The organism is Streptomyces sp. NBC_01463 (assembly GCA_036227345.1).
Taxonomy (GTDB): domain Bacteria; phylum Actinomycetota; class Actinomycetes; order Streptomycetales; family Streptomycetaceae; genus Streptomyces.
Genome location: CP109468.1, coordinates 692058 through 749728, shown reverse-complemented (window position 1 = coordinate 749728; position 57671 = coordinate 692058). Strand labels below are relative to the sequence as shown.

50 protein-coding genes and 1 pseudogene (2 of these 51 cut by a window edge) are annotated in these 57671 nt (G+C 70.9%); 18 read left to right on the top strand and 33 right to left on the bottom strand.

Features of this window, described 5'->3' with window-relative positions; translation table 11 throughout:
* Both OG521_03245 and OG521_03240 read left to right on the top strand, forming a co-directional pair.
* Positions 1 to 228, top strand: partial view of an alkaline phosphatase family protein gene (locus OG521_03245; GenBank protein ID WUW19848.1) — the 3' end only. It extends 1305 nt beyond the left edge of the window; the window shows 228 of its 1533 coding nt (coding positions 1306–1533); its start codon lies beyond the left edge, outside the window; the stop codon is at positions 226 to 228.
* Between the two features lie 231 nt (positions 229 to 459).
* Positions 460 to 3132 (top strand): SpoIIE family protein phosphatase, encoded by a 2673-nt coding sequence (locus OG521_03240; GenBank protein ID WUW26560.1) that lies wholly within the window; start codon positions 460 to 462, stop codon positions 3130 to 3132.
* 35 nt (positions 3133 to 3167) lie between these two features.
* Here OG521_03240 and OG521_03235 read toward each other — a convergent pair whose 3' ends face one another.
* The 14 genes from OG521_03235 to OG521_03170 form a co-directional block, all read right to left on the bottom strand.
* On the bottom strand, positions 3168 to 4166 hold the full coding sequence (locus OG521_03235) for a DUF3533 domain-containing protein (protein WUW19847.1): 999 nt from the start codon (positions 4164 to 4166) through the stop codon (positions 3168 to 3170).
* Positions 4167 to 4352: 186 nt separating this feature from the next.
* Positions 4353 to 5075 (bottom strand): DUF6390 family protein, encoded by a 723-nt coding sequence (locus tag OG521_03230; protein WUW19846.1) that lies wholly within the window; start codon positions 5073 to 5075, stop codon positions 4353 to 4355.
* Complete coding sequence (gene hypE, locus OG521_03225; protein WUW26559.1) at positions 5076 to 6068, bottom strand: hydrogenase expression/formation protein HypE; 993 nt, start codon at positions 6066 to 6068, stop codon at positions 5076 to 5078.
* A 104-nt stretch (positions 6069 to 6172) separates the two neighbouring features.
* Positions 6173 to 7276 carry a hydrogenase formation protein HypD gene (gene hypD, locus OG521_03220; protein WUW19845.1) on the bottom strand — a complete coding sequence of 368 codons (1104 nt, stop codon included), beginning with the start codon at positions 7274 to 7276 and terminating at the stop codon, positions 6173 to 6175.
* A complete protein-coding gene (locus tag OG521_03215; protein ID WUW19844.1) occupies positions 7273 to 7569 on the bottom strand; it encodes a HypC/HybG/HupF family hydrogenase formation chaperone in 297 nt (98 codons plus the stop codon). The genes hypD and OG521_03215 overlap by 4 nt, the downstream gene beginning before the upstream one ends.
* Positions 7570 to 7617: 48 nt before the next feature.
* Positions 7618 to 10170 carry a carbamoyltransferase HypF gene (gene hypF, locus OG521_03210; protein WUW19843.1) on the bottom strand — a complete coding sequence of 851 codons (2553 nt, stop codon included), beginning with the start codon at positions 10168 to 10170 and terminating at the stop codon, positions 7618 to 7620.
* 2 nt (positions 10171 to 10172) lie between these two features.
* Complete coding sequence (locus OG521_03205; protein ID WUW19842.1) at positions 10173 to 10703, bottom strand: hydrogenase maturation protease; 531 nt, start codon at positions 10701 to 10703, stop codon at positions 10173 to 10175.
* A gap of 49 nt (positions 10704 to 10752) precedes the next feature.
* Entirely contained in the window at positions 10753 to 10962 is a 210-nt protein-coding gene (locus OG521_03200) for a hypothetical protein (protein ID WUW19841.1), read from the bottom strand.
* Between the two features lie 171 nt (positions 10963 to 11133).
* Positions 11134 to 12546, bottom strand: coding sequence for a hypothetical protein (locus tag OG521_03195; GenBank protein ID WUW19840.1), 1413 nt, complete (start codon positions 12544 to 12546; stop codon positions 11134 to 11136).
* A complete protein-coding gene (locus tag OG521_03190) occupies positions 12543 to 13184 on the bottom strand; it encodes a DUF6084 family protein (protein ID WUW19839.1) in 642 nt (213 codons plus the stop codon). Before OG521_03190 ends, OG521_03195 begins: the two co-directional genes overlap by 4 nt.
* A complete protein-coding gene (locus OG521_03185; GenBank protein WUW19838.1) occupies positions 13181 to 13834 on the bottom strand; it encodes a DUF5947 family protein in 654 nt (217 codons plus the stop codon). The genes OG521_03190 and OG521_03185 overlap by 4 nt, the downstream gene beginning before the upstream one ends.
* Complete coding sequence (locus OG521_03180) at positions 13831 to 14775, bottom strand: NifU family protein (protein ID WUW19837.1); 945 nt, start codon at positions 14773 to 14775, stop codon at positions 13831 to 13833. Before OG521_03180 ends, OG521_03185 begins: the two co-directional genes overlap by 4 nt.
* Positions 14775 to 16568, bottom strand: a complete 1794-nt coding sequence (locus OG521_03175; protein WUW19836.1) for a nickel-dependent hydrogenase large subunit — start codon at positions 16566 to 16568, stop codon at positions 14775 to 14777. The genes OG521_03180 and OG521_03175 overlap by 1 nt, the downstream gene beginning before the upstream one ends.
* 45 nt (positions 16569 to 16613) lie before the next feature.
* Positions 16614 to 17669 carry a hydrogenase expression protein HypE gene (locus OG521_03170; GenBank protein ID WUW19835.1) on the bottom strand — a complete coding sequence of 352 codons (1056 nt, stop codon included), beginning with the start codon at positions 17667 to 17669 and terminating at the stop codon, positions 16614 to 16616.
* Positions 17670 to 17927: 258 nt separating this feature from the next.
* On the opposite strand from OG521_03170, the gene OG521_03165 reads away from it, so the two are divergent.
* Together OG521_03165 and hypB are read left to right on the top strand one after the other, a co-directional pair.
* Positions 17928 to 18257 carry a hydrogenase maturation nickel metallochaperone HypA gene (locus OG521_03165; protein ID WUW19834.1) on the top strand — a complete coding sequence of 110 codons (330 nt, stop codon included), beginning with the start codon at positions 17928 to 17930 and terminating at the stop codon, positions 18255 to 18257.
* 3 nt (positions 18258 to 18260) lie between these two features.
* On the top strand, positions 18261 to 19046 hold the full coding sequence (gene hypB, locus OG521_03160) for a hydrogenase nickel incorporation protein HypB (GenBank protein WUW19833.1): 786 nt from the start codon (positions 18261 to 18263) through the stop codon (positions 19044 to 19046).
* A gap of 67 nt (positions 19047 to 19113) precedes the next feature.
* Here the strand turns inward: hypB and OG521_03155 are convergent, their stop codons facing one another.
* Positions 19114 to 20778: a hydrogenase maturation protein gene (locus OG521_03155; protein WUW19832.1), complete on the bottom strand. Its 1665-nt coding sequence runs from the start codon at positions 20776 to 20778 to the stop codon at positions 19114 to 19116.
* 211 nt (positions 20779 to 20989) lie between these two features.
* Here OG521_03155 and OG521_03150 point away from each other — a divergent pair, with 211 nt between their 5' ends.
* Both OG521_03150 and OG521_03145 read left to right on the top strand, forming a co-directional pair.
* Positions 20990 to 21406 (top strand): VOC family protein, encoded by a 417-nt coding sequence (locus OG521_03150; GenBank protein ID WUW19831.1) that lies wholly within the window; start codon positions 20990 to 20992, stop codon positions 21404 to 21406.
* 367 nt (positions 21407 to 21773) lie between these two features.
* A complete protein-coding gene (locus tag OG521_03145; GenBank protein ID WUW19830.1) occupies positions 21774 to 23327 on the top strand; it encodes an alpha/beta hydrolase in 1554 nt (517 codons plus the stop codon).
* A gap of 87 nt (positions 23328 to 23414) precedes the next feature.
* Here the strand turns inward: OG521_03145 and OG521_03140 are convergent.
* The 7 genes and pseudogenes from OG521_03140 to OG521_03110 form a co-directional block, all read right to left on the bottom strand.
* Positions 23415 to 23597, bottom strand: a pseudogene (locus OG521_03140) (3-oxoacyl-ACP reductase).
* Entirely contained in the window at positions 23594 to 24565 is a 972-nt protein-coding gene (locus OG521_03135; GenBank protein WUW19829.1) for a fumarylacetoacetate hydrolase family protein, read from the bottom strand. The pseudogene OG521_03140 and the gene OG521_03135 overlap by 4 nt, the downstream one beginning before the upstream one ends.
* A gap of 114 nt (positions 24566 to 24679) precedes the next feature.
* Entirely contained in the window at positions 24680 to 25612 is a 933-nt protein-coding gene (locus OG521_03130; protein WUW19828.1) for a VOC family protein, read from the bottom strand.
* Positions 25613 to 25615: 3 nt separating this feature from the next.
* Positions 25616 to 26614 carry an amidohydrolase gene (locus OG521_03125; GenBank protein ID WUW19827.1) on the bottom strand — a complete coding sequence of 333 codons (999 nt, stop codon included), beginning with the start codon at positions 26612 to 26614 and terminating at the stop codon, positions 25616 to 25618.
* Positions 26611 to 27741 (bottom strand): FAD-dependent oxidoreductase, encoded by a 1131-nt coding sequence (locus tag OG521_03120; protein ID WUW19826.1) that lies wholly within the window; start codon positions 27739 to 27741, stop codon positions 26611 to 26613. The genes OG521_03125 and OG521_03120 overlap by 4 nt, the downstream gene beginning before the upstream one ends.
* A gap of 24 nt (positions 27742 to 27765) precedes the next feature.
* Positions 27766 to 28728: a cyclase family protein gene (locus OG521_03115; GenBank protein WUW19825.1), complete on the bottom strand. Its 963-nt coding sequence runs from the start codon at positions 28726 to 28728 to the stop codon at positions 27766 to 27768.
* Entirely contained in the window at positions 28725 to 29726 is a 1002-nt protein-coding gene (locus OG521_03110) for a fumarylacetoacetate hydrolase family protein (GenBank protein ID WUW19824.1), read from the bottom strand. The genes OG521_03115 and OG521_03110 overlap by 4 nt, the downstream gene beginning before the upstream one ends.
* A 126-nt stretch (positions 29727 to 29852) precedes the next feature.
* Between OG521_03110 and OG521_03105 the strand changes: the two genes are divergently transcribed.
* Complete coding sequence (locus OG521_03105; protein ID WUW19823.1) at positions 29853 to 30782, top strand: LysR family transcriptional regulator; 930 nt, start codon at positions 29853 to 29855, stop codon at positions 30780 to 30782.
* A gap of 176 nt (positions 30783 to 30958) precedes the next feature.
* Positions 30959 to 32782 (top strand): MBL fold metallo-hydrolase, encoded by a 1824-nt coding sequence (locus tag OG521_03100; protein WUW19822.1) that lies wholly within the window; start codon positions 30959 to 30961, stop codon positions 32780 to 32782.
* Positions 32783 to 32817: 35 nt separating this feature from the next.
* Here the strand turns inward: OG521_03100 and OG521_03095 are convergent, their stop codons facing one another.
* On the bottom strand, positions 32818 to 34506 hold the full coding sequence (locus OG521_03095; GenBank protein ID WUW19821.1) for an acyl--CoA ligase: 1689 nt from the start codon (positions 34504 to 34506) through the stop codon (positions 32818 to 32820).
* 150 nt (positions 34507 to 34656) lie between these two features.
* Entirely contained in the window at positions 34657 to 35589 is a 933-nt protein-coding gene (locus tag OG521_03090; GenBank protein ID WUW19820.1) for a thioesterase family protein, read from the bottom strand.
* 212 nt (positions 35590 to 35801) lie between these two features.
* Between OG521_03090 and OG521_03085 the strand changes: the two genes are divergently transcribed.
* Entirely contained in the window at positions 35802 to 36557 is a 756-nt protein-coding gene (locus OG521_03085; GenBank protein WUW19819.1) for a 3-hydroxyacyl-CoA dehydrogenase, read from the top strand.
* A 59-nt stretch (positions 36558 to 36616) separates the two neighbouring features.
* Here the strand turns inward: OG521_03085 and OG521_03080 are convergent, their stop codons facing one another.
* Positions 36617 to 37801, bottom strand: coding sequence for a CoA transferase (locus tag OG521_03080; GenBank protein WUW19818.1), 1185 nt, complete (start codon positions 37799 to 37801; stop codon positions 36617 to 36619).
* A gap of 369 nt (positions 37802 to 38170) precedes the next feature.
* Between OG521_03080 and OG521_03075 the strand changes: the two genes are divergently transcribed.
* From OG521_03075 to OG521_03055, 5 genes are all read left to right on the top strand, one after another.
* Positions 38171 to 38782 (top strand): TetR/AcrR family transcriptional regulator, encoded by a 612-nt coding sequence (locus OG521_03075; protein ID WUW19817.1) that lies wholly within the window; start codon positions 38171 to 38173, stop codon positions 38780 to 38782.
* 239 nt (positions 38783 to 39021) lie between these two features.
* Positions 39022 to 40473, top strand: a complete 1452-nt coding sequence (locus OG521_03070) for an aldehyde dehydrogenase (protein ID WUW19816.1) — start codon at positions 39022 to 39024, stop codon at positions 40471 to 40473.
* A gap of 121 nt (positions 40474 to 40594) precedes the next feature.
* Positions 40595 to 41233, top strand: a complete 639-nt coding sequence (locus OG521_03065) for a TetR/AcrR family transcriptional regulator (GenBank protein WUW19815.1) — start codon at positions 40595 to 40597, stop codon at positions 41231 to 41233.
* Positions 41234 to 41649: 416 nt separating this feature from the next.
* Positions 41650 to 42474, top strand: coding sequence for an FAD binding domain-containing protein (locus OG521_03060; GenBank protein WUW19814.1), 825 nt, complete (start codon positions 41650 to 41652; stop codon positions 42472 to 42474).
* Complete coding sequence (locus OG521_03055) at positions 42471 to 45263, top strand: molybdopterin-dependent oxidoreductase (protein WUW19813.1); 2793 nt, start codon at positions 42471 to 42473, stop codon at positions 45261 to 45263. The genes OG521_03060 and OG521_03055 overlap by 4 nt, the downstream gene beginning before the upstream one ends.
* On the opposite strand, the gene OG521_03050 is transcribed toward OG521_03055, so the two are convergent.
* The 8 genes from OG521_03050 to OG521_03015 form a co-directional block, all read right to left on the bottom strand.
* A complete protein-coding gene (locus OG521_03050; protein WUW19812.1) occupies positions 45196 to 46389 on the bottom strand; it encodes an MFS transporter in 1194 nt (397 codons plus the stop codon). The two genes, OG521_03055 and OG521_03050, sit on opposite strands and share 68 nt — an antisense overlap.
* A 510-nt stretch (positions 46390 to 46899) precedes the next feature.
* On the bottom strand, positions 46900 to 47976 hold the full coding sequence (locus tag OG521_03045; protein WUW19811.1) for an NlpC/P60 family protein: 1077 nt from the start codon (positions 47974 to 47976) through the stop codon (positions 46900 to 46902).
* Between the two features lie 293 nt (positions 47977 to 48269).
* Entirely contained in the window at positions 48270 to 49979 is a 1710-nt protein-coding gene (locus OG521_03040; GenBank protein ID WUW19810.1) for an ABC transporter ATP-binding protein, read from the bottom strand.
* Entirely contained in the window at positions 49976 to 50899 is a 924-nt protein-coding gene (locus tag OG521_03035; GenBank protein ID WUW19809.1) for an ABC transporter permease, read from the bottom strand. The genes OG521_03040 and OG521_03035 overlap by 4 nt, the downstream gene beginning before the upstream one ends.
* Entirely contained in the window at positions 50896 to 51846 is a 951-nt protein-coding gene (locus OG521_03030) for an ABC transporter permease (protein ID WUW19808.1), read from the bottom strand. Before OG521_03030 ends, OG521_03035 begins: the two co-directional genes overlap by 4 nt.
* Positions 51843 to 53459: an ABC transporter substrate-binding protein gene (locus tag OG521_03025; protein ID WUW19807.1), complete on the bottom strand. Its 1617-nt coding sequence runs from the start codon at positions 53457 to 53459 to the stop codon at positions 51843 to 51845. The genes OG521_03030 and OG521_03025 overlap by 4 nt, the downstream gene beginning before the upstream one ends.
* Positions 53460 to 53578: 119 nt before the next feature.
* Entirely contained in the window at positions 53579 to 53761 is a 183-nt protein-coding gene (locus tag OG521_03020) for a hypothetical protein (protein WUW19806.1), read from the bottom strand.
* A 190-nt stretch (positions 53762 to 53951) separates the two neighbouring features.
* Positions 53952 to 54767, bottom strand: a complete 816-nt coding sequence (locus tag OG521_03015) for a TauD/TfdA family dioxygenase (GenBank protein ID WUW19805.1) — start codon at positions 54765 to 54767, stop codon at positions 53952 to 53954.
* A gap of 493 nt (positions 54768 to 55260) precedes the next feature.
* Here OG521_03015 and OG521_03010 point away from each other — a divergent pair, with 493 nt between their 5' ends.
* The 4 genes from OG521_03010 to OG521_02995 all read left to right on the top strand — a co-directional run.
* The gene (locus tag OG521_03010; protein ID WUW19804.1) at positions 55261 to 55500 is read left to right on the top strand and encodes a phosphopantetheine-binding protein; all 240 of its coding nucleotides are present in this window, start codon (positions 55261 to 55263) and stop codon (positions 55498 to 55500) included.
* On the top strand, positions 55497 to 56348 hold the full coding sequence (locus OG521_03005) for a siderophore-interacting protein (protein WUW19803.1): 852 nt from the start codon (positions 55497 to 55499) through the stop codon (positions 56346 to 56348). Before OG521_03010 ends, OG521_03005 begins: the two co-directional genes overlap by 4 nt.
* A gap of 103 nt (positions 56349 to 56451) precedes the next feature.
* Positions 56452 to 57450 carry an ABC transporter substrate-binding protein gene (locus OG521_03000; GenBank protein WUW19802.1) on the top strand — a complete coding sequence of 333 codons (999 nt, stop codon included), beginning with the start codon at positions 56452 to 56454 and terminating at the stop codon, positions 57448 to 57450.
* A protein-coding gene (locus OG521_02995) for an iron chelate uptake ABC transporter family permease subunit (protein ID WUW19801.1) crosses the window boundary here: on the top strand, positions 57447 to 57671 show its beginning. It continues 798 nt past the right edge of the window; the window shows 225 of its 1023 coding nt (coding positions 1–225); it begins with the start codon at positions 57447 to 57449; its stop codon lies beyond the right edge, outside the window. Before OG521_03000 ends, OG521_02995 begins: the two co-directional genes overlap by 4 nt.

Genomic DNA, 57671 nt, shown 5'->3' with positions numbered 1-57671 from the left:
GTCACGCACTACCGGCAGGTGGAGCAGCAGACGGCCAGGGTCCTCGTCTCCTTCAACGCCGGCACACCCGTCGAGGTCCGGAGCTACACCACGGATGTCACGTCGCAGGAGCAGTCCATCGAGGTCCCGATCCCACCCGGCGTCACGTCGGCGCACGTTCGCTTCCACTACACCGGCGACAACGATTTCTACTGGGTGATCGACAGGTTCCGGCTCCACGCCAGGTGACGCCACCGGCCGCACGCGTACGGGCCTGCTCCCGCGGGATGGCCCGCGGGAGCAGGAGCACAGCACGGCTCTCACCTGTACCTGGGATGTGACCCCGTCGTGTGAGGCAGTGCCATGCACCGGCCCGGTCAGCCGCTCCGCGGAGCTGTCCTCGGTGATGCTGAGCCAATGGTTGAGCAAGGGGCTCCGTCGCGGTTCCGAGGCCGGCGTCGTGGCGGGCTGTCCAACCCGATGCCGCGGAGCGTCGCAGGACAGGTGTTCCTGCTGCAGGTGGTCGTCGCGGTCCTGCTCATCGCCGCCACCCTCGTGGTCCTCGTCGTCCAGTCGCAGCACAACGCCACGGACGAGGCGCGGGACAGGTCGCTCGCCGTGGCCGTGGCGTTCCGGGACGCACCGGGCACCGCCGCGGCGATGCGGTCGCCGAACCCGACCCGGGTGCTCCAGCCCAGTTCGGAGAAGATGCGCAGGGACGCCGACGTCGGCTATGTGGTGGCCTTCGACCCGAGGGGCATCCGCTGGTCCCACCCCGATCCCGGCCGCATTGGCGGCCATGTCACCGGCGGCTTCGGACCCGCGCTCACGGGGAAGCCCTTCCAGGAGACGTTCGACAGCGCCCTGGGGCGAGCCGTCGACACGACCGTCGCCGTCTTCGATGCCGAGGGCCGGGTCGTCGGACTGATCTCGGTCGGGATCTACGTCAAGAGCGTCAACGAGATGGTCGCGCACCAGCTGCCGGCGATCCTCGCGGTCGCGGGCGGGGCACTCCTGCTGGCCGCGGCCGGGGCGGCGGCCGTGAGCAGACGCCTGCGCCACCAGACCCACGGCCTGGGGCCCGCCGAGATGACACGGATGTACGAGCACCATGACGCCGTCCTGCACTCGGTGCGGGAAGGCGTGCTCATCATCGACGACCGCGGTGTGCTCACGCTGGTCAATGACGAGGCGCGACGACTGCTCGACCTGCCGCGCAACGCCGAGCAACGCGAGGTGGCCGACCTCGGTCTGACACCGGACACGACGCAACTCCTGGTCTCGGGACGGACTGCCAGCGACGAGGTGCACTCCAACGGGGACCGGCTCCTGGCCGTCAACCTCCGTACCGTCGAGGGTTCAGGAGGCCCTCGGGGCAGTGTGGTCACTCTGCGCGACACCACCGAGCTGCGTGAACTGGCCGGCCGGGCCGAAGTGGCGCGGTCCCGGCTGCAACTGCTCTACGAGGCCGGCACGCACATCGGCACCACCCTCGACGTGGTGCGCACCGCCGAGGAACTGGCGGCCGTTGCGGTGCCCCGGTTCGCCGACTTCGTCACCGTGGAGTTGCTGGACCCCGTGCTGCGCGGTGAGGAACCCACAGGAGCCGACTCCGACATGCGCCGCACCGCGATCGCCGGAATCCGGGGCGATCACCCCCTGTACCCGGTGGGGGAGATGGTGCACTTCCCCGACGGCAGTACCGCGGCGCTCGGTGTGGCCGGCGGCCGGGCCGTGCTCGCCGCCGACCTCTCGGCCTCCGAGGTCTGGATCGCCCTGGACCGGCCGCGGGTGCGCGCAGTCCTGGACTACGGCATCCACTCCCTGATCTCCGCCCCGCTGCAGGCGCGCGGTGTGGTGCTGGGGAGCGTCGACTTCTGGCGCAAGGACAAGAGCCCCTTCGAGCCCGAGGACCTGTCCGTTGCCGAGGAACTGGCCGCCCGGGCGGGTGTGGCCATCGACAACGCGCGCCGTTTCACCCGCGAGCACACCATGGCCGTCACACTCCAGCGCAGCCTGCTGCCCCGCTCGCTGCCCACGCACTCCGCCCTTGAGGTGGCCCATCGCTACCTCCCGGCTCAGCCGGGCGTGGGCGGGGACTGGTACGACATCATCCCGCTGCCCGGAGCACGGGTCGCGCTGGTGGTCGGTGATGTCGTCGGCCATGGCCTCCACGCCGCCGCCACCATGGGGCGACTGCGCACCGCGGTGCACAACTTCTCGGCCCTGGACCTGCCCCCCGACGAACTCCTCGCCCACCTCGACGCCCTCGTCGGCCGGCTCGACGCCGAGGGGGACAGCGACGTCGAGATCTCCGGTGCCACCTGCCTCTACGCCATCTACGACCCGGCCACCGGGCACTGCACCCTGTCCAGGGCCGGCCACCCGGGCCCGGCCCTGGTGCTCCCGGACGGCACCGTCACCTACCCGGAGATCCCCGGGTCGCCGCCGCTCGGCATCAACGAGGGCCTGCCGGTGGAGACCACCGATCTCGTACTGCCCGCAGGAAGCCGACTGGTCCTGTTCACCGACGGGCTGGTCGAGCGGCGGGGCCGCGACATCGACGCCGGGCTCGAGGTCCTGCGTGCCACTCTGGCCCGCCCCGGTGACCTCGGCCCCGAGGCCACCTGCCAAGCGGTCATCGACGCCCTGCTGACCGACCGGCCCACGGACGACGTGGCCCTGCTCGTCGCCCGCACCCATCTCATGGACCCCGGCAGTGTCGCCGACTGGGACGTACCCGACGACCCGACCGTGGTCGCCGGCATCCGTGCGGAAGCGTCCCGCGCGGTGAACGGGTGGGGACTGGCGGACGCCACGTACGCGACGGAACTCATCGTCAGTGAGCTGGTCACCAACGCGATCCGCTACGGCTCCCCACCGATCAGGCTCCGCTTGCTGCACGACGACGACACCCTGATCTGCGAGGTCGCGGACGGCAGCAGCACCGCCCCGCACGTGCGTCAGGCCGCCACCACCGACGAGGGCGGGCGCGGCCTGTTCATCATCGCCCGGCTCGCGCACCGCTGGGGTACGCGCTACACCGCACGCGGCAAGGTCATCTGGGCCGAGCAGTCCCTCGGCACCGAGGTACCTCACAGCAGCCTCAACGGCGAAGCCCTGCTCGACCAGTGGGCGGACGAGGACTGGTGACGCCGGGATCGTGACGCCGTGGTGGTGCCTCGGCGTCAGGGAGAGCGCGTGATCCGCCCGGCGGGAGCGTGAGACCGGGGCGCGCGGACTCCGCCCAGCAGGACCACGGCCGCGCCGCCACCGGCCCAGGCCAGAAGCGTCCACAACGGACCGCCGGCACCCGCGCCCCGGAAATAGGCGACCGAGGTCAGGGCATCCAGGCCCGCACCGGGCGGCAGGGACGGACCGGCCGTGCGCCAGAACGCGGGCAGCAGCTCGGTGGGATACACCCCACCCGAGCCGGGCACACCGAGAACGACCACGAGCACGAGCGCCAGACCGATTCCCGGCACTCCGGCCAGTTCGTGCAGGGCAAGTGTGAGGGCTCCCGCCGCCAGAACCAGCAAGGACCCCACGGCCCACATTGCCCAGAAGTCTCCCGGCACCGCGTTCAGAAGAGTCCTGGCGACCAGGACACCGAGCAGTCCGGCGAGTACCGAGTACATGAGCAGCACGCCCGTCTTGACGGATGCGCGTACTACCCCCGGACGGCGCCCGGCAACGAGTGCCTGCACCGAGGCGCACAGGATGCCGCCCGCACACCAGCCCACAACGAGCGAGAAGGAGGAGAGGAGACGCCTGTCACCCGGCGCGATCGGCGCCACGTCCCGGACGCGGACAGCGCGGCCCTGCTGTCTTTCGGCCGCACCGACGTGCGTAGCGAGTTCCCTGGCCAGCGACGGGCCCGCACCACTGGCGACCAGCAACAGGTCGTCGGTGCCGGAGCGGGAGACGATGAGCGCACCCTTCACCTGACGACCGTGGATCCGGTCCAGGGCCGCAGCCTCGTCGGCCACCCGGAACGGGTCCACCGGCTCACCGGGGAGCAACGCGAGCTGATAGAAGGTGTCGTCGGCGATCCGGGTCGTGGGAGCCGTGATGGCCAGGGGAACGCGGTGCGGGGCGGGATCGCGGAACGCGCCGATGCACGAGAGGACGAATGCCGTCTGCAGCACCAGCACCCCGAGGACCAGGCGCATCGATGTCCCGCTCATGCCTTCTCCGATGCCGCGGAAGCCTGCGGACGACCGACCGCCGGGGACGCCATCCGCGCTCTGTGCCGGCATACGTCCAACCTCGGCGCAAACCTGAGCCGCCGCAGCCCGGACGGGTCCGAACGGCTCACTCCGTACGGCGCCCGGTTCTGCGAGCGGGCGACCGCCGGGGTGGGCAGGCGACGGTCAGCGCACCGGGTCGCGCAGAATCGGTCCCGTGCGCTGCCGTTCCTCGATGTCCTCGATGCGTCGGGCCTGTTCGTCGGTGATCACATCGCAGACCCAGTCCCAGTGCAGAGCCACCCGGTCGCCCGGGGAGAGGCCGTCGATCAGCGTCCTCCCGCCGGCCGAGTGGCGAGCGGTCTCCTCCTGCCAGTCACCGGTGACCAGTTCCGTGCCGTTCCAGCTGAGCGGGCGGCACCGTACCGTCGCCAGATGCCGGTCGGCGCGGAGGACCACCCCTGTACGGATGCGGCACTGGTCGAGCACGGACAGGGCGGTGGGATTCCCGCCCGTCCGCAGCATCGGCGCCCATGGGTACACCTCGAACACCTGGAAACTGTGGTGCGCGAGCGCCCGCTGCGCGGCTTCGCGCCAGGTGCCGCCGAGCTGGCCCCGGAACCGGTCCGTCATGCGCTCCACCAGACCGGCGGGATCGACCAGGTCCAGCAGCTCGTTGCCGATCCAGTACGCCTCCACCACCCGCGCGTCGAGCGGGTCCGGGATCCCGGCCACCTCCGCCAGGTACTCGAGATAGCACCAGGCTCCCTCGAACTGCCTGGCCCGCAGCTCGATGTCGGCGGTCGCTTCACGACGCAGGAGGGCCGCTGCGTCGGCGGGGCCGCAGTAGCCGAGTTCGTTGGGCGGGTAGGCGTATCGCGCGAACAGCAGTGCGCCCTCGGCGCTCATCTAACAGATCCTCGGGAGCTGTTCGCCGATCGGTAGCCCGATCACCCGGCTCCCGCCCAGTCCCGTCCTGGCGACCACCATCCCGGCGTGATCCGGCACGCAGCTGCCGATCCTGCATGCGTCCCGGGCCAGGGGGTGGGCCCGCATGGCCGCCAGTACCCGGTCCGCGTCCTCGGCCGGAACGATCGCGATCAGTTTGCCCTCGTTGGCGACCTGGAGCGGGTCGAGTCCGAGCAGACTGCACGCGTCCCGCACCGTGGGCGGCACCGGAAGCGACCGCTCGACCAGTTCGATGCCCACGTCCGAGGCGCGGGCGATCTCGTTCAGCGATGCCGCGACACCGCCGCGCGTGGGATCCCGGAGCACATGGACGTCGGCGCCGGTGGCGATCATGTCGGCGACCAGCCCGTGCAGCGGAGCGGTGTCGCTCTCGACCGTCGTCCCGAACTCCAGGCCCTCCCGGCAGCTCATCACGGCCACTCCGTGCACCCCGATGTCGCCGCTGACCAGCACGGCATCGCCGGGACGGGCCCGTCGTGCGTGGATGTCGACGCCGGAGGGGACCACTCCGATGCCCGAGGTGTTGATGTAGACGCCGTCACCGCTGGAGCGCTCCACGACCTTCGTGTCCCCGGTGACCAGGCGTACGCCGGCGTTCTCCGCCGCCCGGCCCACGGCCTGGGCGATCCGGCCGAGGTCGTTCAGTGCGGTGCCCTCCGCGAGGATGAAGGCGGTCGACAGGAACATCGGCGTCGCGCCCGACATGGCCAGGTCGTTGACCGTCCCGTTCACCGCCAGGTCACCGATCGATCCGCCGGGGAAGAACATCGGCTTCACCACGAACGAGTCAGTGGAGAAGGCGAGGCGGGTGCCGGAACCGACCGTCAGGACGGCTGAGTCGCCGAGATCGGAGGCCGCCGCGGCACCGTAGGCGGGCAGGAACAGATGCTCGATCAGTTCGCCGGACATCGCGCCGCCACCGCCGTGGCCCATCACGACCGAGGGGATGTCCCGCAGCGGTACGGGGCAGGTCCATCCCTCGAAGTCGAGGCCGGCGGCGTCCGGCCGCGCGCCGGCCACTTCTTGAATCGCGTCAGTCACTTGGCATCGACCAGTTCCAGTCGGCGGTGGGTGTAGTACGCGGCGCAGGCACCCTCCGAGGACACCATGGTCGCGCCCAGCGGATTCCGCGGTGTGCATTCCCTGCCGAACGCCTCGCACGCGTGCGGCTTGATCAGGCCCTGGAGGACTTCGCCCGACCGGCAGAGAGACGACTCCGCGGTGTGGATGTCCGTCACGTCGAACCGTTCCTCGGTGTCGAACTCCCGGTATCTCGCGGAGAGCCGCCAGCCGCTGCGGGGGATGGCCCCGATGCCGCGCCAGGTCCGGTCCGTCACCTCGAAGACGTCTGCGAGCATCTCCATGGCCGGTGCGTTGCCCTCGTCGCGAACCGCCCGGGGGTAGGCGTTCTCCACCTCGTGCCGGCCCGCCTCCAGCTGGAGGACGGTGCGGCGCACGCCTTCGAGGATGTCCAGGGGCTCGAAGCCGGTGACCACGATCGGCACCTTGTACTTCCGGGCCAGCGGCGGGTACTCCGCCGTCCCCATCACGCTGCACACGTGACCCGCGGCGAGGAACGCCTGTACCCGGCAGGTCGGGGACTCCATGATCGCGGCGATGGCGGGCGGCACCAGCACGTGTGACACCAGCAGGCTGAAGTTGCGTACGCCGAGCCGCTTGGCCTGGTAGACCGTCATCGCGTTCGCGGGCGCGGTGGTCTCGAACCCGATCCCGAAGAACACGACCTCGCGGTCCGGGTTCTCACGGGCCAGCTTCAGCGCGTCGAGGGGGGAGTACACCACACGTACGTCACCGCCGGCGCTCCGGACGGAGAACAGGTCCTGGCTGCTCCCCGGCACGCGCAGCATGTCGCCGAACGAGCAGAAGATGACGCCGGGGCGGGCGGCGATCGCCAGCGCCCGGTCGATGATCTCCAACGGCGTGACGCAGACGGGGCATCCCGGGCCGTGGATCATCTCCACCCCGCCCGGCAGCAGTTGGTCGATGCCGTGCCGGATGATCGAATGGGTCTGGCCCCCGCAGACCTCCATCATGGCCCACTTCCGCGTGGTGGCCGCATGGATCTGGTCCAGCAGCTTCTTCGCGAGATCGGGGTCGCTGAACTCGTCGAGGTACTTCACCGGCCGGCTCCTTCGGTGGATTCGCCCTGCTGGGCTGCGAGTTCGAGGCCGTCGCCGAACTCCTCGGCGAGGATGCCGAGCCGCTCGAAGTTGGCGAGGGTGTCCTGGGCCGACCGTTCGTCGAGGCGCTGGATGGCGAACCCGACGTGCACGATGACGTACTCACCGACCGTCACGTCGGGGATGTACTGGAGGCACACCTCCTTGCGCACCCCGCCGAAGTCCACCTCGGCCATCACGGTGCCGTCGACTTCGGCGGTGCTGAGGACTCGCCCCGGAACAGCCAGACACATGGTCCCTCTTCTCTGTGGATCCCTTGGGGTACGGGGGAGGCGGGGCGGTCAGCCCGATGCGGCGATCAGGAGCTGGCCGAGGGCGATCCCGCCGTCGTTCGGCGGCAGCAACCGCGGCCGCAGGACGGTGAAGCCCCGTTCCGTCAGGCCGTGTTGTGCCGCTTCGAGCAGTACGGCGTTCTGGAAGACGCCGCCACCCAGGGCCACGGTGCCGAGCCCGGTGCTCGTGCGGCAGATGTCCGCGAGGTCGGCGACAAGCGCCGCGACGCACAGGTGGAAGCGCGCGGCGATCAGTTCGGCGGGAACGCCGGAACGTACGTCGCGGGCCACGGCCCGGACGACCGGGCCCGGATCCGCGACGGCGGGTTCGTCTCCCGCCCCGGGCCGGATCCCGAAGCCGTAGCGGGTCTCCGGCACGCGGGGGTCGGCCTGCCCGCTCCGTGCCAGCCCCTCCAGCTCCACGGCTGCCTCCGCCTCGTAGTCCACCGCGTGCCGGACACCGGCCAGCGAGGCGACCGCGTCGAAGAGCCGGCCCATGCTCGATGTGGGCACGCATCCGAAGCCGGTGGTGAACTGACGGGCCAGCACGTCGCGTTCGGCGTCCGGGCACGCCTGGACCGCAGGGGAGTCGTCGTCCCAGGGGACACCGGCCGCGTGCAGGTGCGCGAGCGCCATCCGGTAGGGCCGCAGCACACTCGCGTCGCCCCCGGCCAGCGGCACGTAGCCCAGGTGGGCCGCCCTGCGGAACGCCTTGTAGCCGGCCACCAGGACCTCACCGCCCCAGGCAGCGCCGTCGTCGCCGTGGCCGGTGCCGTCGAAGGCGATGCCGATGACGCTCTCGTCCGCGCCCAGACCGTGCTCCGCCATCACGGACGCGATGTGCGCGTGGTGGTGCTGCACCGTGCGGACCGGCCGGCCGGCGGCGTGGGCGCGGGCCCACTCGCCGGAGTGGTAGCCGGGGTGCCGGTCGGCCACCAGACGGGCCGGCCGCACACCGGTGAGACCCTCCAGGTGCTGCTCGGCCCGGGTCAGGGCGCGAACGGTGGACAGGTCGTCCATGTCGCCCATGTGCTGGCTGAGCCAGGCGTAGCGGCCCTCGGCCAGGGCGAAGGTGTTCTTCAGGTCGGCGCCCACGGCGAGCGTCGCCGGGACGTCGAACGGCAGCGCGAGCGGCAGCGGTGCGTACCCGCGCGACCTGCGGAGCGGGAGCTCGGCGCCGGCCACGAACCGGCTGACGGAGTCGTCGCACGGCACGTGGATCCGGCGGTCGTGCCGCAGCCACGCGTCGACCAGCGGCTCCAGTACGGTCAGCGCCGCCTCGTCGTCGGTGACGATCGGCTCGCCCGACAGATTCGCTGAGGTCATCACCAGCGCGTCCGGGCCCGGCCGGTCGTCCCCGGTCCCCAGGAGCAGGACGTGCAACGGGGTGTAGGGAAGCAGCAGTCCGAGATTCGGATTTCCGGGTGCCACGGCCTGCGACACCCCCGCTCCCGGCCGGTCCGGACGCCGGGGCAGGAGCACGATCGGACGGCGGCCGCCGGTCAGGAGCTCCTCCTCGTCGCCGGTCATGGTCACCAGCTCCCGCGCGGCATCGAGCCCCGGGACCATCACCGCGAAGGGTTTGCCGCCGCGCTGCTTGCGGCGGCGCAGTTCGGCCACGGCCCGGTCGTTGCGCGCGTCGCAGACCAGGTGGTACCCGCCGAGTCCCTTGACCGCGATGATCCCGCCGGCGGCCACCAGCTCTCGCGCGGCCCGCAGCGCGTCCTCACCGCAGGGCCGGTCAACGGTGTCCTTGCGGACCAGTTCGAGCCGCGGCCCGCAGTCGCGGCAGGCGATCGGCTGGGCGTGGAAGCGGCGGTCGTGCGGATCCTCGTACTCCGCCCGGCAGACCCCGCACATGTCGAAGGCCGCCATCGTGGTGGCGGCCCGGTCGTACGGCAGGCCGGTCACGATCGTGAACCGCGGGCCGCAGTGCGTACAGGTGATGAAGGGGTGGCGGTAGCGCCGGTTCGACGGGTCGCCCATCTCGTCGAGACAGTCCGGGCAGGTCGCGATGTCCGGCGAGACGAGCGTCCGGGCCCCCTCGCGCGTGCTCGACTTCTCGATGGTGAAGCCCGTACCGCCACGCGTCGGCTGTTCGCTCGTACGGACATCCTCGACGACCGCGAGGGGCGGGGCGTCGTCGCGCAGCCGGCGGCCGAACTCCTCGACGGCGTCGGACGGCCCCTCGACCTCGGCGAGCACACCGTCGCCGGTGTTCGTCACCGTGCCGGTGAGCATCAGCTCGGAGGCGGTGACGTAGACGAACGGCCGGAAGCCCACGCCCTGCACGACGCCGCGCACCTCGAACCTGCGCCGGATCCGCTGGACCCGGCCCCTGCCCATCATCTCCAGGCCCGACAGGGCGTCCCGGGCCTTCGCCCGGTCGATGAGTTCGACGGCGAAGCCCATGTGGAGAAGGACCCAGTCGTCGCAAACGGGCGGCGCGTCGAGCATGCCGATGTTGACGCGTCGCCGCGCGCCCTCCACGTCCACGAGAGCCAGCTGCCCCGCATACCCGTCCACGATCTCCACGACGCGACCAGGAATGCCAAGGCACATGATCAGGATCTCCGGGGTTCGGCGCTCTTCACGGACGTGGTCGGTACGGCTGGTACGAGCTGCCGGACCAGGGTGTGCACTGCCTGGATCGCCTTGGGCACCGCGTGGGCGACGGCTTCACTGAGCCCGATGCCCTCCTCGACGCCGGTGGGGGTGCAGCCCACGAGGTAGGTGAGCGGAAGAGTACCGCCCAATTGATCCAGATTTGCAAGGACAGCAACCGGATTCATCCCATGGGCATCGAATTCACCCGTACCGAGGTCTTCCACGCCGATTCGGAGCACCGTCAGCTCCCCGGGCGGACCGCCACCCGGGTAGGCGTCGACCAGCACCAGCGCGTCGTACCCGTCGAGCAGGTCGTACGCGAGGTGCATGCCGCGGATGCCGTAGTCGACCAAGCGGACCCGGGAGGGCAGCCCGCCGGAGTGGCTCAGCTGCCGCACGACCTCCGGGCCGAAGCCGTCGTCACCGAGGAACAGATTGCCGATGCCCGCCACGAGCACCTGTCCGGATGTGCCCGGTTCCTGCGTCATCCTCGGCTCCTGCTTCGTGAAGGGTCGTGGGCGAGAGCACCGGGCCGCCTCAGCCGCCGGACTGCAGGTGGGGGGAGTCGGGGTCCTCGGGCTTCTTCGGCTGCACGGAGGTGCCGGAGCGTTCGTCCGAGGTACCCGACGGCCGGTCCGCCGGGCCGCCCTCCGGCTTGTCCGAGCCGGTGTCCCGCGAACCCTTGGGGCCGCGTACCTCCTGCGGCTCCTCCTCGACGGCACTGTCCTTCTTCGGCGTATCCGCCATGGGTGCACTCCTCACTCACATCGGGACTCACACATCAGGGTTCACACATCGGAATTCACATCGAACGGATTCTCAGGTAGCGGCGGATGTCGGGGATCGACCTGATCCCGACGCCCACGGCGACCAGCGCCACGGCCGCCGCCACACCGGCGGTGATCATGCCCAGGCTCTTCACGATCGGTTCTCCTCTCGGTACTGCGCCGCCTCCTCGGCGGACAGGGGTGTCAGCTCGTCGGGTGCGAAGTAGAAGTAGCGGCCGTACCAGTCGTGCAGGTCGGCCGCCGGGTCGTCGACGAGGACCAGGGCGACGTGCGTACCGCCGTCCACATCCGTGAGAACCGCGGTCACCCGGGCCACCTGACCGGCGAAGAACAGGTCCTGCGCGTCGGCGCGCCGTGACGGATGGACGCGGACCAGACCCCCCTTGGCCACGCGCTCCCCGCCGATCGTCACCGCGTCGCTCTCCGGCCGCACCGACGCGTCGGCCGCCGGATCCCACCAGGGCGCGCCCGCGGTGTCGAAGGGGCTGTGCTCGGCGTCCGGGCCGCCGGCCGCCGGGTCCACGAGTGCCGCGGCGGAGGCCGCCGCCGGCGGATGCGGATCGCGCAGCAGACCGTGCAACTGCTGCAGGTCCGCAGGCGACATCCCGTCGCACCGGTCGATGATCTCCCGGGCCCGGGGATCGGTGGCCCGCGCCTCCGCCTTCTCCGCCTCCGTCATGGTCATCACCCGGAGGGTCAGGATCTCGTCGATCTCCGTCGAGTCGAACAGGGCGCCGGCGCTCTGCTCGGCCACCTCCGGGTAGTCGTACAGGATGATGGGCGCGCCGAGCACCGTGTCCGTCGCGCCCTTCGGACCGGCCAGCACGGGCCAGCACCTGCGCTGCCGGCAACGGCCGGCGGCGCCCGTCGCCGCGGCGGGGGGTTCGAGCAGCGAGACGAACGCGGCGTCGTGCGCCCGGAGCAGCAGATGGGCGCCGATCAGTGAGGAGCGGACAGCGGCGTCCTTGGTCGTGACCGTGTCCGGGTGTTCGTTGCGCACCGCCACCGACAGCCGGACGAAGCCGTCATCGGCCTCGCTCGCGGTCCTGATCCTGACGGCCAGCGGCAGCCGGCGCCGGACGATCCGCCCCACGACCGCGCCGCTCGCATCGCTGAGCGGCTCCGACTCCTCGCCGCCCGGGACCTGGTGGACGTCGTCCATCGACTCCGCCAACGGCTTTGCGGCGAGCACGATTTCCTTCTCGACCGCCTCGTCCCAGGTCATCACGGAGACCCCGTCGACGGTGAGCTTCTCGACCGGCACATGGCTGCCGTCCGCTTCCCTGCGCTGCACCTCGCGGACCTGCAGTTGAAGGAAGCGCAGATGGACGGTGACCGCCGCGGGCCCCTCGCCCGGAGCGAGGAGGCACTGTGCCTCCATGCCCGGTTCCTCGCCGAAGCTCGCCGCCGTCGCGTGCGGCGGGCCGAGGACTCCGAACTGCCAGCGCGACCTGTTCTTGTGCGAACTCGCACGGTACGGGTACAGGAGGTACCCCTCGTACAGGACCGCGTCCGCGACCGTGCGCACCTGGTCAAGACTCACAGGACCACCTCGTCGCTCTCGGCCAGGAGGGCCTGCACCGTCTCGTCCCAGCTGATCAGCCCGCGCCGGGCCCGGAAGTCCGCGAACCGTGCCAGCACCTCGTGGTCCAGCCTGATCCAGCCGGTGTTCGGGAAGTGCGACGCCACCATGTGCCGCCACACCTCGACCGGCATCTGATACCGGGCCTCGCAGTCCCACGGCACCTGCTCGACCCCGAAGCCCTTGCTGCCGCGGGTGAACACCGTGCCGGAGAACATCAGGGCCAGGGGGACCGAACCCTCACCGAGAGCGTGCAGATAGCGGGAACCGACCACGTCGAAGTCGTAAGTGCACGGCAGGGCGAGGTCGGCCTCGGTCGAGCCGCTGAACCCCTGAACCGTCGTGTCGCAGCTCATCCACTGGAACGGCTTCAGAGTGTCCGTCCAGCGCTCCCGGGTACCGAAAAGTGCCTGCAGGCCGCTCTGTTCGGCGTCGTCGTAGTGCCGGCGCTGAGGCTCGATGCGGACCTGGCAGTGCAGGGCGACGGCGTGGACATGCTGGCCCGTCAGCTCCTCGATCCGCAGCCGTGCCGTCAGCTGAGGCACCGCCGCGTACGGTTCGGCGAACACATCCAGCACGGAGAAGGCGAAGTTGCTCACGGTGCCCCGATCTCCGGAGCGGGCCGGCTGCGGTCCGCCACCTGTGCGAAGAAGACGTCCATCGCGGTGCGCGCCTCGGAGCCGCCGTCGAACCCGCGCCACAGCGTGCGCAGCTGACCCACCAGTTCGTAGCAGGCATCGATCGGCACCAGATGGCACGAGCCGCCGCTCTCCGCGGTGCGGCGGATCAGCAGCGCCTCGACGTCGGGACGCAGCACGGCGAGCTCCGGGCTCGACTCGACGACTGTCTCCCATGCCTCCAGGGGCAGTTCCGACTCCGTCGCCCCGGCAGGACCCGGGTAGAACGCGACCATGCGGTCCTGCACGGAGTTGCGGAACAGGAAGGCGAGCCCGACGGGAATCTGCAGCTCGTCCCAGGCACGCCCGTCCACGGTCAGACCCGCGAAGTGCAGATAGCGCTCGGGAACCGCCCGGTAGCGCAACTGCGCCCCCTCGTCGGTGAACAGCAGGTAGCAGGCCCGGCAGCCGCACATCAGGGCGCGGCTGTCGAGGTTCACCACATGGGGGTGGCTCTCGCCGATCGGCTCCGCGCACATCTCGCAGCGTTCACCGGCGGCCGCGACCGGCCGGTCACGGGTGAGGCGCAGGAGGGTGGACGCAGGGGAAGCGGACCGGCCGGCCGGGATCACGGTGCCACCGCCGCGGGCACCGAGACGGAGACGGATCCAGCGTCCGAGAGGAGCGGGAGCGGCGCCAGGTGCACACCGTCCCCGTCGAGGCAGACCCCGGCCCGCTTGACGTCGTAGTGCGCCCTGCATCCGGCGCACCGCAGGACCGCGTCCCCGGACCCGCCGCCCAGCCTTCGCGCCAGCGTGGCACCCTCGAACGGCCGCTCGCAGCGGGCGCACCGGTCCTCGAAGGCGAACAGCTCCGAGCCCACCCGGCAGGCCACCACCGGCACCCTGCCGACCTCGACCCGGGCCACGTCGCCGGTCTGCAGCTCCGCCAGCTCCGGGACGGGCTCCCAGGACGCGCCGTCGTCGCCGGCCGTCCCGGTCTCCGTGTGCAGCCGCGCGAACAGCGAGTCCACCGGCACCAGCGGACCCGACGCCCCGGCCTCCTCGTCGGCCGCCGTCTCGACCTCGATCGAGGTGATCTCCGGAGCCGCCGCCTCCACCGCACCCTGCACGGCCAGCTTGAGCGTGACCGAGGACGACGGACAGCCGTCACAACTGCCCAGCAGCCGCAGCCGGACGGCACCCTCGTCGGTGACGGCGAGCAGCTCCACGTCACCGCCGTGCGACCCCAGATAGGGCCGCACACTCTCCAGCGCCTGCTCGACCCGGGTCTCCACACCGTACGGGTGCAGCCCGTGCACCAGCAGGACACTGGCCACCAGGTCGTCACCGGCCAGCGCGGCCAGGACCTCGTCGTCCAGCCGCCCCTGCTCGTGCATGAGGTCGAGCAGACGTTCCAGCCCGGCACCGTAGAAGTCGGCGACGAGCCGGACCAGTTCCTCGCTGCGCTCGCGCGCGACCGCGCCGCCGGAACCGCTGGCGGCGATCAGGGTGTCGATGCGGTCACCGGTCGTCCGCCAGTCGGGCGCCGCCGGGGATTCCTCCTGCGCCATCACTCACTGCCCGCTGACTGGGTGGGGGAGTGCAGGAGTTCCAGCTTCTTGCCCTCGCCGAGGTACATGTGCACGCCGCAGGGCAGACAGGGGTCGAAGCTGCGCACCGTGCGCATGATGTCGATGCCCTTGAAGTTCTCCCGGTCGTTCTCCTCGAAGATCGGCTGACCCTGCACGGCGTCCTCGTAGGGGCCAGGCGTGCCGTAGGTGTCGCGCGGGCTCGCGTTCCACGGAGTCGGCGGGTACGGGTGGTAGTTGGCGATCTTCCCGTCCCGGATCACCATGTGGTGCGAGAGGACACCTCGGACCGCCTCGGTGAAGCCGCAGCCGACACCCTCCTCGGGCACCTCGAACTTCTCCCAGGTCTTGGTGTTCCCCGACCTGATCTCCGCGAGCGCCTTCTCCGCGAAGTGCAGCGCGCAGGCGGCGGCGTACGCCTGGAAGTAGCTGCGCGCCCGGTTGCGCTCGATGGTGTTGCTCCACTTCGGGACGTGCCACTCCAGCTCCACCGGGCCCTTGAGCGCGGTCTTGGGGAGGTTGATCTTGACGCTGTGGCCGGTCGCCTGGATGTAGCCGATGTCGACCAGACCGGCCAGCGCGGTGGTCCACAGCCGGGCGAGCGGCCCGCCGCCGGTGTCCAGCGCCAGGTAGTCCTTGCCGTCGAACCACCGCGGCGACATGACCCAGCTGTACTTGTCGTCGAGGTCCCGCTTCTGCGGCTGCGGGTTGGTGTGCTGGTTCCACGGGTGGCGCCGGTCGACCGGATTGCCGAGCGGGTCGTGGGAGACGAAGGTCTCCTGCTCGTCCCAGTCGTTGTAGTACGACGAACCGAGCAGGATCCGGATGCCGAGGTTGATCTTCACCAGGTCGGTGGTGACCAGCTTCCCGTCGACGACGACACCGGGGGTGACGTACATCTTCCGGCCCCAGTCGGTCATGTCCTTGTACTCGAAGTTGCAGTGCTCCGGGTCCTGGAAGGAGCCCCAGCAGCCCAGCAGGATGCGCCGGTTGCCGACCTGCTCGTACCCGGGCAGGGCCTCGTAGAAGAAGTCGAAGAGGTCGTCGTGCATCGGCACGACCTTCTTCATGAACTCGACGTACCGCTGGAGCCGGGTGATGTAGTCCGTCATCAGCTGGATGGTCGCCACGGTTCCGACGCCGCCCGGATAGAGCGTGGAGGGGTGGACGTGCCGCCCCTCCATCAGGCAGAACATCTCCCGGGTCATCCGGCTGACCTGGAGCGCCTCGCGGTAGAACTCGCCGGTGAACGGGTTCAGCGACCGCATGATGTCGCCGATGGTCTTGTACCCGTGCGCGTCGGCGTGCGGGGAGGGGGTGCGGTTGGCCTGCTCCAGCACCCCGGGGTTGGTCTCCGCGACCATCTTCTCGCAGTAGTCGACCCCGACCAGGTTCTCCTGGAAGATGTTGTGGTCGAACATGTACTCCGCGGCCTCGCCGAGGTTCACGATCCATTCGCCGAGGTGAGGCGGCTTCACCCCGTACGCCATGTTCTGCGCGTAACAGGAACACGTGGCGTGGTTGTCACCGCAGATTCCGCAGATGCGGCTCGTGATGAAGTGCGCGTCCCGCGGGTCCTTGCCCTTCATGAAGACCGAATAGCCGCGGAAGATGGAGCTGGTGCTGTGGCACTCCGCGACCACTTTCTGCTTGAAGTCGATCTTCGTGTAGATGCCCAGGCTGCCGACGATCCGGGTGATGGGATCCCACGCCATTTCGACCAGGTCGTTCTTGCCCCGGCCCCCTCCGGCACCCTTGTGCTGCGTCGCGGTCATTGCGCCGCCTCATCTTTCTGTCCGTTGCGGTGAATACGCGGTCGGTTACCAGGTGCGTGTGGCGCCGGTCCTGAGTTCCTTGCCGGGCTTACGCCACTTCGGTTCGCGGTCCAGGGTGTGGGTGGTGATGTGGCGCAGGCGCCGCATCGTCGACCCGTACAGCCCGACCGCGTTGGTCGAGAGCTTCCCGCCGGGAGGTTCGTCCATGAACGGCATGAACTTGTCCGGGAACCCCGGCATGGTGCAGCCGATGCAGATGCCGCCGACGTTGGGGCAGCCGCCGATGCCGTTCATCCAGCCCCGCTTGGGCACGTTGCACTTGACCGTGGGACCCCAGCAGCCCAGCTTGACGATGCACTTCGGCGACCCGTACTCCGTCGCGAAGTCGGCCTGCTCGTAGTACCCGGCCCGGTCGCAGCCCTCGTGGACGGTCGACCCGAACAACCAGGTCGGCCGCAGCGCGTCGTCGAGCGGGATCATCGGCGCCTGGTCGGTGGCCATGTACAGCAGGTAGGTGAGGGTCTCCGACAGGTTGTCCGGCTGGATCGGGCATCCCGGCACGCACACGATCGGAATGCCGGCCTTGGACTTCCAGTCCCAGCCCAGATAGTCGGGGACCCCCATCGCGCCGGTCGGGTTGCCCGCCATGGCGTGGATGCCGCCGTAGGTCGCACAGGTGCCGACCGCGACGATCGCCGTGGCCTTCGGGGCCAGCCGGTCGAGCCACTCACTCGTGGTGATCGGCTGTCCGGTGGCCGGATCGCTGCCGAATCCGCTCCAGTACCCCTCGTCGTGCAACTGCTCGTTGGGAATGGATCCCTCGACCACCAGGACGAACGGTTCCAGCTCTCCGCGGTCGGCCTTGAAGAACCATTCGAGGAAGTCGTCGGCGCCGCCGGTGGGTCCGCACTCGAAATCGATGAGCGGCCAGTGGACGGCTACCTGCGGAAGGCCGGGAAGGGCACCGAGTGCGATCTCCTCGATGCTTGGCTGAGTGGCGGCGGTCAGGGAGACGGAATCGCCGTCACAGCTCAGTCCCGCGTTGATCCACAGCACGTGGATCAGTGTGTCCTCCGCCTTTACCGCTTCCTCTGTCGGCATGGCAGTGCCGCCTTTCAGGATGACGGCCAACCGGCCATCGGCCCCCACGGATGGGTATGCGCACATTGCTACCATCACGCCCCGATTCGAGTGCTTCGGCAACACGGCGAACTCGCCGCTCCGGCTCACGTACGGGAGCCGAATGACGGCACGTGGTGGTCCGCTCGGGTGATCCGGCCTGGGCCGGTCCGGTCGGACGGCCTCACAGCCCCGTCGTGGCCCTACGGTCGGAGCCACCCGCGGAAGGACGAGGCACCGGTGCACGAGCTGGCCATCACGCAGAGCGTCGTCGACGCGGTGTGCGAACGCGCCGAGGGGCGTCCGGTCCTCTCGGTCCGGGTCCGTGTCGGAGCGCTCACCGCCGTGGTGCCGGACTCGATGCGGTTCTGCTTCGGCCTGATCACGGAGGGGACGGCGGCCGAGGGGGCGGAGTTGGAGATCGACCGGAAAGCCGGCGCCGGCCGCTGCCGCACCTGTGCCGGCGAATTCGCCCTGACCGACTCAATTCTGCTGTGTCCCTGCGGCAGCGCGGATGTGGAGATCACATCGGGACAGGAACTGCAGATCGTTTCCATGAAGGTGGGCTGACCCATGTGCGGTACCTGCGGCTGTTCCGAGGAGTCCGGCGGGACCAGGATCGTGATGCTGCGCGAGGATGATGCACCTGATCACGGGCATCCGCATCCCCACGAACACCCTCATCCGCCCGAGCGCCGGCACCCGAACGGCAGCGGTGAGACGATCACCGTCGAGCAGAAGGTCCTCGCCAAGAACGACCTCGTCGCCGAGCGTAACCGCGCCCTGATGACCAGCCGCGGCATCGTGGCCGTGAACATGATGAGCTCGCCCGGAGCCGGCAAGACCACCCTGCTGGAGCGCACCCTCACCGACCTCGCCGGCCGGCGGCCGGTGGCCGTCATCGAGGGCGACCAGGAGACCGGACTCGACGCCGAACGCATCAGGCGCACCGGCTGTCCCGTCGTCCAGGTGAACACCGGTGCCGGGTGCCACCTCGACGCGGAGATGATGCGGGACGCGCTCACGGCGCTCTCCCCGGCCGAGGGCGCACTTCTCATGGTCGAGAACGTCGGGAACCTGGTGTGCCCGGCGATGTTCGACCTGGGGGAGAGCGCCAAGGTCGTGATCATCTCGGTCACCGAGGGCACGGACAAACCGCTGAAGTACCCGTACATGTTCGCCGCCGCCGATCTGATCCTGATCAACAAGGCCGATCTGCTGCCGTACGTCGACTTCGACGTCGAACAGTGCACCAGGCACGCGCGCTCGGTGAACCCGGACGTACGGGTGCTGACGCTCTCCGCGACCACCGGCGAGGGCCTGGCCCAGTGGTACGACTGGCTGGCGGAAGCGCGCTAGCTGCCCGCCGCCGGCCTCCAGGCCGCTACGCCCCCCGAGAACGCGGGGAACGCGGGGAACGTGGGGACTACCGAACAGCGGTGCCGGGCGCCAGGCGTTCCTTGAGTACGAAGGCCCGGCGCAGCCGGTGATACTCATGGTCCGGGTCCATGAAGATGCGGTGCATGCGCACGAGTTCGGCCTCGCGGTACGGAGCCGGATCGACCCGGTCCCGCTCCGCCTTCTTCGCGTTGATACGGGACTGCGTCGCGGGCAGCGCGGCCAGGTGCGAGGCTAGGGCCCCGACCTCGGAGTCGAACGACTGAGGGTCGCACGCGATCACCCTGTCGATCAGCCCGAGCCGGCAGGCCGCCGCGGAGCTGACCGGCAGAGCCTCCCGCATGAGCCGGTCGGCTGCCGCCGCCCCCACGCGCCGCGGCAGCGAGTACGTCCAGTACTCCGACCCGTACAGCCCCATGAGCCGGTAGTGCGGATTGAGTACCGCGCCCGCCCTGCACCACACCTCGTCGGCGGCCAGCGCCAGCATCACGCCGCCCGCCGCGGCATTTCCGGACAGGGCGGAGACGACGAGCCGGTCCGTGGTGGTCAGAACGGCCTCCACCAGGTCGTCCATGGCGTTGATGTTGGCCCAGGACTCGGCTCCGGGATCGGACGACGCCTCGATCACGTTGAGGTGGATGCCGTTGGAGAAGAAGTCCCGGCCACCGCCGACGACCAGCACCGAGGTGGGCCGGGAGCAGGCGAACCGGTAGGCGCGCAGCAGGCGTCGGCACTGCTCCGTGCTCATCGCGCCCCCGCGGAACGAGAACGACAGGAAGCCGGTCCCGGCCTCCTCCCGGTAGCCGATCTCGGACCAGACGTCCTCGTGCCCCGTCCTGTGCAGCGGAGCCGGCAGCTCCGGCACGCCGGACAGCCGCCCGGCCAGCGCAGAAGTCGCGGGGAGCTTGAAGGTGACAGGACCGCCCGGCGCACGCCGGGCCCGCAGCTCGGGGATCCACACCGCGCCGTCGGTGGTCGCCCGGCAGACCGCGCCGTCCCGGGTGGCCAGCAGTTCCCCCGGCTGTCCGCTCAGCCGCGGCTCGGGATGCCCGCCGTGCAGGAACCACTCGCCGCCGAGCAGTTCGTCGAGGACGCCCGGCTGGGAGTCCGCCGCCCTGAGCTTGCGGACCACCGTCGCGGTGGAGTCCGACCGCCAGTCGATGCGGCGCGAGGCCTGGCGCATCAGGGGGCGGCAGCCCTCGCCGGGGCCGGAGGGCTGTGGAGCCGGGGCGTACGTTCCGGACGCGAAGCGCCCGACCGCCAGGAGCACCGCCTCCACGGCGGCGTCCGAGACCTCGTTGCGGTACAGGTCGCTCTTGCCCACCGGGGGCAGCGAGCAGGAAACGGTCGCCCAGACGTCGCCCGCATCCATCTCCGCATTGGCCTGCAGGACGGTCACGCCCCAATTGCTCTCGCCGTCGGTGACGGCCCAGTCGAGGGAGGAGGGCCCCCGGTCGCCGACCGGCCCGGGATGGACGATGAGACAGGTGTGAGCCGACCACACGTCCCTCGGCAGCGCCGTCTTGAGGTACGGGGCCACGACAAGGGCCGGGCACTCCCGGCGCACGGCCTCCCGGACAGCGTCGTCCCCGTGCGCGAGCTGCACGGCGACGGAGTGCCCGTGGTCCCTCAGCTCGGCCTGAACACGTTGGGTGAGACTGTTGAATCCGCTCGCGACAAGCAGAATGTGCACGGCGATCTCCCGGAGGCTGCGGTCGTCCCGATCGAGCGTGAACGCAAATTGTTGCTCGCCGGGACGGAATCGGCCGGAACACGCTGGGACTTCACTCGAAAGCGCACGCAGCGGATGGCGGAGGCGGACCGCCGGCACCTGATCCGCGACGGGCGCGGACACGGGGCGGCGGGTACGGAGCCCCGGGCAGGCCAGGGTGCAGGATGAGGGCATGACGATCCAGCCCCGCGGCTACGCTCATGTGCGACTTACGGTGACGGACATCGACCGCTCCCGTGCCTTCTACGACGCGGTCCTGGGTCTCCCGGTGGCCTTCGACCTTCCGCCCGACGCGGACGAGGAGACCCGCGAACAGCTCTCCTTCCTCTTCGGGGGAGTGATCTACCGGCTCGGGGACTCGCTCTTCGGCCTGCGACCGGTCGCCACGGACCGCTTCGACGAGGACCGGGTGGGCCTCGACCACGTCAGTTTCGGCGTGGACGGCCGAGCCGACCTGGAGGCCGCGGTACGTCGGCTCGACGAGCTCGGGGTCCCGCACGAGGAGATCAAGGACATCGGGGCCGGGTACATCCTGGAGTTCCGGGACCCCGATGACATCGCCCTGGAGCTGTTCGCACCCGCCGGCTGACTGCCCGCGGGACCTGTTCCTGTGAGCCGGAGTGAACGGCCGGTGCGGGCTTCGGCGGAGGACGTGGGCAGACCGATTCCGGGCTGCCCCGGTGCCCGGCCAGATCTTGAGCGGTTGCCCGGGGTGGGGGCGAACATTAGCTGGAGCGTTACTTACCGCACCATGATCCGTCTCACTCGGGCTCGCTCGGACACCGTGTAGCGCCGGGGGCGAGAACCGGCGTCCTGCCCGGGAAGCCGGGGCGGGCGGGGCCGGCTTGTACTCTGCACTCATTCGACGATCGGACGATCACGAGTACGACGTGAAGTACGAGTACGGGTACGCCGGCACGGGCCAGGCGTCCAGGGGCGGGAGCGCGGGGAATTCGATGAGTGACGCACATCCGATACGAAGCCGCAGACCGGGCCTCTCGGGAGGTGCCATCATCATCGCCGGGGTCCTCCTCGCCGCGGCAGGGGCGGTCGGTGCCTGGCTCCAGCACGACGCTCCCGGCCGGAGTGCGGAGCCGCGCACGGAGTTCACCGCGAACAACCCGCCCGGCGGTCTGCCCGCCGCGCTCACCACCGGCCAGCACCTCCGCTGGTCCCGCTGCACCTCGCCGTCCACGGCGCGCACGGGTTACGACTGCGCCGTCATGAAGGCCCCGCTCGACTACCGGAAACCGGACGGCAGGACGATCGACGTCGCCCTGATCCGCCGCAAGGCCACCGGTCCGAACTCCCGGCGCATCGGCTCGCTCGTCCTCAACTTCGGCGGCCCCGGCGTGTCCGGCGTGAGCGGACTGCCCCAGTTCCTCAACCAGTACAAGCCGCTCCTCGACCGCTACGACCTGGTCTCCTTCGACCCGCGCGGCGTCGGCGCGACCATCCCCGTGCGCTGCGGGAAGACCGCGGAGGACACCGGCTACGACGGGGCCGACGCCTGCGCCCGGCACTCCGGGGCGCTCCTCCCGTACATCGGCACCTCGCACACCGCGCGCGACCTCGACCTGATGCGCTACCTCCTCGGCGACAAGCGGCTGAACTACTTCGGTGTCTCGTACGGAACGTCGCTCGGCGCGGTCTACGCCCACCTGTACCCGTCGCACGTCGGGCGGCTCGTCCTCGAAGCGTCCGTCGATCCGACCGAGAACCTCGACGAGGAGCGGGTGTCGCAGGTCAAGGCGGTCCAGGCGGCGTTCGACCGGTTCGCCGCGCACTGCGCGTCCCGTATCCGCAACTGCCCGACCGGCGACGGGCCCGAGGAGGCCGCGCGGCGCATGGCGAGCCTGGCCGACCGCCTGGAGAAGAAGCCCGCCCCGGCCGGCGGCGGCAGGAAGCTCGACGCCGACGGACTCGCGTACGCCGTCAGCGGCCATCTCGACCTCGGCACAGACGGCTGGCCACCGCTCGCCAAGGCGCTCACGGCGCTGATCGACCACAACGACGGCCGTCCCCTGAGTGAGGGCGCGGAGGACATCGGCTCCGCCGACCGGGCAGAGGCTCCGGGCGACAACAGCCGCGCCGCCCGGACCGCGATCACCTGCGCGGACTCCAGCCTGCGCCCCGGTTTCGAAGACATCGACAGGGACGTGGCCCGCATCGAAGCCGCCTCACCCGTCTTCGGCGCGGCCTGGTCCACCGGCGTCTACCTCTGTTACAACTGGCCGTTCGACGGCGAGCGCGCCACGCCCCAGGTGAAGGCCGACGGTGCGGCCCCCGTCCTGGTGGTCGGCGGCACCGGCGATCCGACGACCCCCTACCCCGGCGCCCGCCACATGGTCCGCGCCCTGGGGGACGGCGTCGGCGTGCTCCTGACCGCCGAGGAGGAGGGCCACGGTACGTACCCGCAGAACCGCTGCGTCACCGAGACGGTCGACCGCTACCTCCGGACAGGCCGCACGCCGGCCCCGGGGACGGTGTGCCGGGGCAGCATGTCCTGAGGCCTGCACGGATACCGCGGGGGCCGAGCTCAGCGTGCGGCCTTCGAGAGGCCTCGCAGTGCCCACTTGCTCGTCGTGTACGCGACCGGCCCAGTTCTTCTCGCTGGTGACGTCCAGATCGCGGCAGCTCTCCCCGGGGTCGACAGCCGTGGCGATGACGTGGCCGCCCTCGCGGGCCAGGGCTGCGGCCTCGGCGGCGCCCTGACCACGGGCAGCGCCGGTGACGACGATCACCTTGCCGAGCAGTCCCGTCGGGGGACGGGTGGTCACGGACGCTCCCGGTTGCGGCGCCGGCCGGCGGGCAGCGGGAGGCGTTCCGCACCGGGGACCACGGTGTTGGTGAGCGTGCCGATGCCCTCGACGGTCAGGCTCACGGTGTCACCGGGCCGCAACGGGGGTGGGGTCTGCTCGCCGCGCAGGCCCCAGAGTTCGGCGAGGCAGCCGCCGTTGCCGCAGGTGCCCGAGCCGAGGACGTCGCCCGGTACGACGCGGGTGCCGCGGGAGGCGTAGGCGGTCATCTCCTCGAAGGTCCAGCTCATGTTGGAGAGCAGGTCCTCGCCGACGGTCTCCCCGTTGACCTTGGCGGTGAGGGCGAGCCGCAGGAAGCCTTCGGCGTCGCGGTGGGGCTCCAGTTCGTCGGCCGTCACGAGGTAGGGGCCGAGGGTGGTGGCGGTGTCCTTGCCCTTGCACGGGCCGAGGCCGACCTTCATCTCGGCGGACTGGAGATCGCGTGCGGACCAGTCGTTGAAGACGGTGTAGCCCACGATGTGGTCGCGGGCCCGTTCCGGTGTGAGGTCGCGGCCTTCGCGGCCGATGACGGCTCCCACTTCGAGTTCGAAGTCGAGAACTGCGGAGCCGGGCGGCACCGGGATCCCGTCCCGGGGTCCGTAGATCGCGTGCGGATTGGTGAAGTAGAAGGTCGGTGCCGCATACCACTCGTCGGGCACCCCGGTGACGCCATCGATCGATCGGCGCACGCCTTCGACGTGCTCCTCGAAGGTGACGAAGTCGCGTACCGAGGTGGGCTGGAGAGGGGACAGCGGCCGTACCTGGGACACATGGGGCCCGGCAGGCACATCGAGTACCGCCGCGCCTGCGGCGAGCAGGCCGGGCAGCCCGTCGGTCTCCGCGAGCAGCGCGGTCAGAGACATGACGCCGGGCAGGGGGAAGAGTGTGCCGTCCTCTTCCACGACGGCCACCCGGTGGCCGTGCGGACTGTCGTAAGCGGCGAAGCGCATGGTGCGGCTCCAGCGAAGTGGGGTCAGGGGAGAGGGGACGGGGGAGGGGTGTTCCCGGGGCACGGCGGGGTGCGTTGGGCAGGGGCTGTGCCGCCGTGCCCCGGGTTCGGCCGATCAGACGGGCGGGGCGACGAACACGCCGCGGTCGGGGTCGTTGAACGACTCCTTGGCGACGATCTCGTTCATCGCGTTGGCGGTGCCCCACTGGTCGGTGACTTCGGGCTTGGAGAAGTCGTAGACGTGCGGGTGCCAGGTGTCCTCGTCGAGGTTCTCCAGCTCGGTGGTGTATTCGACGGTGTTGCCGTGCGGGTCGAGGAAGTACGTGAACGTGTTGTCGCCCGCCATGTGGCGGCCGGGGCCCCAGATCTTCTTGAAGCCGGCTCGCATGACCCGGCCGGAGCCCCGCATGTACTCGTCGATGCCGCGCATCTCGAAGGAGACGTGGTGCAGGGCGGTGTGCGGGCCCTGGGCGATGGCCATCGAGTGGTGCTGGTTGCTGATCCGCATGAAGTGCATGACCTCGCCCATGTGCGGTGAGCTGAGGGTGTCGGAGAGGGCGAAGCCGAGGTGGCGCTCGTACCACTCGCGCGTGCGGTTGAGATCGGGGGAGTTGACGACGACGTGGGACAGCTTGACCGGGATCGCCTCCTTCTCCTCGATCCGGCGGTGCTGTCGTACCTCGACGTCGGCGGAGACCTCGATGGTGCGTCCGTCGACGTCGAAGAAGCGGAAGCCGTACCCGCCGCCCGGGGTGTCCACCTTCCCGGGCCGGGTGATGAGTTCCACGCCCCCGGCCAGCAGCCGCTCGGCGAGGGTGTCCACGTCGGCCGGGTTCGCGGCACCGTACGAGACGAGGTCGAGACGCTTCTCCTCGGCCCTGCGCAGCCGTACGACGTAACTCTCGGGTGAGCCCTCGGCGGCGAGGAACGAGATCCCGGAGTCCTCGGCGACCTTGGTCAGTCCCCACACTCCGGCGTAGAAGTCGAGCTGCTTGTCGTAGTCGGGTACGGCCAGGTCCACATGGCGCAGATGAGTGAGCAGGCGCATGGGTCAGTCCTTCCGGAGGAGGGCGGCGGCGTTGCCGCCCCGGACGGCGTGGAAATCGGAATCGGTGAGCCGTGCGGCGCGCAGTGCGCCGACCGGGTCCTCGCTGCCCATGTCGAAGGGGAAGTCCGAGCCGAGGAGCACCCGGCCGGCCCCGGCGACGCGGACCAGTTCGCGCAGGACGTGCGGGTCGTGGACGAGCGAGTCGAAGTACAGCTGCTTGAGATAGCTGCTGGGCAGGCGGGCGCAGCCGGCCCCGGCGTCGGGGCGGGTGGACCAGGCGTGGTCGGAGCGTCCGGTGTGGGTGGGCAGATAGCCGCCGCCGTGCGCGGCGATCACCTTCAGTCCCGGGTGGCGGTCGAGCACCCCCGAGAAGATGAGGTGGGAGAGCGCGACCGCGTTCTCCGTGGGCTGGCCGACGGTGTTGGACAGGTACCACCGGTCCAGGCGCTCGTCGAGCGTGCACCCGAAGGGGTGCAGGAACACCACCGCGCCGCTCTCCTCCGCCCGTGCCCACAAGGGTTCGTACGCCGGATCGGACAGCTCGCGCCCCGGTGCGTGACTGGAGATCTCGATCCCGAGGAGCCCGCGTCCCAGGGCGTCGTCGAGGGCTTCGACGGCCAGGTGCGGGTGCTGGAGCGGTACGAGTCCCAGGCCGCGCAGCCGGTCCGGGGCTGCCGCGCAGTGTGCCGCGGTTGCCTCGTTGGCCAGCCGGCAGACCTTCCCGGCCGTCTCCTCGTCCGCCCAGTAGTGGTAGTGCGACGGGGACGGGCTGACCAGCTGCACGTCGACGCCCTGACGGTCCATCGCCGCAAGGCGCACGGCGGCGTCCGTCAGTGCCGGGATCCGTTCACGCACCATGGGACCGCTCACGGCGAGCGCCTGGGCGCCGTTGCGCCGGGCGTCGAGTTCCCTGGCTCCGGACAGGCCGGGCAGACCGGCCACCAGCGCCTCGACCTCCGGGAGGAGGACGTGCGCGTGCACATCGACGGTGGGCGCGGTCACGGCAGCTCCCGGAGCATCATCATGGTGCGGCCCATCAGGCCGGGTACGTCCGCGTCGCGTACTCCGTCGAGCTGCCACTGCCCGATCCGCACGGACGCCTCGACCACCGGGCGGACCCGGGTGATCCGTCGCTCGTAGTACGTCCGGAACAGCGCGTCGTCCCACGTCTTGGACCCGGTCAGCAACTGTGCGAGGACCCACGCGTCCTCCAGCGACAGGGCGGCACCCTGGGCGAGCGTGGGCGGGCAGCAGTGCGCCGCGTCACCGATCAGCACGACGCGCCCGCGATGCCAGGACCCCTCCACCAGCATCCGGTCGAACCAGGTGTAGTTGACCTCGGCCGGGTCGGTGATGTGCTCGGTGATCTCCGGCCAGAAGCCGCCGTAGGCGGAGGCCAGCCGGCGCATCTCGTCGGCGTACGACTCCGGCGGGATCGAGGCACGGTCGCGGTTGGCCTCGACGACGTAGGCGTACAGGGTGCTGTCGCCGGTGGGGCAGTAGCCGGCGATGTAGGCCGGACCGCCGTAGGCGAGGTCCGTACGGGACACTCCGGCCGGGCGCGGGGCGGCGATCCGCCAGATGGCCATGCCGGTCGGTTCGGGCCTTGCCGTGATGCCGATGGACGCACGGGTGGCGGAGCCGAGACCGTCGGCGGCGATCACCAGGCCGTAGCGGCCCTCCGAGCCGTCACTGAAGCGGACGCGGACACCGTCTGCGTCCTGGTCCAGGATCTCGGCGGTGATGCCCAGCCGGACGGAGGCGCCACTGGCGCGCACGGCGTCGATCAGGATGCGCTGGAGCCGCGGCCGCTGCATGCCGACGGTGGCGGGGAGGTCGTCGCCGCCGCTGCGGATGTCGTCCTGCACGTGCAGCACGGTTCCGTCGGGGGTGGTGATGCCGACCGAGCCGAAGCAGTGGCCGGACGCCTTCACCTGCTCCCACACACCCAGTTCGCGCAGCACCCGCAGGGCGTTGCCCTGCAGCGTGATGCCGGAGCCGGCGGTGGCGTTCCAGTCGTCCTTGGCCTCGATCAGGTCCACGTCGATTCCGGCACGCCGCAAGAGGAGCGTCACGGCGTTTCCGGCCGCGCCGCCACCGATCACCAGGACCGTTGGGGCTTCAATCATGGTGGAACTCCCTTGTTCCTGTGTCTACTTGACGGCGATCGGGTTGACGGGGGAGCCGACCGCGCCGGTGATGGGGAGGGGCGCGGCGGTGAGCAGGAACTCGTACGCGCCGTCGGCCGCGCAGTCCTCGGCGAGTGCCTCCAGGTCCCACATCTCACCTATCAGAAGGCCGATGTTGGGGATGGCGACCTGGTGCAGCGGCTGGAACGCGACGTCGAACTCGTTGGGCCGGACCTCGAAACCCCAGGTATCGGTGGCGATCGCGGCGATCTCGGTGCCGTGCAGCCAGCCCGCCGTAGTGAAGGACAGGCCGGGAGCCGGGCCGCCTGCGTAGTCGCCCCAGCCGTCGCGGCGGGCGCGGGCGAGCTGTCCGGTACGAATCAGCACGATGTCGCCGCGGCCGACAGCCACACCCTGCGCCTCCGCGGTTCCTGTCAGATGTTCCCCGGTGATGGCGAAGCCGTCGGGGAGTTCACCGTCCTCACCGGTCGTGCGGCCGACATCCAGGAGCACGCCGCGTCCGGCCACGTGCGGGGCCATGTGCTCGATGCCGGTGACCAGGTCACCTTCGGAGGTGACGGTCCTCGCCGCGTCCCGGCCGTTCCACGCCTTGCCGTGGTCGAAGATATGGCCGAGCCCGTCCCATTGGGTCGAGCACTGCAACGGCATCGCTATGACGTCGTCGGCACCGCCGAGACCGTGCGGGAAGCCCTGCAGCCCGAGGGCCGCGTCGGTGCCGGTGTCGAGCATGGTGTGCACCGGATTCGTGCGCCGCCGCCAGCCCTTCTGCGGGCCGTGCATGTCGAAGCTCTGGGCGAGAGAGAAGCTGACGCCCCGGCGGACGAGCGTGGCCGCTTCGCGCCGCTTCGCCTCGTCCAGGAAGTTGAGCGTGCCGAGCACGTCGTCGTCGCCCCAGCGGCCCCAGTTGGAGTACGCGCGGGCGGCTCGCGCGATCGACCCTTCGGGGTCGTGGCGGTCGGGAGTCACGACGACACCTCGGTGACACAGCGGGTGCGCTGAACACCGAGACCCGTCACGGAACCGTCCATGACGTCGCCGTCGCGCAGCAGCCGGCCCCAGTGCATGCCGTTGCCGGCCGGGGAGCCTGTCAGGACCAGGTCCCCGGGCAGCAGTTGGGCCGTCTGCGAGGCGTAGGACACCACGCGCGCCACGTCGAAGATCATGTCCTTGGTCGACTCGTCCTGCATGGTCTCGCCGTTCAGCTTCAGCACGAGACGCAGGTCGCCGGGGTCCGCGATCGACGCGGTGGGCACGATCCAGGGGCCGAGCGGGGTGAAACCCGGCGCGTTCTTGCTGCGCAGCCAGTCCGTCCCGATCTGCGGCATGTCACGGCGGAAGACCGTGGCCCGGTCGGTCAGGTCGTTGGCGATGGTGTAGCCGGCGATGTGGTCGAGGGCCTCTTCCGCGGACACCCGGTGGGCCGGCCGGCCGATGACCGCGACGAGCTCCAGCTCCCAGTCGGGCTTCTCGGCCCAGGCTGGAAGCACGACGTCGTCGTACGGACCGGTGATCGCACTCGGCAGACCGGTGAAGACGTAGGGCAGGTCCTCGGCCGCCCGACGGTCCATGATCTCCGCGGCCTCGGCGCGCCGCTCCTCCTCGGAGCGCTCGTCGGCCGGGTCCCGGTGCGCGACATGCAGATCGATGACGTGCTGCCGGTAGTTGGCGCCGGACTGGAACACCTGGCGCGGCTCGACCGGAGCATGCACCCGGAAATCCGCCAGCGGCATGCGCTCCGGCCCGCTGTCTTCGGCCAGGGCCGCCACGCGCGCCGCGGCCGTGTCCCAGATCTCCAGGAGGCCGCGGATGGACAGGCCGTCGTCGCCGAAGACCGCCCGCAGGTCGAGCACCTGGGCGTCCGCCGTGACGAGTGCGGGGAAGGGCGGTCCGTCCGGTGCCGAGAGCGTGGCCAGCGCGAACGGGCCTGAGAAGAGCGCGGACGCGGATGCAGAATTCACGAACATGTCCTCCTGGTTGCGATGCGACTAATCTGGACCCGGCACCCGCAATCAGGGAAATCGATTCCGTGGATGGCCTTCATCCATCGCATCTATTCCTTGCGGTCAGCGCCTTACAGCAAGGGAAGTCCCGTGAATCTGGCCCGCCTCGACCTGAACCTCGTCGTCGCCCTGCGCGCCCTGCTGGAGGAACGCAACGTCACCAGGGCCGGGCAGCGCGTCGGTCTCAGCCAGCCCGCGATGAGCGCTTCGCTGGCCCGGCTGCGCCGCCACTTCGACGACGAACTCCTTGCCCGTGTCGGCGGCCACTACGAACTGACCGCTCTCGGGCAGGTCCTCCTGCAACGGACTTCCGCCGCCTACGAAGTGGTGGAACGCCTTTTCGCGAGCCAGGCCGAATTCGATCCGGGCAGCGAGAAGCGCGAGTTCAAGCTGGTCGCATCCGACTACGCGGTCGCCGTGTTCGGTGCGGAGCTCGCCCGGGTGGTCCACGAGGAGGCGCCCGGAATCCGGCTGCGCTTCGTCCAGACCCCGCCCACCGTGGTCGACGACACGGCCACGCTGCTGAGCACCACCGACGGACTGCTCATGCCGCACGGCGTGATCAGCGGCTTCCCCTCCACCGACCTCTACGACGACACATGGGTCTTCCTCGTCGCGGACGGCCATCCGAGCGTCGACGACCGGCTCACCCGGGACGATCTGGGCCGGCTGCCGTGGGTCACCTACCAGAGGACCTACGACGCCCCGGCCGTGCGCCAGCTCGGCATGCTCGGCATCGAGCCGCGCGTGGAAGTGTCCGTCGACAGTTTCCAGCTGCTGCCGCTGATGGTGGCGGGCACCCGGCGCATCGCCCTGATCCAGGCACGTCTCGCCCGGCTCCTCGCACCGCTCGCCGCCGTGCGCGTCGTGGAGCCCCCTTACGAGGCGGTGCCGCTGCGCGAGGCGATGTGGTGGCATCCGGTGCACACACACGACGCGGCGCACATCTGGCTGCGTGAAACGACGGCCCGCGTGGGCAGGCGCATGGCTGAAACGTACGAGGCACCGGCCGCTGACTGACACGCGGTGAAGCGGTCGCTGCCGCGGCCCCGAAGCCGCCGGCAGCGAACGGCCGGGACCCGCGACCGGCCAGGCGTGTGCGTCACCCGGACGGGCTACTCGTCCGAGCGGCGGCACCGGCTGTGTAGGTGAATGAGGCGCAGTACGTGATTCTGGCGACGAGCCCGGGAGACCGCATGCGTGTCACTGACCTGCCCTTCGAGGACACCACGGCCGCGACGAACGCCGATCGCGGGTTCATCGCGGCGCTGCCCGACCCGGTGGTGAAGGACGAGTCGGGCAAGGTGGTGTTCGACACGGCGGCGTACGCCTTCATGGATGCCGAGTGTCCGGACACCGCCAACCCCAGTCTGTGGCGTCAGGGTGGTCTGTGTGCGCGCAGCGGCCTGTACGAGGTGACCGAGGGCATCTACCAGATCCGCGGTGTGGACCTGTCGAACATGACGCTGGTCGAGGGCGACAGCGGTGTCGTCGTGGTCGACCCGCTGATGTCCGTGGAGACCGCCGCGGCCGGTCTGGCGCTGTACCGCGCCCACCGCGGCGAGCGCGCGGTGAAGGCGATGATCTACACCCACTCCCACGGCGACCACTTCGGCGGTTCCCGCGCCATCGTCCCCCACGGCGTCACGGACATCCCCGTCATCGCGCCGTCCGGGTTCATGGAGCACGCCGTCTCGGAGAACGTGTACGCGGGCAACGCCATGAGCCGCCGCGGGGTGTACATGTACGGCATGGGGCTGCCCAAGAGCCCCGAGGGGCAGATCGGCTGCGGTCTGGGCAGCGCCACCGCGCTCGGGACGATCAGTCTCGTACCGCCGACCGTGGACATCGCCGAGACCGGCCAGGAACTCACCCTGGACGGGGTACGGATCGTCTTCCAGCTCACCCCGGGCACCGAGGCCCCCTCGGAGATGAACTTCCTCTTCCCCGACCACCGGGCCCTGTGCATGGCCGAGAACGCCACCCACACCCTGCACAACGTCCTCACCCTGCGCGGAGCGGTCGTCCGTGACTCCCGTATCTGGGCGCACTACCTCAACGAGGCCCTGGTGATGTTCGAGGGGCAGGCCGACGTCGTCTTCGCCTCCCACCACTGGCCCACCTGGGGCGAGCAGGAGCTCACCGCGTTCCTCAGCGCCCAGCGTGACCTCTACGCCTATCTCCACGACCAGACGCTGCGCCTGCTCAACCAGGGCCTGACCGGTCCGGAGATCGCCGAGGACTTCGCCCTGCCGCCGGCGCTGGAGAAGACCTGGGCCACGCGCGGCTACTACGGATCGGTGAGTCACAACGTCAAGGCGATCTACCAGCGGTACATGGGCTGGTTCGACGGCAACCCCGCCCACCTGTGGGAGCACCCGCCGACCGAGCTGGCCAAGCGGTTCACCGCCGACTACGGCGGGATCGACGCCCTGGTCGCCAAGGGGCGGGAGTACGCGGAGGCCGGCGATCTGCGGTTCGCGGCGACGCTCCTCAACCACGGGGTCTTCGCCGAACCCGGCCACAAGGGCGTACGCGAGGCGCTGGCCGGTGTCTACGACCGGCTCGGGCACGGTGCGGAGAACGCCACCTGGCGCAACTTCTACCTCACCGCCGCGATGGAGCTGCGCGGCTCCGTGGCCACCACCGTCGTCGACCTGGCCAACCCCGAGATGGCCATGGCGCTCTCCGTCGACCAGATCATCGACACGCTCGCCATCCGCATCGACGGCCCCCGTGCCTGGGACACCGGTCTGACCATGGACTGGCACCTCACGGACGAGAACCGCACCTGGCACCTGACGCTGTCCAACGGGGCCCTGACCTACCGGACCAGCGAAGGCGCCCCCGCCACCGGCGGCGCCGACCTCACCCTGTCGTTGACCAAGCCCCAGCTGCTCGGTGTCGTCGCCGGGCGCGGGCTCGACGGCATCACCACCCATGGCGACGCCGCCGTCTTCCAGAAGCTCGCCGGCTTCCTCGACACCGCCGACCCCGATTTCGCCATCGTCACTCCCTGACCCCGCACGCTCGGCACCGCCGGAGTGCCGGCCCGTCAGTGAAGGCCGGCACTCCGGTGCCGGCGGCGGAGCTCCGTCTTGAGGATCTTCCCCGCGGCGGACGTCGGCAGGGAGTCCACGAAGTGGATCTCCCGCACCTTCTGGTACGGCGCGACGCGGGCGGCGACGTGGTCCATGAGCTCCTCGGCGAGCACCGGACCGGAGGCCGCCGGCGGCCGGACCACGACGTACGCCACGGGAATCTCACCCGCCGATGCGGAGGGCGCCCCGATCACGCACGCCTGGTCGACGGCCGGGTGCCGGGTGAGCAGTTCCTCCAGCGCACCCGGGTACACGTTGTAGCCCTTGTAGATCAGCATGTCCTTCAGCCTGTCGACCACGAAGACATGGCCGTGCTCGTCCTGCCGGGCGATGTCCCCCGTGCGCAGCCACCCGTCGGCGTACTGCTCGGCGGTCAGCTCGGGATGGCCGAGATAGCCGGCCGTGATCTGCGGACCCCGGGCCCACAACTCACCGGTCTCTCCCGCGGGAAGGGCCTTCCCGGCGTCGGCGGGATCGCGGATCTCGATCTCCGTGTCGAAGACCGGGAGCCCGGCCGAACCGACGGGCACCTGGTCGTCCAGGTCGACCAGACCCGTGACCAGGCCCATGGTGGCCTCGGTGAGGCCGTACCCCTCCACCACCGCCGCGTTCGGGAACAGTGCCCGAAGCGCTTCGAGGGTCGTCGTGTCGATGGGAGCGGCACCCGAGTTGACCGTGCGCACCGCTGGGAAGGAGCGGCCGTCGGCGGCGGCGATGAGCGCGTGCAGCAGCGCCGGGGAGCCGGTCACGTGGGTGGCTCCGTGGTCTTCCACCAGCTTCAGGTAGCGGTGCGGATGGAAGCGGCCGGCCAGGAGCACCGTCTGACCGGCCAGCACGGCGTTGGACTGGCTGATCAGACCCATGGCGTGGAAGAGCGGCGAGATACCGACCGACACACCGTCCCCGGACGGCGCCATCGCGGCCGTCTGCGCCCCGGGCACGAGTTCGGTACGGATGCCGCCGTGCTCGTCCACCGCGGGCAGCGCACCGGTGCGCCAGCAGGTGAACTGGAGGACGTTGTGGACGACGTGCCGGTGCAGCACCATGACCGCCTTCGACCGTCCCGTGGTCCCGCCGGTGAACGACAGATGGGCGATCGACTCCGGATCGGCCCGCGGCCCCTCGACGGGCTCGGCCGCCAGCAGGTCGTCGAGCGGAACGGTCCCGGGTGACGCCGAGCCGTCCGGGGCGGGGGCGATGTCCGTACCCGGAACCACGACCACCGGACGGAGTCGCTCGGTTCCGGCGGCAAGGAGCGCCTCGGCCGTCGCCGGGTGGGTGATCGCCGCCACGGCGGAGACCTCGTCGAGCTGCTCGCGCAGTGTGGCGGGCGGCAGAGTCGGGTTCATGGGTGCGGCCGTGGCGCCGGCCAGCAGGATTCCGTAGTAAGTGACGCTGAACCAGAGTGAGTTCGGCTGATGCAGTGCAACCACGTCACCCGGTCGGATGCCCCGCTCACGCAGGCCCTGCGCGCAGCGCAGAGCCCGGTCGTACAGCTCGGCGTAGGTCAGGGCGGCCGAGCCGTCGAGCAGAGCCGTACGGTCCGGATGGCGGCGGGCGGCCCCCGCCAGGATGTCGCCGACGCAGACCCCCGGCGGATAGTCGAGCGTGTCGGGCATGCCCTTGGGGCGGCGAGGGTTCATGGGGGCTCCCTTGCTCGGGTGCGGCACGACGGACCGGGGACACCACCTGGCCGAACATTCGTTAAAGTACGAGTGCTCCCCCTGGTTGTCCAGGGTTCCGGGAGGTGCGGGTCCGGCCGTACGTGATGCCCCCGCCCGCCGGGCCCGGGGTCACCGCTGGGCCGGGCGGATCCGGATCAGCGCCTCCTGCTGCACGGTCGCCACCAAATCGCCCTCGGCGGACCAGATCTCGCCCCGCGACAGGACCCGTCCGTCGGAGATGGCCGTGCTGTGCTGTGCGTACAGCAGCCAGGCGTCGGCCCGGCACGGCCGGTGGAACCACATCGCGTGGTCGAGCGAGGCCAGCATCACCCCGGACGGCCGGGACCGGCGCGAGCCCAGCGGTTCCCACGGCAGTGCGGCGGTGGGGGAGAGGGTGAGGTCGGAGAGGTACGCGAGGGCGGCCGCGTGCAGCAGCGGATCGTCGGACATCGGGTGGGCCGCCCGCAGCCAGGTGCGCCTGCGGGCCAGCCCCGTCGACACGGCGGTGCGCTCCTGCTCGTCGGCGGGCACCGTGCGCAGGCTGACGACGCGCGGGATCACGGCCGCGGCATGGCTCTCCGGGTGCTCCTCGGCCCACAGCGCGTACGGGTCCTCGCACTCATCGGGTCCCGGCGCCCCGGGCATCCGCGCCTGCCGGCCGGGCGTGGTCTCGGGCCTCTTGAACGAAGCGGTCAGATGGAGTACTTCCGTACCCTGCCGGGCGTCGACCTGCCGCGCGGCGTACGAACTGCCGTCACGCAGGGCGCGTACCCGGTACGTCACCTCCCGCTCCGGGTTCACCGCGCGCAGGAAGTAGGCGTGCAGGGAGTGGAGTTGCCGGTCGGGTCCGACGTCCAGGCCGCCCGCGCGCAGGGCCTGGGCGAGGGTGACGCCGCCGAAGGCGCGGGGCGGACGGCCCGCGTGCGGACGGCCGCGCAACGCACCGTCCCCGGCGTCGGTCAGCTCCAGCACCTGTTCGAAGCCCAGCGGCGGTGGTGTCCGCCGGGATGTCTCCGCTCCGTGCTCCTCGGTGTCCGGGCGGTCGCTGTAAAGAGCGCTCATGCTGCTGAATGGTGCCAGGGTGAGGCGTCGCTCCACCTGTGACGGTGCTCACTCGGCGACGGGTGCCGTGGGGCGCGCGCGTGGACGTGGGGGTGGATCCCGAGGCTGGCTTAACGGGCGTTCGACTGAGAGGCTGAGGTCTCCGGCCCGGAGGAGGCTGCTCGGTCCCTTCCCGCTCCCCTCCCTCCTCGCACTCGCACGAAAGGCATCCCATGCTGATCAACGGTTCGTCAGCCGTCGTCACCGGTGGCGCCTCCGGCCTCGGCCTCGCCACCGCGAAGCGGCTGCTCGCGGCCGGTGGCAAGGTCGTCCTGCTCGACCTGCCCGGCTCCGACGGCGAGGCCGTGGCCGAGGAGATCGGCGCCGCCTTCGTCCCCGGCGACGTCACCAGTGAGACGGACGCCGCCGCGGCCGTGGCGGCCGCGGCCGCCCTCGCCCCTCTGCGTATCGCGGTCAACTGCGCCGGGATCGGCGGTGCGCGCCGGACCGTGAACAAGGACGGCGCCTACCCGCTGGACCGGTTCGCCAGGATCGTCACGGTCAATCTGATCGGCACCTTCAACGTGCTGCGCCTGGCCGCCGAGGAGATCGCCAGGAACGAACCGGTCGACGGCGAGCGCGGCGTGATCATCAACACCGCCTCCGTCGCCGCGTACGAGGGACAGATCGGCCAGGCCGCCTACTCCGCCTCCAAGGGCGGCATCGTCGGCATGACCCTGCCCGTCGCGCGCGACCTGGCGGCACTGAACATCCGCGTCATGACCATCGCCCCCGGCCTGTTCGACACCCCGCTGCTGGGCGGCGCCCCGCAGGAGGTCAAGGACGCCCTCGGCGCCCAGATCCCGCACCCCTCGCGCCTCGGCGAGCCCGCCGAGTACGCCTTCCTCGCCGAACACATCGTCAGCAACCCCATGCTCAACGGCGAGGTCATCCGCCTGGACGGCGCCATCCGCATGGCGCCGAAGTAGCCGGGACCCGAAGCGCCTCCCCCTTCCTCACCGGCCGTCGGCGACGCTCCTGTCCCGGGTCAGACCGCGCCGTCGGCGCGCAGCGCGGAGATGGCGGTCTCGTCGTAGCCGAGGCCGTGCAGTACCGAGTCGGTGTGCTCGCCGACCGCGGGCACCGGGTCCATGCGGGGGGTGAGGCCGCGCGGCGTGGCCGGGGGCAGCAGCGCCCTGACCGTGCCGCCCGGTGTGGCGACGTCCCGCCAGCGGTCGCGCCCGGCGAGGACGGGATGCTCCAGGAACGCGTCGACCGTACGGAGCCGGGCGTTGGCCACGTTCGCCTCGTCGAGGAGCCTCACCGCGTCCTCGGCCGCCAGCTCGGCGAAGCGCGCGGCGACGATCGCGTGCAGCTCGTCGCGGCGCGCCACCCGGGCGGAGTTGCGGAAGAAGCGCGGGTCGGTGGCGAGATCCGCGGCGCCGAGGAAGACCGCGCAGAACGACGCCCACTCGCGCTCGTTCTGGATCGCCAGCAGCACGGTCGGGCCGTCCTGCGTCTCGTACGGGCCGTACGGCGCGATCGTCGCGTGCTGCGCACCCGTGCGCGGGGGCTGGGTGCCGGAGTAGGCGGTGTAGTACATCGGGGAGCCCATCCACTCGGACAGCGCCTCGAAGAGCGACACCTCGACGGCGCGCGCACGGCCGGTGGCCCGGCGCTCGTACAGGGCGGCGAGGATGCCGGAGTACGCGTACATCCCGGCGGCGATGTCGGCGACGGAGATGCCGGCCTTGGCGGGCTCGGCCGGGGAGCCGGTCAGCGAGACCACGCCGGTCTCGCACTGGACGAGCAGGTCGTAGGCCTTGCGGTCCGCCCACGGCCCGTCGTTGCCGTACCCCGAGATGTCGCAGACGACGAGGGACGGATGCCGGGCCGCCAGCTCGTCGGCGCCCAGACCGAGCCTGCGCGCGGCACCCGGAGCGAGGTTCTGGACGAAGACGTCCGCGTCGGCCAGCAGGCGGCCGAGCACCTCGCGGCCGCCCGGCGTCTTGATGTCGAGGGTCAGGGACTCCTTCGACCGGTTCAGCCAGATGAAGTGGCTCGACTGCCCGTGCACCGACTCGTCGTAGCCGCGGGCGAAATCGCCGGGCCCCGGCCGCTCCACCTTGATGACGCGCGCACCGAGGTCGGCGAGCTGGCGGGTGGCGAACGGCGCGGCGACGGCCTGTTCGAGGCTGACGACGGTGATGCCTTCCAGCGGCAGGGCGCTCATGACTGCTCCAGAGGTGCGGGGTCGGGGAACGGCCCGGGCGATCGCGGCACCGCGCGCGTCGTGCTTCTCCGCGCACCGTACCTGGCTGAACGATCGATCAACCAGAGGAGTGTGCGTGGCGCCGGAGACCACGGGCCGCCGTCGCGGCCCCGGCCGCCGGCGATGGATTCCGGGCGGGCGGGGCGGCCGGACTGAGCGATCGTTCCGGTTGATCTCCCTGTTCAGCGGCTCGGGGCGGCCGGCAAGCGCGGATTCATGGGGCGTCGCAGGCGGCGACGTTACGATGTGACCGCCCAGGCGACTGCTGTGACTGTCCGGTCCGTTCAGTCGCTTCCGCCGGGGAAGGGCGCAGCGAGAGATCGGAGCGGTGTGTCCAGCCGACCTGCCGGCCACACGGCCATCGTCGATGCCGCGCGCGCGGAGTTCTCCGAGCAGGGGTACGGGGCGACGTCGATCCGGGACATCGCGCAGCGCGCCGGAGTGAGCCTGTCGGCGCTGTACTACTACTACAAGGGCAAGCAGGACCTGCTCGTCGCGATCCTGGAGGAGGGTGTCGAGTCCTTCTCGGCCGAGTGCGACGCCGCGCTGGCCGAGGTGGGTGACGACCCGGCCGAGCAGCTCGAGGCGATCGTCTCGGCCACCGTGCGGTTCCGTGCCGGACACCCGGACAAGAGCAACATCGTCCTCAGCGAGGGGCGCAGCCTGGAGGCCGCCCATCTGCAGCGGTACCGGGAGAGCGAGGAGCGTGGGACGCGACGGTTCCGCGACATCATCGAGCGCGGTGTCGAAGAGGGCATCTTTCTCACGCTGTACCCCGACGACGCGCGGCGCGCCGTGATCGCCATGTGCAACGCGATCGCCCAGTGGTACCGGCCCGAAGGCGCGCTGACCGTGGACGAGTTGGCCGAGCGCCATGTCTCCCTGGCGCTGACCCTGGTGGAGTACCGGCCGCGCACCGCGCGCCGCTTCGCCCGCGACTGATCCGGGTCGCCGCGCGCTGCCTGTGAAGCCCCGGTCCCGGAAGGGCCGGGGTTTTCGTCTGTCCGGAACCGTGCCGCATCGGTGCGGTGCCGGCCGGATCCGCGGGGAAAGCAAAACCATCAGAGGTGACTGTTTGAGGTAGTCATTAAACGGTCAGCGTTGTATGTTTTCTGTGGCCGGTGCGGAAGCCGACCGGAGAAACGCCCTGGAAGCGGGGCCCGGAGGACGAAGGAGGCCTCATGGCCGCGGCGATCACGGAACACCGCACGCTCTTCATCGGTGGGCACTGGACCGAGCCCTCCGGTGACGGCGTCATCGAGGTCGTCTCGCCGCACGACGGCCAGGTCGTCGGCCGCGTGCCGGCAGCCACCGCCAAGGACGTCGACGCGGCCGTGGCCGCGGCCCGCGAGGCGTTCGACCACGGTCCCTGGCCGCGGACGGCCCTCGCCGAGCGCATCGCGGTCGTCCGGCGGATCGCCGAGCTGATGACGGCCCGCGCGCAGGAGTTCAACGAGATCATCTCCCGGCAGAACGGCTCGCCGGCCGGCAGCGGCATGGCCTCCCAGGTGATGGCGGCCGTGGGACACCTCTCGATCGCTGTCGCGGCGGCAGCGGAATACCCCTTCGAGGAGCGGCGCGACGGGATGCGCTGCCCGCTGGTGATCCGCAGGGAACCGGTCGGCGTCGTCGCGGCGATCGTGCCGTGGAACGTGCCGCAGTTCACCACCGCCACCAAGCTCGGCCCCGCCCTCGTCGCCGGCTGCACCGTCGTCCTCAAGCCGTCCCCCGAAACGCCCCTCGACGCCTACCTCCTGGCCGAGGTCTGTGCCGAAGCCGGGCTTCCGGAGGGCGTGCTCAGTGTGCTGCCCGCCGACCGTGAGGTCAGCGAACACCTCGCCTCCCACCCGGACATCGACAAGGTGGCCTTCACGGGTTCCGTCGGTGCGGGCAAGCGCGTCATGGAGGTCGCGGCCCGCAACCTCACCCGCGTCACCCTCGAACTGGGCGGCAAGTCGGCCGCGATCGTCCTGCCGGACGCCGACGCCGACACCGTCGTGAAGACCGTCCTGACCGGCAGCTACGTCAACAACGGGCAGGCCTGCGTCGCGCTCACCCGCATCCTGCTGCCCCGAGCCCGCTACGACGAGCTGAGCGCCCGCATCGTCGAGGCGGTGGCCGCGCTCAAGGTCGGCGACCCGCTCGACCCCGCCACCCGGATCGGCCCCCTGGTCTCCAAGCGCCAGCAGGCCCGCAACCTCGACTACATCCGCATCGGCAAGGAGGAGGGCGCCACGCTGCTCCTCGGCGGCGGCGTCCCCGAGGGGCTGGAAGCCGGAGCGTACGTGGAGCCGACCCTGTTCGGAGACGTCACCAACGACATGCGCATCGCCCGCGAGGAGATCTTCGGCCCCGTCGTGTGCCTGCTGCCGTACGAGGACGAGGAGGAGGCCGTACGGATCGCCGACGACTCCGACTTCGGTCTCTCCGGCGCCGTCGTGACCGCGGACGTCGAGCACGGCCTCGACATAGCCCGCCGCATCCGCACCGGCAGGTACACCGTCAACGGCTTCGCCCTCGACCTCACCGCTCCCTTCGGCGGCTACAAGAACTCCGGCATCGGCCGAGAGTTCGGCGTCGCCGGTCTCTCGGCCTACCTGGAGCAGAAGACCATCGCGATGCCCGCGAGCTGAGCGGCCGGTCACCGGGGGCCTGTGCCCCGGTGACCGCCCCGCCCCGGGACGGCCGCGATATCCGCTGCCACGTCGGGCCGGCTCCCGCAGCCCGGGCGGCCCCACGACGTAGGATCACCGCATGTCCGAGCCCAGCAGCCCGCCCCGCCGCCGACGCGTGCAGCAAAGGGCTCTGGACACCCGCGAGCTGCTGCTGCGCACCGCGGTTCAGGTGCTGGTCGACCAGGGGTACGCGCAGTTCTCCACGCTCGCGGTCGGCGAGGCGGCCGGGGTCTCCCGGGGCCGCCTCGTCCATCACTTCCCGACGAGACTGTCGCTGATCGAGGCCACCCTCGACTACCTCGCCGACCGCTACGAGGCCAGAACCCCGAGGCACCGCGAGATCATCACGGACGGGCCGCCGGGGGGCCGGCTGGTGCGCGCGCTCGACGTCCTGTGGGAACTGAAGCGCACCCCCGAGTACCAGGCGTGTCTCGAACTGATGGCGGGAGCCCGGGGCGACGCCGAACTCCGGGCGATGCTGCGGGCGTTCGACCGGCGACTGGACGAGACGCTCAACGACGCCGTACGGCTCCTGGTCGGCGACGTCGTCGACCGGCCCGAGTTCGCTGCGAGCCTGCTCACCGCCATCAGTGCGATGCGCGGGCTCCTGGTCGTGGCACGGGCCGAGGGTGCGGAGCCGGAAGAGCTGAACGCACGCTGGCGGGGCGTGCGGGACCGGCTGGTCCTGGTGTTCCGGGAGTTCGACCCGGCCCACTGAGCCGGCGGGCAAGCCGTGCGCGCCCCCGAGCGGTTGTGGCCGAGGGGCGTTTCCAAGGAGGCTGAGGCCATCCCCGCTGACGCCGGCAGACCGCTCAGCCAATGCCCCGGCCGAGCAGGTGCTCATCACCCCGGACGAGGGTGAGATCGAGCCCCTCGATCCGCAGGAGATCTCCCGCCGCGCACGCGTCGGCTCCTTGTACGGCCAACGAACCCGTTTCCCTTCCTCTTGCATTCGCAAGGGTTTGGCGCGTCGAGTAGTCGTAAATGCAAGGCGTCCGATACGGAATCCCTCTTGGTTGAATCACCAGGACGCGGCCGGACGGGCTGAAGGTTTTCCGTGTTGCGCACCAGTCGTTTTCGGCCTCCCGGGCGGCTTCACTGACGGGACGGCAGCGGATGGAGACGGTGGGAGACATGGATCTGAACACGGTTCTCGACGTGCGGGACGCGCGGCGCCAGGAGCCCTGGCGGGCGGGCGACGCCTGGCTCGGCGGTGGAACGTACCTGTTCTCGGAACCCCAGCCGCATCTGCGACGGCTGGTGGATCTGAGCCGGATGGGCTGGGAGCCGATCCGTACCCGGCCCGACGGGTCGGTGGAGATCGCGGCCACGTGCACGATCGCGCAGCTGTCCCGGTTCGGGCGGTCCCTCGGCGCGGCGGCCGCCCCGCTCGTCGAGCAGTGCTGCCGGGCGTTCCTCGCCTCGTTCAAGATCTGGAACATGGCGACGGTCGGCGGGAACCTCTGCAACGCGCTGCCGGCCGGCCCGATGATCTCCCTCACCGCGGGCCTCGACGGCGAGTGCCTGCTCCGGGCGCAGGACGGTTCCGTGCGCCGTGTGAAGGCCGCGGACTTTGTCACCGGTGCGGGCCGCAAGGACCTGGCCGAGGGGGAGTTGCTGCGCTCGGTGACGATCCCCGCGCGGTCGTGGAGGTGCCGGACCGCCTTCCGGCAGGCGTCGCTCTACGGCCTCGGACGCTCCGGCGCCCTCGTGACCGGGACGCTGGATCCGGTGGACGGCTCGCTGGCCGTGACCCTCACGGCCGCCACCCGACGGCCCTTCCGCCTCTGGTTCGCGCTGCCGCCCGACCGGGCCGGACTGTGCGCGGCCATCACCTCGGCCGTGGGCGAGTCCGACTGGTTCGACGACATCCACGGGCTGCGCGCATGGCGCCGGCACATGGCCTTCCACCTCGCCGAGCAGGTACGGCGCGATCTCACCCGGGACGGTGTGCGATGAGTTTCGGCATCCAGGTCAACGATCAGCCCTTCGACTCCGAGCCCCGTCCCGGCCAGTGCCTGCGCACCTATCTGCGCGAACGCGGCTGGTTCGGGGTCAAGAAGGGCTGCGACGCCGGCGACTGCGGCGCCTGCACGGTGCATGTGGACGGCGAGCCGGTGCACAGCTGTCTCTACCCGGCCGTACGTGCCGAGGGCCGGTCGGTGACCACGGTGGAGGGGCTGGCCGGCCGGGACGGCGAACTCCACCCCGTACAGCAGAAGTTCCTGGACGCCCAGGGCTTCCAGTGCGGATTCTGCACGGCCGGGTTCCTGATGACGACGGCCGCCCTCGAACAGGAGAAGGGCACCGCCCACGACGACGGCAAGCTGGACGACCTGCCGCGGGCCTTCAAGGGCAACATCTGCCGCTGCACCGGATACCGCGCCATCGAGGACGCGGTACGCGGGGTGAAGCACACCGAACGCCCTTGCGCAGGACAGGCGGTGGGAAAGAGCCTCGGCGCCCCTGCCGGCCCCCAGGTGGTGACGGGCACCGCCCGGTACACCTTCGACATCGACGTACCCGGGCTGCTCCACATGAAGCTGCTGCGCTCCCCGCACCCGCACGCCCGCATCCTCGCCATCGACACCACCGCGGCCCTGCGGGTCCCCGGCGTCCACGCCGTCCTCACCCACGAGGACGCCCCCGCCACCCTGTACTCCAGCGCCCGCCACGAGCACCCCACCGAGGACCCCGACGACACCCGCGTCCTCGACGACACCGTCCGTTACGTCGGCCAGCGCGTCGCCGCCGTCGTCGCCGACAGCGAGCAGGCGGCCGAGGAGGGCTGCCGGCGGATCGACGTGACGTACGAGCAACTGCTGTACGTCACCGATCCCGAGGAGGCCATGCGTACCGGTGCGCCCGTCATCCACGCGGGCAAGGGGAAGGAGGCGCGGATCGCCCGCGTCGAGAACAACGTGGCCGGTGAGGTCCACGGCGAGATCGGCTGTGTGGGCGACGGCTTCGCCGAGGCGGCAGTCGTTTACGAGGAGACCTTCCGCACCCAGCGGGTCCAGCACGCCAGCCTGGAGACGCACGGCTGCGTCGCCTCCTTCGAGCCGAAGGAGGACGGCACGGGCGAGCGGCTCACCGTCCGATCCAGCACCCAGACCCCGTTCCTGACCCGGCGCGCCCTGTGCGCGCTGTACGGGCTCCCGGAGGACGAGGTCCGGGTGGTCGCGGGCCGGGTGGGCGGCGGCTTCGGCGGCAAGCAGGAGATGCTGACCGAGGACATCGTCGTCCTCGCCGCGCTCAGGCTGCACCGCCCCGTCAAGCTGGAGTACACCCGCGCCGAGCAGTTCTACGGTGCCACCACCCGCCACCCGTTCACCATCCGCATCAAGCTGGGCGCCCGCGCCGACGGCACGCTGACCGCGATCCGGATGCGGGTGGTCTCCAACACCGGGGCGTACGGCAATCACGGTCCCGCCGTCATGTTCCACAGCGTCGGCGAGTCCTTCGCCGTCTACCGGGCCCCGCACAAGAAGGTGGACGCCTACTCCGTCTACACCAACGGCGTTCCCGCGGGCGCCTTCCGGGGCTACGGACTGGGGCAGGTCACCTTCGCCGTCGAGTCCGCCATGGACGAGATGGCCCGTCGCCTGGGCATGGACCCGCTCGCCTTCCGGGAGAAGAACATCATCGGCCCCGGCGACTCCATGGCCAGTCCGATCGGTGAGGAGGAGGACCTGCACATCGCCTCGTACGGGCTGGCCCAGTGCCTGTCGATCGTCCGCGACGCCATCGCGGAGGACCGGAGCACGGAGGAGGTGCCGGAGGGATGGCTGACCGGCCAGGGCGCGGCCATGGCGATGATCGCCACCGGTCCGCCGGGCGGGCACTACGCCGACGCGACCGTCACTCTCCTCACCGACGGGACGTACGACATCGCCGTCGGCACGGCGGAGTTCGGCAACGGCACCACCACCGTCCACAAGCAGATCACCGCGGGGGCGCTGAACACCACCGTCGACCGGACGGTCATCCGCCAGTCCGACACGGACGTCGTCCGCCACGACACCGGCGCCTTCGGCTCGGCCGGTACGGTCGTGGCCGGCAAGGCGGTCCTGCTCGCCGCGGAGTCCCTGGCCGGGCGGATCACCACGTTCGCGGCCCGGCACACGGGAGTGGCCCGTCATCTGTGCACGCTCGGGGCCGACGCGGTGGACTGCGCCGGCCGGACCGTCACCCTGAAGGAACTCCACGAGGCGGCCTGCGCTGCGGGGGCGCAGGACGAGCTCACGGCGGAGGGCCACTGGGGCGGCAGCCCGCGCTCGGTCGCGTTCAACGCCCAGTGGTTCCGGATCGCGGTCGACCCGGACACGGGCGAGATGAAAATCCTCCGCAGTGTCCACGCCGCCGACGCCGGCAAGGTGATGAACCCGCTCCAGTGCCGCGGGCAGATCGAGGGCGGCGTCGCCCAGGCCCTGGGCGCCACGCTCTTCGAGACCGTACGGCTCGACGAGCGCGGCGAGGTGACCACGGCGGCCTTCCGGCGCTACCGCCTCCCGCAGTACGCGGACGTGCCGCGCACCGAGGTCCACTTCATGGAGACGACCGACGCGATCGGGCCGCTCGGCGCCAAGTCGATGAGCGAGAGCCCCTTCAACCCGGTGGCACCCGCCTTCGCCAACGCGCTGTACGACGCCACGGGCATCCGCTTCACCGAGATGCCCGTCACCCGGGACCGGGTGTGGCTGGCCATGCATCAGCGGGCGGCGGGGCCGGCCGACCGGCCCGCATGAGGGCGTGGCGGCCGGACCGGACCAGGACCGCCGTCGCGGTCAGGGCGATGAGGGGGACGGCGAAGCCCGCCCTGGCACCGCCGGGACCGTCGACGAGCCGGCCGGCCACGGCGGCGGACGCGGCGATGCCCGCGGCGCTTGCGGAGTTCGTCCAGGTGAAGGCCTGGGTCAGGACCGACCGGTCCACGACCGACTCGACGAGCATCGAGGAGACGATGATGCACGGCGCGACGCCCGCACCGGGGAGCAGCAGGGTGAGGGCGAGCTGCCAGGGGGCGCCCGCCAGCAGCGGCAGCATCGACGCGGCGGCCAGGAGCGTCAGGATCAGGGGGAGCTGGGCCGCGGGTGGTGTGCGCCGGCGGAACCGCCCGTAGACCAGGCCCGACAGCAGACTCGCCGCGCTCATCAGTCCGTACAGCACCCCGGCGGCCGCGGCGGCGTGATGGACCTCGGCGAAGGCGCTCACCGAGACCTGCATGGAGCCGAAGAAGACCCCCAGGGCCAGGTTGACCGCCAGGAGCGTGCCGAAGCTCCGGGTGAGAAGGGCGCCTCTCGTGCCTCGTGCCGTGGACGTACGGTTCCGGGCCGCCGCCGTCGGCGCAGGAGCCGTCCCCCGCAGCGCCGCGAAGACAAGTCCGGCACCGACGACGAGCGTTCCCGCCAGCACCGTGCCCGCGGCCGGGTGCAGGTACGTCGCCGTCAGCACCGCGAGGGCGGGGCCCAGAAGGAAGGCGGCGTCATTGCTGAGCGCTTCCAGTGCGAAGGCCGGGGTGAGTTCGGGGCGGCCGTGCAGCAGGGCCGACCAGCGGGCGGCGGAGAGCGCACCGAACGGCGGGACGGTCGCCCCGGCGGCGAGGGCGGCCGCCATCAGCGACACCGTGGGGGCGGCCGTCAGCACCAGCGCGACCAGGGCGGCCAGTGCCCCGGCGTGGGCGCACAGGAGGGGGACGAGGACGCGTGGCTGGCCGAACCGGTCCATGAGACGGGCCGACTGCGGACCCGCCAGGGTCTCGGCCACGGCGAACGAGCCGGTGACCAGGCCGGCCACGGCGAAGGATCCCGTCGCGGCATGGACCAGCCGGACGAGACCGAGGCCGGCCATGGCGACCCCGACCCGGGCCGGCATCGCGGCCAGGAAGAACGCCGTCGCGCCGGGTGTCCGGAGAGCCGAACGGTAGGAGACGGTTTCCGCGCGGACCGGGGCGCAGGGGCGGGACCTGTGTGCCCTGCGGCGGAGAACGGGTGCGGGACGACGAGTGCGGTGCCGCGAGGTCACGGCGAACCTTCCGCTGCGCGGTGGGGCGGTCCGGGAGGCCGGGCCCGTCGAGGGCGCCGCGCTCCCGCCGCCAGGAGTCGTCCATGGTGACGCGACCGGGGCGGAACCGAGGTCCGCACCCGTGTCCGCGTCGGCTCCGGCGCCGGCAGAAACGTTGAGTGTCGAGTGGGAAAGCAGGTGGTTCGGGACCGGGAAGCGGGCCGGTCCCGAGCAACACCCTAGCTGCGTCGGCCGGTGGACAGAAGATGGCGGGTGGAGAGGTGCCGTCCGAAAGCCCGCCGCCCCGCCGGCGACCTGTGGTCTCCGACGGGGCGGGCCGTCATCGCGGGGCGCGGGAACCCGCGGCCCGTCCGGGCGTGGTCAGATGCGGACCGCGGCCAGGAAGCTGCCGATGGTGTTCATCGACTCGTAGCGCACGTAGGCACCCGGATACGGCGCGTGCAGCACGGTGTTGCCGCCCGCGTAGAGGCCCACGTGCGAATTGCCGTTGAAGAAGACCAGGTCGCCCGGCTTCAGCTGGCTGCGCGCGATCCGGGTGCCCTGGTTGATCTGGGTGTACGTGGTGCGGGTGATCTGGACCCCGGCCTGGGCGTAGGCCCACTGCGTCAGGCCCGAGCAGTCGAACGAGTTGGGACCGGTCGCCCGGGGGACGTACGGCTTGCCGATCCGGGTCTGGGCGGCATGGAGGGCGGCCGCGCCGAGTGCGGAGGCGGGGACCTCCTTGCCCAGGTCGGGAGTCGAGGCGCTGGATCCGCCGGATCCGCCGGACCCGCTCGCGAGCCCGGCGCGGTCACCGGCGGCGCGGCTGGCGCGGAGGTCGTCCTCGCGCATCTGCGCCTGCTCGGCGGCGGTGAGGGTGTTGAGCACCTTGCGCGCCTCGGCGAGCTTGCTCTGTTCCTGCTTCTTCTTCTCGCCGAGCGTCTTGCGGACCTTCGCGAGGTCGCTCAGCTTGTCCTGCGCCTCCTTGCGCTCCTGCGCGAGGGACCGCTGCTTCTCCTGGATCTTCGACAGCGACTCGGCCTGTTTGGCGGTCAACTGGTCGAGTGCGGAGGCCTGGTCGAGGAAGCTGTCCGGGTCCGACGCGAGGAAGAGCTGCACGGAGGGGTCGATGCCTCCGGAGCGGTACTGCGCGGCGGCGAGAGAACCGAGGCCGGCGCGGAGCGAGTTGAGATCCTGCTGACCGCGGGCGACCTTGTCCTGGATCGCGTCGATCTGCTTCTGGAGCTTGTCCTGCTTCTCCTTGGCCCCGCTGTACTGCTCGGTGGCCTTCTCCGCCTCGTGGTAGAGCTTGTCGACCTTCGCCTTGACCTCGCTCTTGGTCGGCTTGGGGTCGGCGTGTGCGGCCTGGGAGGTCAGGGCCACGGCTGCGGCGGCGGTCGCGGTGAGCACGGTCACGCGGGTGCGGCTCGGCGGTTTGGGACGACGGTGGGACGCCACGAAGGCGAGCTCCTTCTTCCTCGAGCCGCCTACCGGGCTATGGGGGGAGGAGAATCCCCGGCTCCGTAGACAGCACGGAATCGGCGGTTCCTTCGCCGTCACCCCGGATGGGTGATCAATAGCGCGAAGGTTCGAGGCTCGACCCTAGTGACCATCCTGTGATCTTTCAAACCCGCACAGCAAAATTCTCCTCACGTGAGGGTCGTCATTTCTTCACATCGTACGCGCAGTAGCAACTGCCTGACGGTCCGTTCCGTGCGAACGGGGCACCGGCATCGGTGCAGGTACCGGCATCACAGCACCGCTGCCTTCCGGGTGCCCGGGATGGCGGCGAGCAGTTCCTCGGTGTACGGATCGGACGGCGCGGCGAAGATGTCGTCCGTCGTGCCCGTCTCGACCAGGCGCCCGTGCCGCATCACACCCACCCGGTCGGCGATCTGGCGTACGACGGCCAGGTCGTGGGAGATGAACAGGTAGCTCAGACCCAGGTCGCGCTGGAGGTCCACCAGCAGCTCCAGGATCTGCGCCTGCGCGGAGACGTCCAGCGCGGACACCGGCTCGTCGCAGACGACGAGGTCGGGCTCCAGTGCCAGCGCCCGGGCGATCGCCACCCGTTGGCGCTGGCCGCCGGACAGTTCGGTGGGCCTGCGCCGCAGCACGGAGCCGGGCAGCGACACCCGCTCCAGCAACTCGCCCGCGCGCCGCACCCGTTCCCCGCGGGTCCCCACACCGAACGCCCGCAGCGGCTCGGTGATCACGTCCGCGACGGACTGCCGGGGGTCCAGGGAGGCGTACGGACTCTGGTACACGATCTGCATCCGCTGCCGCAGGCGCCGCAGCGCGCCGCCCCGCAGACGTGTGATGTCCTGCCCGTCGAAGACGACCCGGCCGCCCGAGGAGTCGGCCAGCCGCACCACCATGCGCGCGGTCGTCGACTTGCCGGAGCCCGACTCGCCCACGAGCGCGAACGTCTCACCGCGGCGGATGGTGAAACCGACGTGGTCGACCGCCCGGAGCGTGCGTGCGCCGCCCGTCCGGCGGGGGAGCGGGAAGTCCTTCACCAGGTCCTGGACGACGACGAGGTCCTGGACGGCGGCTGGTTCCTGGACCGTGACGGGTTTCCGGGTCCCGACGGGATCCTTGGAGCCGGACGTCCCGGCAGCAGCAGCCGGCCCGGCCGTGCGCCGGCGGTCCACGACCAGGCGGCTGCCCGCGAGGCTCGGGGCTGCCGCCAGCAACTGCCGGGTGTAGGCGTGCTGCGGGTCGCCCAGCACCTGCTCGGTGGCTCCCGCCTCGACGACCGAACCGTGGGCCATGACCACGATCCGCTGCGCCCGGTCCGCCGCGACCCCGAGGTCGTGGGTGATCAGCAGGACGGCGGTGCCCGACTCCCGGGTCAGCGTCTCGATGTGGTCCAGGATCTGCCGCTGCACCGTGACGTCCAGGGCGCTCGTCGGCTCGTCGGCGATCACCAGCCGGGGTCTGGCGGCCACCGCGACGGCGATCAGCACCCGTTGGCGCATCCCGCCCGACAGCTCGTGCGGATACTGCCGGGCCCGCACCCCGGGGTCGGGCAGACCGGCCTGGCCCAGGATCTCCACGGACCGGGCCGCCGCCGACTCCCGGTCGGCGAGACCGTGGATCCGCAGCACCTCGGCGACCTGCGGACCGATGCGCTGCACCGGGTTGAGGGAGACCATCGGATCCTGCGGGATCAGCCCGATGTCCCGGCCGCGCAGGGCCCGGAGCTCCTTGTCCTTCACCCGGGCCAGATCGGTCCCGTCGAAGAGGATCTGCCCGGCCTCCAGCGCGCCGCCCGCCGGGAGCAGCCCGATCAGCGCGTGCGCGGTCGTGCTCTTGCCGGAGCCCGACTCGCCCACGACGGCGACGACTTCGCCGGGCCGTACGGTCAGGCCGACCCCTTGCACGGCCGGTACGACGCCTCCCCGGGTGCGGTAGGAGACCTGCAACCCGCGGACGTCGAGGAGTGGTTCGTCGCTCATGGTGTCTTCCTGTCTTCGCCGTCGAGCGCGCGCGAGATCCGGTTGGCGGCCAGCACCGTGGCCGCGATGGTCAGTCCGGGCAGGGCGGTCAGCCACCACGCCGTGGCCAGGTAGTCCCGGCCGCCCGAGACCAGTGCCCCCCATTCGGGGGCCGGTGGCGTCGCCCCGTACCCCAGGAAGCTGAGCGACGACACCTGGAGGACGACGGCGCCGAAGTCGACGGCGGCGTACACCAGGACCGGGCCCGAGGCGTTCGGCAGCACGCGGCGCACCAGCACCGAGTACCAGCGCGCCCCGGAGGCCCGCGCCGCCTCCACGTACACCGCGCCGCGCACCCGCAGCACCTCGGAGCGCATGATGCGGGCGAAACCGGCCACGCTGGTGATGCCCACGGCGATCGCGACGTTGACCGTGCCGAACCCCAGGGCCGTCACCACGGCCATGGACAGCAGCAGGTTCGGGATGGACAGCAGGACGTCCGCGCCGCGCATCAGGACGGCGTCGACCCAGCCGCCGAGATAGCCGGCGAGCAGCCCGGTCAGCGATCCGCCCACGAGGCCCACCGCGACCGCCAGGACCGTCGCCCGCAGCGACAGCGACGATCCGTGCACCACCCGCGAGAACAGATCGCGGCCCAGCTGGTCGGTGCCGAAGAGGTGGCCGGCGCCGGGGCCCTGGAGCTTGTCGCGGGGGACCCCGGCCAGGGGGTCCTGCGAGGTGAACACGCCGGGGAAGAATGCCGATACGAGCACCAGCGCCAGCAGGACGAGCGACAGGACGAGCCCGGGGCGGCGCAGCAGGAACCGGGCCGAGCGCCGGACCCGTTGCCCGGCACCGTCCCGGACGGACGGTCCGGGGTCCGGGGCGTGCGGCTGCAGGGCCGGCCCGGTCAGTGTCCCGGGAGTGAGGAGTCCGGTCATCGTGCCACCGCCGCCGATGTGGTGATCCGGGGATCGAGCAGGGGGTAGACGAGATCGACCGCCAGGTTCGCCAGGACGAACACGAGCGCGCCGAACACGACCAGCCCCTGGACCACCGGAATGTCCTGGGAGGCCACCGCCGTGGCGGTGATGCGTCCCACGCCGGTCCGGGAGAACACCGTCTCCACGACCACCGACCCCGCCAGCAGGTTGCCGACGAGCATCCCGACCACGGTCAGGGGAGGGATGGAGGCGTTGCGGGTGGCGTGCCGGAAGTGCACGCGTCCCCGGCTCGCGCCCTTGGCCAGCGCGGTCTCCACGTACGGTTCGGACAGGGTGGTCCGCAGGCTCTTGGCGAAGACCTGCGCGAGCACCGCACCGGTGGGCAGGGCCAGGGTGATCATCGGGAGGACCAGGCTGTCGAACCCCTCGTTGCCGACGGCGGGCAGCAGCCCCCAGCGGAACGAGACGATCTGCACCAGCACGAGACCGACCAGGAACGTCGGCGCCGACACCCCGAGCGCCGGCAGCGACAGCAGCACCTGCCGCAGCCAGCGCCACTGGGTGTACGTGCCGAGCAGGGCGGTGGCCCCGCCCAGCACCAGTGCCAGGAGCAGCGCACCGGACGTCAGCCGGAGAGTGTCCGGCAGCGCCGTGCCGATCATGTGGCCGACCTTCTCGCCGCTCTGCACCGAGATCCCGAAGTCGCCCTGCAGGGCGTGCCGGAGCTGGGAGACGTACTGTTCGAGGACCGGTTTGTCGAGCCCGTACGTCTTCCTGAGTTCGGCGAGCTGCTCCGGGCTGATGTCGTTCGTGTCGCCGCCGCCCGCCGCCATGATGGAGACCGGGTCGCCCGGCAGCAGGTACAGCACTCCGAAGGACAGGGTGAACGCCGCCCAGAGGACGAGGACCGCCTGGAGGAGGCGTCCCGTCAGATAGCGCGTCATGACAGCCACGTCTCGTGGAACTGCAGCCGCGACGAGGCCTCGAAGTCCAGGTCGTGGACCTTCCCGGACAGGCCGAGCACGGTGGTGAGTTCGAAGACGGGGATCTGGTAGGCCTTGTCCAGCACGAGCTTCTGGGCCCGGGCCACGTGCGCCGCGCGCGCCGCCGGATCGCTCTCCGACGCCTGCTCGTCCAGCACGCCGTCCAGTTCGCGGTCGGCGAGGTGCCCGAAGTTGAGCAGCTTGCCGGAGAAGCCGGTGCGCAGGATGTCGGGGTCCACCCGTGTCGTGTTGCCCCAGGAGAAGTCGTAGTCGCCCTTCTGCCGGAGCGCGATGAAGTCGCCGATCGTGGCGGATTGCAGGGTGATGCGGATGCCGGACTTCTTCAGCTGCTGCTGGATCAGCTCCAGGGCGGTCTGGTTCGGCCCGAAGTTGGCGCCCCAGATGACCTTGAGCGAGAGCTTCCTGCCGTCCTTGGTGCGGATGCCGTCGGAGCCGGTCCGCCAGCCCGCCGCGTCGAGGAGCTTCTCGGCGCCCGCCACATCGTGGCCGAGCTGTGCGCTCAGGTCCTTGTAACCGCTGGTGGTGCTCGCCAGGGAGCTGGTGGCCGGTTCGTAGCTGCCGCTCAGTACCGTGTCGACGATCTCCTGGCGGTCGATGATCTTCTGGATCGCCCGGCGGACCCTGAGGTCCTTGGTGATCGGCCGTGCCACGTTCGCCGTGAGTGCGAACGGCAGTCCGGGGTTGGCCCGGCTCTGCAGCGAGAAGCCGGCGCTCTTCAGGCCCGGCTCGTCCTGCGGCGCCACACCGCCGATGGCGTCGACCTGGCCGGACTGGAGGCTGCCGGTGCGTACTCCGGACTCGGGTATGACCTTGAAGGTCAGCTTGTCCAGGTAGGCGGGGCCCTTGCGGCTCCACAGGGAGGAGCCCCAGGTGTAGCCCGCGCGCCGGCGCTCCTCGACGGACTTGTTCGGCGTGTAGTCGACGAGGGTGAAGGGGCCGGAGCCGACCAGGTTGTCCGTGCACCGCTTCTCGGCCGGCAGCTTCACCGTGGACGCGGCGAGCAGCCCGAGGGTGAACGTCGATGTCGCCTGGAGGAACTGGGCGTTGGGGGCGGCGAAGGCCACCTCGGCGGTGTGCTCGTCGACCACGGTGGTGCCCTTGTACCCCGCCAGGTACCCGCTGCCGAGGACTGCCTTCGCGCCCAGCTTCACGATCCCGTCGAAGTTGTCCTTGACCGCCCGCGCGTTCACCGGGGTGCCGTCGCTGAAGGTGGCTCCCTCGCGGAGGGTGAAGGTGAACGTCGTCGCGTCCTTGCTCACCTTCCAGGACTTCGCCAGCCAGGGCACGATCCTGCCCGTCCGGGGGTCCTGGTCGGTCAGCGAGTCGACGAGCTGACGGGCGGGGTAGAGGGCGTCGTTGTTGCCCGCCTGCTGCGGGTCGATGCAGATGGGGTCGGAGGCCAGGGCGAAGGTCAGGTGCCCGCCGGAGTGCGGGGTCGAGCCGCCAGGGCTGTCCGCGCTGGACGAGGAGCACGCACCGGCCGCGAGGGACAGGACGGTGACGGCGGTGAGGGAGGTCAGGACACGGCGAGGCCGGCGGCGTGGGTCGGACATCAGCGGTTCTCCAGCTGAAGAGGAAGGAGGCCGGGCACGGCGGCGCTCTGCACGGACGACGGTGTCCGCGCGCGGAGGCGGGGCCGTGAAGCGGGCCGGTGGTCAAGCGGTGAGGGACGTCAGGCCTGACAGATGGCGCTGGAGACGCGGTGCAGATCGATGTGCCTGCGGGCCGCGAGGCGGGCGCCGATGAAGGTGGCGCAGCGCGTACCGGCGACACGGCTGGGGGATGTGGCCCCGGCGGCGTTCGGCTGGTACGGCATGAGTGGCGCGGTCCCTTCGAGCACAGCGGCGTCGAGCACGGCAGCACCGTCCCCGAGGGACGATGCGGCGCAACGTATCAGCCCGAACACCCTTGTGAGAAGCGGCTTCCGGGGCAGCACACCCGCTGTTCGCACAGGTGAAACACGGTGCCCGTCCAGGGGCGGGCACGACAGGGCCGCGTGGGCACGCCCACCGCTGGACGTGCCCACGCGTGACGGCTGCGAAGCCTCAGGAGGCGGCAGCGGTCCCCTGGCGCTCCACGCCGATGACCTTGCGGTAGACCCGGGCGCCGTTGCCGTAGTCGTCCACGGCGTAGTGCCAGGTCGCCCGGTTGTCCCACAGCACGAAGTCACCGGGATTCCAGCCGAACCGGATCGTGTAGTCCGGGGAGGAGGCGTGCCGGAGCAGGTGGTCGAGCAGCGCCTTGGACTCGGCAGGTGTGACACCGGTGAGCCGGAGTGCCGAACTGCTGATGAACAGGCCCTTGCGGCCGGTGTCCGGGTGCGCCAGGACGACCGGGTGCTCGACGGTCTCCCCGACGGCGGTCCGCTTGCTGCCCTGGGCATAGTTCTCCGGATCGCCGTCGTAGACGGCGTTCACCGATTCCAGCAGCACCTTGAACGGCTCCGACAGATCGTCGTACGCCGTCTGGAGATCGGCCCACAGCGTGTGCCCGCCGAGCTCGGGCACCTCCTCGTAGGTGAGCGACTCGATGGCGAACACCGGGCTCCGCCACAGACCCCCGATGTGCCAGGTGCTCGCCTTGCCGGTCTGCTTGACGTTGTACGGGTAGACCAGCGGGTTGGCCGCGTCCTTCACGGCGGTGGGGTGGTCGAACGGGTCCGCGAAGATGCTGACGGCCGCAACGTGCTGATCGGGTGTCAGGTGCTGGTTCCGGAACACCAGGACCTTGTGGTCCTCGAAGGCCTGGCGCAGCTCCTGCGCGGTGGCGTCGTCGACGGGCCGGGTGAGGTCGACGCCGAACACCTCGGCGCCGAACCTGGGTCCTGCGCGACGTATCTCGTGACGTGTGACGGTGGTCATGCCCAACTCCCTGTGTGGTCGTGCGGGACGGACGCGCGCGGCACGGAGTGCGGCGGCGCGGACGGGTGTCAGGCGCGGCGACAGAGGGAGGCGCTGGTGCGCCCCAGATCCACGTGCAATCTGCGGTACAGGACGTTGTCGGTCACCCGGCCACGGTAGACGGACGGCCGGGCCGCGGCGAGGGCGTGCGGCCGTTCCCGGCGTCCGGCGGCCCCTTTCCCGCGGCGGCACGAGCCCTGCGACGCAGGTCCGGCCGCATCGTTTCACTCGCATGAAGAATCCGTGCGCCGGCCGGGCCCGGCTGCATGGAAGCTGCGTGGAGCACTGATTGACGGTCAATCAGGTCGCGCGGGGCGGGGGAGCGGGGCCGGGGGATCGAGGCGTCTTGCCACACCGGTACTCGTGAATGTTAGGTTAGCCTTACCTGAGTCAAGGTGGCCCGGGTGGAGAGGGGGAGGCGTCATGCCGGCGTCCGCCCCGGAGGAGTCGTCCGATGAGTCAGACCTTGTCGCCCGAACGCATCCGCGCCGACATAGCGGAGCTGCTCGGCTGCGACCCCGACGGGATCGCGCCCGACGAGAACCTGGTCGACCTCGGCCTGGACTCGGTGCGGATCATGGTCCTGGTCGAGCGCTGGCGGGCCGCGGGAGCCACCGCGCTGGAGTTCCCCGATCTCTTCGAACTCCCCGAACTGGCCCACTGGACAGCATTGCTGACGGGTGTGAAGGCGTGAGCCGGGTCGATCACCGGGGCCGGCACCTGGACCGGATCGCAGAGGTCCGGGCCGGTCTCCATGCCGAGAAGGTGGGCTACCCGATCGGTATCCGGCGGACCGAGGTCGTACGCGTCACGAGTGTCGGCTCCGGCCTGCTGCGCGTGACCCTGGGCGGGCCGGGCACCGAGGGCTTCGAGGCGCACGCACCCGATGAACACGTGAAACTGATCTTCCCCGACCCGGACGGCACGCTCAGGCTGCCCGAGCGGAACGGGTCGATGCTGCGCTGGCCGCGCCCGGCGCTCACCTCGCGCGAGTACACCGTCCGCCGCTACGACCCGGTGGCCGGCGAGATCGACATCGACATCGCCGCGCACGACGGCGGGCTCGCGTCGGACTGGGCGCGCGAGGCCCGGCCGGGCGACGGCATGCACCTCGCCGGGCCCCCCGGCGGGCTGATCGTCCCCGACACCTACGACCGCTTCCTGCTCGCGGGTGACATCACCGCCCTGCCCGCCATCGCGCGCAGGCTGGAGGAGCTGCCCAGAAGTGCGAAGGGCTGGGCGTTCGTCGAAGTCGCCGATGCCACCGAGGAGATCGGCCTGTCCGCCCCCGAGGGGTTCGAGGTGCGCTGGCTGCACCGCGGGGATCTCGCGGCGGGGGCCGGGGACGCGCTGGAGCGGGCCGTCACCTCGGTGACCGTGCCCGAGGGCGAGCGCGTGTACGTGTGGGCCGCCGGCGAGGCCGGGCAGATCAAGCCCCTGCGGCGATGGGTCCGCGACGCGTTGCGCCTGGAGAAGGCCGACCACGACATCACCGGTTACTGGAAGCGCGGCGTCGCCGACTTCGACGAGGACGACCACTGATCCAACGCCGGACAGGGGGCAGGCGCGATGCGGCCCCCGGGTTTGTTCTGCCGCAAGAATCTCAAGTAAGGTAAGCCTTACCTAAGTAGCAAGGAGTGCGGGAATGTCCATACGCAGATCGGCCGGCCTCGTCGGAGCCGTTTCGCTCGCCCTGGTCCTGGCCGGGTGCGGTTCGTCGTCGGACGGTGGGTCGGACGTCTCGGAGAAGGCGAAGACCCGGGTGTTCACCGCGGACAACGGCAAGATCACCATCCCGGCCGACCCGAAGCGCGTGGTGGCCACCGGGTACGCCGTGCCCGTCATGATCGAGGCCGACGCGCCGCTCGTCGGGATCTCGTCGTGGCAGCGCGGCGAGCCGATGATGACCAAGGAGGACCTGGCCACGTACAAAAAGCTCACCAAGGTGGCCGGTGAGCAGGCGGCCGAGACCAACTACGAGGCCGTGGCCGAGGCCGAACCCGACCTCATCGTCATCGGGGTGCCCGCCCCCGTGCTCGGCGACATCGACATCAAGCGGCTGGAGTCCATCGCCCCCGTCGTCGCGATCGGCCCGACCCTGCCGTCCGCGTGGCGCGAGCTCTCCCACAAGCAGGCCGACGCAGCGGGCGCGCTCAAGCAGTTCGACGTCGCGAAGAACACGTACGAGACCAAGGCCGCCGAACTGGCCAAGAAGTACAAGGACGTGCTGCCCCGGCTGAAGCTGGGACACGTGGGTGCCTACGGGGACGCCGCCAAGGGCACGTTCCAGCGCGAGTTCAACGGCTCATGGGGCACCAACATCGCCGAGGACCTCGGCGCGACGTACTACGGCAAGGTCAAGAAGTCCGGCCCCGGCTCGCAGTCCGTCAGTGAGTACCCCTCCATCGAGGAGCTCCCGGCCGCCTTCGGCGAGGCCGACGTCATGACCTACTCGGTCAACGCCGACGGCAGCGTCCCCAAGTCCGTCCAGTACGTCCTGGACTCCAAGCTCTGGAAGAACCTGCCCGCGGTGAAGGCGGGGAAGGCCTACCCGTTCCGCTACACCGAGGCCGCGACCTACGGGGAGGCCGTCATGACCCTGGACGCGATCGCCAAGTCGCTCGCTCCGCTGCTGAACCGGTGACCGTCGCGGGCCGCGCGTACCGTGCGGCGCGGAGCGGGCGGGCCGTTCCGCAGGCCGGACTGCTCGTCGGCGGACTGGTGCTGCTGGCAGCGGTCGCCGTGCTCAGCATGGGAGTCGGGGCCCGCCACGTGCCGCCCGCCGAAGTCGTACGCGCCCTGCTGGATTACCGGGGCACCGACGACCAGGTGATCGTGCGGGACGTCCGGGCGCCGCGCGCGCTG

What these genes read in the sequence shown, in the direction of transcription:
- OG521_03240 (WUW26560.1), top strand. Translation starts at nt 460, where the DNA reads ATGCCGCGGAGCGTCGCAGGACAGGTGTTCCTGCTGCAGGTGGTCGTC.
- OG521_03235 (WUW19847.1), bottom strand. Translation starts at nt 4,166, where the DNA reads ATGAGCGGGACATCGATGCGCCTGGTCCTCGGGGTGCTGGTGCTGCAG.
- OG521_03230 (WUW19846.1), bottom strand. Translation starts at nt 5,075, where the DNA reads ATGAGCGCCGAGGGCGCACTGCTGTTCGCGCGATACGCCTACCCGCCC.
- hypE (WUW26559.1), bottom strand. Translation starts at nt 6,068, where the DNA reads ATGGGCCACGGCGGTGGCGGCGCGATGTCCGGCGAACTGATCGAGCAT.
- OG521_03215 (WUW19844.1), bottom strand. Translation starts at nt 7,569, where the DNA reads ATGTGTCTGGCTGTTCCGGGGCGAGTCCTCAGCACCGCCGAAGTCGAC.
- hypF (WUW19843.1), bottom strand. Translation starts at nt 10,170, where the DNA reads ATGTGCCTTGGCATTCCTGGTCGCGTCGTGGAGATCGTGGACGGGTAT.
- OG521_03205 (WUW19842.1), bottom strand. Translation starts at nt 10,703, where the DNA reads ATGACGCAGGAACCGGGCACATCCGGACAGGTGCTCGTGGCGGGCATC.
- OG521_03200 (WUW19841.1), bottom strand. Translation starts at nt 10,962, where the DNA reads ATGGCGGATACGCCGAAGAAGGACAGTGCCGTCGAGGAGGAGCCGCAG.
- OG521_03180 (WUW19837.1), bottom strand. Translation starts at nt 14,775, where the DNA reads ATGGCGCAGGAGGAATCCCCGGCGGCGCCCGACTGGCGGACGACCGGT.
- OG521_03175 (WUW19836.1), bottom strand. Translation starts at nt 16,568, where the DNA reads ATGACCGCGACGCAGCACAAGGGTGCCGGAGGGGGCCGGGGCAAGAAC.
- OG521_03170 (WUW19835.1), bottom strand. Translation starts at nt 17,669, where the DNA reads ATGCCGACAGAGGAAGCGGTAAAGGCGGAGGACACACTGATCCACGTG.
- hypB (WUW19833.1), top strand. Translation starts at nt 18,261, where the DNA reads ATGTGCGGTACCTGCGGCTGTTCCGAGGAGTCCGGCGGGACCAGGATC.
- OG521_03150 (WUW19831.1), top strand. Translation starts at nt 20,990, where the DNA reads ATGACGATCCAGCCCCGCGGCTACGCTCATGTGCGACTTACGGTGACG.
- OG521_03145 (WUW19830.1), top strand. Translation starts at nt 21,774, where the DNA reads ATGAGTGACGCACATCCGATACGAAGCCGCAGACCGGGCCTCTCGGGA.
- OG521_03135 (WUW19829.1), bottom strand. Translation starts at nt 24,565, where the DNA reads ATGCGCTTCGCCGCTTACGACAGTCCGCACGGCCACCGGGTGGCCGTC.
- OG521_03130 (WUW19828.1), bottom strand. Translation starts at nt 25,612, where the DNA reads ATGCGCCTGCTCACTCATCTGCGCCATGTGGACCTGGCCGTACCCGAC.
- OG521_03120 (WUW19826.1), bottom strand. Translation starts at nt 27,741, where the DNA reads ATGATTGAAGCCCCAACGGTCCTGGTGATCGGTGGCGGCGCGGCCGGA.
- OG521_03110 (WUW19824.1), bottom strand. Translation starts at nt 29,726, where the DNA reads ATGTTCGTGAATTCTGCATCCGCGTCCGCGCTCTTCTCAGGCCCGTTC.
- OG521_03100 (WUW19822.1), top strand. Translation starts at nt 30,959, where the DNA reads ATGCGTGTCACTGACCTGCCCTTCGAGGACACCACGGCCGCGACGAAC.
- OG521_03095 (WUW19821.1), bottom strand. Translation starts at nt 34,506, where the DNA reads ATGAACCCTCGCCGCCCCAAGGGCATGCCCGACACGCTCGACTATCCG.
- OG521_03090 (WUW19820.1), bottom strand. Translation starts at nt 35,589, where the DNA reads ATGAGCGCTCTTTACAGCGACCGCCCGGACACCGAGGAGCACGGAGCG.
- OG521_03085 (WUW19819.1), top strand. Translation starts at nt 35,802, where the DNA reads ATGCTGATCAACGGTTCGTCAGCCGTCGTCACCGGTGGCGCCTCCGGC.
- OG521_03080 (WUW19818.1), bottom strand. Translation starts at nt 37,801, where the DNA reads ATGAGCGCCCTGCCGCTGGAAGGCATCACCGTCGTCAGCCTCGAACAG.
- OG521_03070 (WUW19816.1), top strand. Translation starts at nt 39,022, where the DNA reads ATGGCCGCGGCGATCACGGAACACCGCACGCTCTTCATCGGTGGGCAC.
- OG521_03065 (WUW19815.1), top strand. Translation starts at nt 40,595, where the DNA reads ATGTCCGAGCCCAGCAGCCCGCCCCGCCGCCGACGCGTGCAGCAAAGG.
- OG521_03060 (WUW19814.1), top strand. Translation starts at nt 41,650, where the DNA reads ATGGATCTGAACACGGTTCTCGACGTGCGGGACGCGCGGCGCCAGGAG.
- OG521_03055 (WUW19813.1), top strand. Translation starts at nt 42,471, where the DNA reads ATGAGTTTCGGCATCCAGGTCAACGATCAGCCCTTCGACTCCGAGCCC.
- OG521_03050 (WUW19812.1), bottom strand. Translation starts at nt 46,389, where the DNA reads ATGCCGGCCCGGGTCGGGGTCGCCATGGCCGGCCTCGGTCTCGTCCGG.
- OG521_03040 (WUW19810.1), bottom strand. Translation starts at nt 49,979, where the DNA reads ATGAGCGACGAACCACTCCTCGACGTCCGCGGGTTGCAGGTCTCCTAC.
- OG521_03035 (WUW19809.1), bottom strand. Translation starts at nt 50,899, where the DNA reads ATGACCGGACTCCTCACTCCCGGGACACTGACCGGGCCGGCCCTGCAG.
- OG521_03030 (WUW19808.1), bottom strand. Translation starts at nt 51,846, where the DNA reads ATGACGCGCTATCTGACGGGACGCCTCCTCCAGGCGGTCCTCGTCCTC.
- OG521_03025 (WUW19807.1), bottom strand. Translation starts at nt 53,459, where the DNA reads ATGTCCGACCCACGCCGCCGGCCTCGCCGTGTCCTGACCTCCCTCACC.
- OG521_03015 (WUW19805.1), bottom strand. Translation starts at nt 54,767, where the DNA reads ATGACCACCGTCACACGTCACGAGATACGTCGCGCAGGACCCAGGTTC.
- OG521_03010 (WUW19804.1), top strand. Translation starts at nt 55,261, where the DNA reads ATGAGTCAGACCTTGTCGCCCGAACGCATCCGCGCCGACATAGCGGAG.
- OG521_03000 (WUW19802.1), top strand. Translation starts at nt 56,452, where the DNA reads ATGTCCATACGCAGATCGGCCGGCCTCGTCGGAGCCGTTTCGCTCGCC.